The sequence below is a fragment of the Knoellia sp. Soil729 genome (assembly GCF_001427985.1).
Lineage (GTDB): Bacteria > Actinomycetota > Actinomycetes > Actinomycetales > Dermatophilaceae > Knoellia.
This window is the reverse complement of record NZ_LMSA01000003.1, coordinates 396,664-453,919: the sequence shown is the minus strand read 5'-3', so window position 1 is coordinate 453,919 and position 57,256 is coordinate 396,664. Positions and strand designations below refer to the sequence as shown.

The window sequence follows — 57,256 nt, the reverse complement described above, 5'->3', positions numbered from 1 at the left end:
CACCGCACCAGGGGGCCGGTCCAGCCATCCTCCTCTGTAGCACATGGGCGCCGGCATCGTACGCAGGCGCGCCGATGCGTTCTGGACTCTGCCCGGTGGGGGTCAAGGGTCGCGCTCGATCGCACCCGGGCCATTGCTGTATTCGGTGCATAGCCTGTTGCCTCGCGTCAATATGGGCGGTGTGACGCGGCTTTCAATGGTCCAGCGCCCATCGGTGAGTACACGACAAGCCATGCCGCTCTCGGGTTGCCCGACCATGGCTAGGGCGTGTGGCTGGTCGGTCGTCGCGCGGTGGATTCGACCCCCTTTTCACCTCCCTCTGCCGACCGTGGACTCATAGGCTCCAGGGATGCGAGTGGTCGTCATCGGAGGCACTGGACACATCGGCACGCACCTCGTCCCCGCGCTGGTACGGGACGGGCACGACGTGACCGTGATCAGCCGCGGCATGCGCCGCCCCTATCGTGACGACGGGGCGTGGAACCACGTGCATATGGTGCCGTGCGACCGCGAGGCCGCCGAGGCCGACGGCGCTTTCGGCACGACAATCGCAGATCTGAAGCCCGAAGCGGTGCTGGACCTGATGTGCTTCACGCCGGCGCAGGCGCACCAGCTGACCGAGGCACTGGACGGCCAGCACCTCATCTCCACGGGGTCCGTCTGGTCCTACGGCGCAAGCACGGTCGTCCCCACCACCGAGGATGCTCCCAAGCACCCGTACGGCGAGTACGGCATCAACAAGCTCGCGATCGAGCGACACCTCATGAGCCAGGACCGCGTGCGCGCCACAGTGGTGCATCCCGGCCACATCAGCGGACCGGGGTGGTTGCCCATCGGTCCGGCGGGCAACCTCGACCCCGCTGTCATCGATGCCCTCCGAGCCGACGGTTCGTGCCTGCTGCCTGACCGTGGTGGAGAGACCATCCACCACGTGCACGCGGAGGACGTCGCAGACCTCCATCTCGCGTGCCTCGACCAGCCCGACAGAGCCGTCGGCCAGAGCTTCAACAGCGTCTGCACCCAGGCGCTCACCCTGCGCGGATACGCCGAGCTGGTCGCCCGCCACTTCGGCCACGAGCCGAAGCTGGAGTTCGTGCCGTGGAGCGAGTTCGCTTCCCGCCTGGGCCGAGAGAACGCCGATCTCACTCTCGACCACATCGGCCGCGCCCCGCTGTTCTCCATGGAGAAGGCGCACGACCTGTTGGGCTTCGTCCCGAAGCACAGCGTCACGGACACCGTGCTCGAAGCCATCGACGCGTGGGTGGCGGCCAACCGCAGCTAGCCATCTCGGACTGTCGCGCGGGCGGAGACCAAGACACACCTCACGCGTCCGGATGTGGGGCGAGAGCCCATGAGCGGAGGTGGGCGGGCGGCATACGGTGCTCGCCTGGGGCAGCATCCAGCGGCCCGGAGGTGAGGTGTGCCAGTGAGAGTTGAACCGGCCTTCACCGTGGAGGTGGACACCGGCACCCTGGCGGTGCACGACCTCACCCCCGGGGCAACCCGTTCCGACGTGCCGGTCGTCCTCGCCCTGCACGGCATCACGGCCAACGGGCTGGCCTGGCAGGTCCTCGCGGACGAGCTCGTCCGACGCCATGGAGTGGACGGCATCCGGGTGCTCGCACCCGACCTGCGGGGGAGAGCGGCCAGCCGCGACGTGCCCGGGCCGTGGGGGATCAGCGCCCACGCCGCGGACACCTCCGCCATCGTCTCGGCCTTCGGAGGCCACCCGGTCCTCGTCGGGCACTCGATGGGCGCCTTCGTCGCCGCCTCCGCCGCGGCCAAGGACCCCGGCCGATACCGCGGGCTGGTACTTGTCGACGGGGGCCTCGGCTTCCCTGCGCCCTCGGGCCAGGACGTCGACGCAGCCCTGGCTGCCGTCATCGGTCCGGCGATGACGCGGCTGTCGATGGTGTTCGACTCACCGGCCGACCACCTCGCGTTCTGGCGACGCCATCCGGCCGTCGGCCCCCTGCTCGCCGGACCCGTGGGGCCGTGGCTGCGCCACTACCTCGACCACGACCTCGTCCAGTCCGGTGAGGGCTGGCGCTCGAGCTGTGTGCTCGAAGCGGTCCGAGCCGACGGGCGCGACGTGCTGGCGGACCCCGACACCCTTGCGGCGGTGCAGCGGGCGGTCGAGCAGGGCGTCGACACCGAGCTGCTGTGGGCCGAGCGAGGGCTGCTCGACGAGCCGCAGGGTCTGTACGACGAGAGCCGTCTGCGCGCATTGCAGCTACCCACCGCCCTGCGCACGACGCGGGTCCCGGACACGAACCACTACTCGGTGATCCTCGAGGCGTCGGCCATCACGCGCCTCGCCGACGCGGTGGATCGTCAGCTCGCGATGAGGTGACGCAGGCGCAGCGCGAGCTGCAGCTCGAGCGCACGCTCGGGTGACTGCCAGCCGTCGCCGACGAGCCGCGTGATCCGTTCGAGCCGCTGGGCGACCGTGTTGGTGTGGACGTGCAGCCTTGTCGCCGCGTGCCGCGGACTCGACCCGGCGAGGAAGTAGGCCTCGAGCGTCCCGACGAGGTCGGTGCCCCGCGCGCCGTCGTAGTCGTCCAGCGGTCCGAGGACCGACTGCACGTATGCCGTCACCTCGGGTTTGGTGCCCACGATGAGGCCCGCGAATCCCAGGTCTGCTGCGGCCGCGCCGTCTCCCTTGCGGCCCAGTGCCACCAGCGCCTCAGCTGTCCGGATGGCCTCGGTGTGGGCCGCCTGGAGGTCGGCACCGAGCGTGCCCCTGACCTCGCTCACCGGTCCCGCTGCCCCGACCGTCACGCAGTGACTCCGAGAGAGTCGATGCGCCAGATCGCCTGCGGCAGAACCGGCTTCACCTCCGGGGACCAGCGCGACCACATGGCCCTCCACCTCTCCGACGAGACCCTGTCCACCGAGTGCGGCGTTGACGGCGAGCACCAGCGAGCGGGGTGTGGCCGTGTCGGCGCCGACGACGGCGAGCAGGCAGGTGGGCTCACGCAGGTCGAGCCCGAGCGAGCGCGCGGCGGGCAGGAGGAGTCCGAGGTCGGCGTGTCCGCTCACCAGCCCGGAGACGAGGTCGGTGCGCTGCTGCTGGCGTGCCTCCGCGCGGTTGCGTTCGCCGAGGAGGACCAGGGCGGTGACCACGGCCGCCCGCTCGACGGTCCGCTCGTCGGAGTCGTCCATCGCCGAGACGTCCCCGATGACGAGGCACCCGATCGGCTCGCCGGCAGCGGCGATGCCGATGACCCAGGCGTCGCCGATGCGGGAGAGGCGCCTGCCGTCGACGCCGCCCTCGACGCGCCTCTGGAGCTCGAGCAACCTGTCGCCGGTGGGCGGCGCCTCGCCGGCGATGCTCCGCGGCGCACCGTCGGGGTCCAACAGCAGGGCCCATCCGCCGAGGAGCTGGATGAGAGCCTCGGTGAGGTCGTCGACACCACCGCCCTCGAGGACGATCTCTGCGAAGCGGTCGTGCGCCGCGGCGGCGCGTTCGATACCGGCGGCGTACTGGCTGGCGCGCTCTGTGGCCTCGGAGAGCGCGGCCAGCGTGCGCGACGACTCCTCCACCGCACGCACCTGCACGATGGTGACGGCCGCCAGGGCGGCGAGCGAGCCCAGGAGCGCCACCTCGTCGTGGGTGAACGGGCGAGGCGTGCGGTTGGACGCGAACAGCACCCCGACGAACTCGTCCTTGACGATGAGGGGAGTGCCACAGATCGCGACGAGGCCCTCGTCACCCACGGCTCCGTCGATCAGGTGGGTGTGCCGGAAGCGCGCGTCGGCGAAGTAGTCGGCCGTCCAGTAGGGCTTGTGCGACTGCGCGACCAGCCCACCGAGCCCCGCTCCGAAGGCGAGGCGGACGACCTGGAACTGGGCAGAGACCGAGCCGGCGGTCGCCCGCATGTAGGTGTCGCCGCGGTCGTGGTCGAACAGGGTGAGGTAGGCGACGTCCGTGCCCATGAGCGCCCGGGCGCGTCGGACGATCGCGTCGAGCACGACCGACGGGTCGCTCATGGAGGCCAGCTCGCCGGCGGTGTCGACGAGCGCCGCCAGCTGCTGCTCGCGCCGACGCTGCACGTCGAAAGCACCACTGATCCGGATGGCCAGGTCGCGAGCATGGGGGTCGACGTCGAGCGCGGCGAGATCGGCGGCCGACGCGCCGGAGGCGAGCAGCTCGAGCAGGCGGGTACCCGCGTCCACGTCATCGTGCATGAGGCCGATCCTAGGCGCGCACAGCGCGGGGGGCATGTCCTTGCGCACCATGAGCGCAACCAGACCATGGGGCACCACACCATGTGGGCCTCGCAGGGCTCGTCCTATGGTGAGGCTTCACCGCGTGCAGATGTCCTGCACCGCGGAGCACGAGGAGGTGCTGGTGAGCCCTAGCCCATCGACGACGCAATCCGCGTCCGCGTCGGCGGCAGCGGCGACGTCCGCCCTGCGAACCGTCGACCTGACCAAGGACTTCCGGGGGTTCACCGCCGTCAACGCCGTGAACCTCGACGTGGCGCAGGGAACGGTCCATGCACTCGTCGGACCCAACGGGGCCGGCAAGACCACGCTCTTCAACCTGCTCACCGGGTTCCTCACCCCGACATCGGGACAGATCCTCCTGCGCGGCAAGGACATCGCGGGCCAGCAGCCGGAGCAGATCGCGCACCTGGGGGTGGCGCGCTCGTTCCAGATCACGAGCCTCTTCGAGCAGATGACGCTCATCGAGCACCTCGAGCTCGCCCTGGCCTCACCCACGGGACTGGGCTACCGGTTCTGGAGCTCGCGCAAGCGGCTCGGCCAGTTCAAGGCCCGCGCCATGGAGCTGCTGTCACAGGTCGGCCTGGCCGACCGTGCGGGCGTCACCGCAGGGTCGCTGGCCTACGGACAGAAGCGGGCCCTCGAGATCGCCCTGGCCATCGCCAACGACCCCGAGCTGCTGCTGCTCGACGAGCCCACGGCCGGCATGGGCCTGGAGGACGTCGACCGCACCATCGACCTCGTCAAGCAGGTCTCCGATGGCCGCTCGGTCGTCTTCGTCGACCACAACATGCACGTCGTCGGCTCACTCGCCGACCGGGTGACGGTCCTGCAGTCGGGTGAGGTCCTCGCGGAGGGCACGTACGACGAGGTGAGGAAGGACGAGAAGGTCATCACGGCATACCTCGGAGAGACCGGAGACACGCATGAGTGACGCACTGCTCACGGTCGACTCTCTGTCGGCGTTCTACGGTGAGGCGCAGGCCCTGCGCGATGTCTCGCTCGACGTCGCCGCCGGCGAGGTCGTCACCCTCGTCGGTCGCAACGGAGCCGGCAAGACCACCCTGCTGCGCTCGATCATGGGCCTGCACAAGGGAACTCGGGGATCCGTGACGCTGGACGGAACCAGCCTGGACGGGAAGTCCGCGGACAAGCGGGCTCGCCTCGGTCTCGGTTGGGTGCCCGACGACCGCGGCATCTATGCCACCCTCACGGTCGCCGAGAACCTCGCCCTCCCGCCGGTCGTCGACAAGGCTGCGGCATGGAGCCTGGAGCAGATCTACGAGCAGTTCCCGGTGCTGCACGAGCGACGCGACTTCCCCGGGACCAAGCTGTCCGGCGGAGAACAGCAGATGCTCGCCATGGCTCGTCCGCTGCGCGCCGGCTCACGCCTGCTGCTCCTCGACGAACCCAGTGAGGGCCTGGCGCCGGTCATCGTCAACCAGATCGGCCAGATCATCCGCGACATCAAGGCGCAGGGTGTCGCCGTCCTGCTCGTCGAGCAGAACGTGAAGTTCGCGTCGACGGTCGCCGACCGCCACAACCTCCTCGCCCAGGGCGAGGTCGTCGAGAGCCTCGACAACGCCGAGTTCCAGACCCGCACAACGGACCTGCTCGAGCACCTCGGCATGTGACCGCATCCCTGGCCACGTCCCCGAAGCAGCACCCCCAAGAAGCACTTCCCAGCACGCACGACCACACGAACACTTCACCGGAACATCGATCCGCCGGGCACGGCATACACACCCCAGGAGGGGACATGCGACACACCAAGATGATCAGCCTGGCGGCCTTGGTCGCCAGCTCAGGGCTCGTTCTCAGCGCGTGCGGCAGCTCCGCCGGCGGAGGACCGTCGTCCGACGGCGGCAAGATCAGCGACGACAAGGTCGTCCTGGGGCTGCTCAACGACCAGTCCGGCGTCTACAAGGACCTGTCCGGCCCCAACTCGAAGGTCGCCATCCAGATGGCCATCGACGACTACAAGGCCAAGTACGGCGACAAGGCGGTGGCCAAGAAGATCGAGATCGTCATGGCCGACCACCAGAACAAGCCGGACATCGCCAACTCCAAGGCGCAGGAGATGTACGACCGCGACAAGGCCGACATCATCCTCGACGTGCCCACGTCCTCCGCGGGTCTCGCCGTCGCCACCCAGGCCAAGGCGAAGAAGAAGGTCTACATCAACATCGGTGCCGGCACGACGGCCCTGACCGGCGCACAGTGCAACAAGTACACGTTCCACTGGGCCTACGACACCGCCATGCTGGCGGCAGGTACGGCCGGGGGCATCGTGGAGGGCGGCGGCAAGAACTGGTCGATCGTCTACCCGGACTACGCCTTCGGCCAGGACATGAACAAGTCGTTCACGGCGGCCGTCGAGAAGGCCGACGGCAAGGTGCAGCAGTCGATCGCGACGCCGTTCCCCAACGACAACTTCGCGACGTTCATCACCAAGGCGGAGTCGAGCAAGCCCGACGTCATGGGCATCATGGCCGCCGGTGGCGACCTCGTGAACTTCGTCAAGCAGTTCAACCAGGCCGGGCTGCAGGGCAAGACGCAGCTGGCCGTTGGGCTGATGTTCATCACCGACATCCACTCCCTGGGTGTCGACCAGTTCCAGGGCACCCAGTTCACCGACGCCTGGTACTGGAACTTCGACGACCAGAACCGCAAGTGGGCCGACCGCTTCCAGGAGAAGACCCAGACCCGCCCGAGCTTCGCGCACGCGGGCAACTACTCCGCAGCGCTCAACTACCTCGAGGCGATCCAGGCGGCCGGCACCGATGACGCCGACGCCGTCGTCAAGGAGCTCGAGGGCAAGAAGATCAACGACGTCTTCCTGCGCAACGGCGAGGTCCGGGCGGCCGACCACAACGTCACCCACGACGTCTACCTGGCAGAGGTCAAGAGCAAGGCAGAGGTCAAGGAGGACTGGGACTACGAAAAGATCGTCAAGACGATCCCGGCCGCCAACGCCTACGCAGCCCCGAGCGGCACCTGCACGATGTGACCTCGTCGCCGACGGGGTAGTCCGTCGGCGACCCACAACCCGACCGTATGCCGTCCGCGCGCCCTGGGCGGACGGCATACGGGACCGGGTGAGCCACCGAACGAAACGAGAGAGGGACGACCGGTGACCCAGTTCCTGCAGTACACCCTTCAAGGCCTCGCGGCCGGAGGGTTCTACGCGCTCGCAGCGCTCGGGCTGGCGGTGATCTTCGGCGTGCTCGGCGTGGTGAACTTCAGCCACGGTGCCTGCTACATGCTCGGCGCGATGATCTCCGCCCTGCTCCTGCAGCACTTCGGCCTGGGCTTCTGGCCCGCGCTCGTGATCGTCCCCGTGATCATGTTCGTCATCGGTGTCCTCGTCGAACGGCTGCTCGTGCAGTGGCTGCTCAAGCTCGACCCGCTCTACAACTTCCTGCTGACCTTCGGGCTCACGCTGCTCACCGTCGACATCATGAAGCGCCAGTTCGGCGTCTCGTCGCTCAAGTACGAGGTGCCGGCAGGCCTGACCGGTCGCGTCTCGTTCGGCTCCGTCGACCTCTCGGTCTACCAGATGTTTGCTGCGGCGTTCGCGGTCCTCGTCTGCCTCGCCGTGTGGATGATCCTCACCAAGACCCGCGTCGGCATGATCGTCCGGGCGGCCACGGAGGACCCGGAGCGCTCCCGCGCCCTCGGCATCAACGTCGCCCGCTGGGTGACGCCGGTCTTCGGCTTCGGGATCGCGCTGGCCGGACTGTCCGGTGTGCTGGCGGCCCCCTACCGCGCGATCAACGCCGACATGGGGACCAACTTCATCATCATCCTGTTCGCGATCGTCGTCATCGGCGGCCTCGGGTCGATCCTCGGCGCGGTCGTCGCCGGGTTCCTCGTGGGCCTCGTGGAGGCCTACGGCCAGGGCTACTACGGGCAGCTGTCCCAGGTCCTCATCTTCGTTCTCATGGCTGCGGTCGTTCTCATCCGCCCGGCCGGACTCTTCGGAAGGGAGGAAGCCGCATGAGCGCCCAGCTCACGGACACCGCGCGCGTCCAGACGGCAGCCTCATCCGGCCCGGAGCGCCGGGTCAACCCGTTCCTCCGCGCCGGCCTCCTGCTGCTCGCCCTCCTCGTCGTCCTCGCCCTGCCGTGGTACATCTACCCGCCGGTGGCGATGGACATCCTCGCCTGGGGCCTGTTCGCCATCTCGGTGGACCTCCTCCTGGGCTTCACCGGGCTGCTGAGCTTCGGCCACGCCGCCTTCTGGGGCATGTCCGCCTACACCACCGGCTACATCGCGACCCAAGCCGGCGTGCCGTTCTACGTCGCGGTCCTCGGTGGAGCGGTGGCCGCCATGGTGATCGCCGTCCCCACGGGGTATCTGGCGGTGCGCCGGACTGGCATCTACTTCGCCATGGTGACTCTCGCCTTCGCGCAGATGCTCTACTTCATCGCCAACCAGGCCAGCGCCATCACCGGCGGTGAGAACGGACTCCAGGGCATCCCCAAGACCTTCTTCGGGATCGACCAGGTGGAGACCGACTCGTTCTACTTCTACTACGCCGCACTGCCGCTCATCCTGCTCGGGGCCTTCATCGCGTGGCGGACCGTGTCCTCGCCCTTCGGCCGGGTCCTCCTCGCGATCCGCGACAACCCTGCTCGCGCCCGGGCGCTCGGCTACGACGTCGAGCGCTACAAGATCATGGTCTTCGTGATCTCCGCCGGTATCGCCGGCCTCGCCGGGGGAGTCTTCTCGGTGAGCCACGGGTTCGCCTCGCTGCAGGAGCTCGCCTGGCAGACCTCGGGGAAGGTCGTCCTCATCACCGTCCTCGGCGGCATCGGCACCCTGTGGGGTGGTCCGCTCGGCGCCGCGGTCGTCGTGCTGCTGGAGGACCAGCTCGCGTCCTCGGGCTTCGAGGGCATCGGCATCATCACCGGGTCGATCTTCATCCTCATCGTCCTGCTCTTCCGCAAGGGCATCTGGGGCACGGTCGCCGACCTCGTGACCCGACTTCGCAGCCGGGGTGGGCGCAATGCTTGAGGGCCGTACCGCGCTGGTGACGGGGGCCGCCAGCGGGATCGGAGCCGCTGTCGTCGACCGCCTGGCGGCAGAGGGTGCGCACGTCCACGCTGTCGACATCGACGGCGATGCGCTGGCCACGCTGGTCGAGCGCTTGGGTGCCGAGCGTGTGACTCCCTGGGTGATGGACCTGTCGGACCTCGACGCCCATGCCTCCCTGCCCAGGGACGTCGACATCCTCGTCAACAACGCGGGCATCCAGCACGTCGCGCCGGTCCAGGACTTCCCCGTGGAGCAGTTCGAACGCATCCACCGGATCATGCTGCTCTCGCCGTTCCGGCTCGTGCGTGCCTGCCTTCCCCACATGTATGCCGCCGGGTGGGGTCGCGTGGTCAACGTCTCGTCCGTGCACGGCCTACGGGCCAGCGAGTTCAAGTCGGCCTATGTCTCGGCCAAGCACGGGCTCGAGGGGCTGAGCAAGGTCGTCGCCCTCGAGGCCGGCGACAAGGGCGTGACGAGCAACTGCATCAACCCGGCCTATGTGCGAACTCCGCTGGTGGAGAAGCAGATCGCCGACCAGGCGCACGCCCACGGCATAGCGGAGTCCGACGTCCTCGAGAAGGTGATGCTGACCCCGGTCGCCATCAAACGGCTCATTGAGCCACCCGAGGTCGCGGACCTCGTCGCCTTCCTGTGCGGCCCCTCGTCGAACTCCATCACCGGCTCGTCGTTCACGATGGATGGTGGGTGGACCGCTCACTGAGTCCTCTCTTGCTGGTCGTCGCCCGCAGGACGCGTCGCACACGTGCATCGATTCGCCGCAGTTCCATCCGCCGCTCGCGCGCTGGGCGCGCTCACGGCTCCCGCCAGGCCCAGCCAGCGGCGAATCGACACACGCGTGCTCTGACGGACCGCCTCCCGCTTCCTGCCCCTCGTCAGGTGCGCTTGCGGCTGCTGGTGACGGTGAACTTGGTCGTGCGTTGGACTTGTTTGGTGGAGCCGATGAGCTTGTCGAGGATCGGGCGGTAGTTCAGGGGGGTGTTCCACACGACCCAGAGTTCGCCGCCGGGTTCCAGTGCGCGCGCAGCGTCGGCGAAGAGGCGTTCGGCCAGGCCGGTGTGGACTGCGGCACCGACGTGGAAGGGCGGGTTGAGCACGACGAGCTGGGCCGTCGCAGTGTCGACGGTCTCGAGCCCGTCGGCGCGCACGACGTCGATGCGGTCGCTCACGCCGTTGGCTGCGGCTGTTGCCTTGGTCGAGGCGACGGCTGCGGCTGACTGGTCGGTGGCAAGGACCCGCAGGTCGGGGCGGGCGAGGGCGAGGGCCGCAGCGACGACGCCGTTGCCCGAGGCGAGGTCGATGGCCTGCTCGGCGGCCCGCATGTTGGGGATGTGGTCGAGCAGGAGCCGGGTGCCGATGTCGATGCCTGAGCCGGCGAAGACCCCGCCGTGCGCCGCGATGGTGAGGCCCACGTCGTCGTGCCGCTGCTCGTGCGGCCATGTCGACGTGATCCCACCGCGCGGCTGGGCCGCGTGGAGGACCCGTGACTTCTGCTTGGCCAGACTCGCCTGGACGTGTGAGAACGACTGTGCAAGAACGTCGTTCATCGAGCGTGACATGTGCTTGACGCGGCCTCCGGCGACGACCCGAACCTCGGGGTGGGCATGTGCGGCGACCAGCTGGGCGATCTCGTCGAGCTCGTCCAGCGATCGGGGCAGCTGGAGCAGCACGAGTCGCGCCCCGTCGACAAGTGACGCGTCGAGCGGGTGGTGGGCGAACGGCATACCGGATGGTTCGAGCCCCCGGCGGGCGGCATTCGCGAGCAGCGCGCGCTCACCGAGGATGCCGTCCTGGTGCACGCGCACCCGCGATGCCCCTGCCTCGAGAGCTCCGAGGGTCAGGGCACCGTGGCGGTCGCCGATGACGACGACATCGTCCGGCAGCTCCCCGGCCTCGTCGAGGATCAGCGAGTCACTGGCGTCCCAGGCCTGGAGGTTGGAGGCCTCGACGTCGGGCCAGCGGCGCAGGTCGCTCCAGTCGGTCACCAATGCTCAGATGTCGCGGAAGATCTCGATGGTGGCGCCGAGAGCGTTGAGCCGCTCGGCGAGGTCCTCGTAGCCGCGGTTGATGACATAGACGTTGCGCAGCACGGAGGTGCCGTTGGCGGCGAGCATCGCGAGCAGCACGACCACACCGGGTCGCAGTGCCGGCGGGCACATGACCTCGGCCGGGCGCCACTTGGGCGTCTTGCCGGTGATCATCACGCGGTGCGGGTCGAGCAGCTGCACCTGGGCTCCGACCTTGGTCAGCTCGGTGAGATAGATGGCGCGGTTCTCGTAGACCCAGTCATGGATCATCGTCGTGCCCTCGGCGCACGCGGCGATGAGCGCGAAGAACGGCAGGTTGTCGATGTTGAGGCCGGGGAAGGGCATCGGCGCGATCTTGTCGATCGGGGCCGTGAGCCTGCTCGGGAGGATCGTGATGTCGGCGAGGCGCGTGTGGCCGTTCTTGGCGAGGTACTCCTCGGTAATCTCGTACTGCAGACCCATGCCCTCGAGGGTGGCGAGCTCGATCTCGAGGAACTCGATCGGGGCGCGCTCGATGGTGATCGAGGACTCGGTGACGACGGCGGCGGCGATGAGGCTCATGGCCTCGATCGGGTCCTCGCTGGGGGAGTAGTCGACGTCGATGTCGATGCTCTCGCACCCGGTGACGGTGAGGGTCGTCGTGCCGATGCCCTCGATCTGGACGCCGAGGCGCTCGAGGAAGAAGCAGACGTCCTGGACCATGTAGTTCGAGGACGCGTTGCGGATGACGGTCGTTCCCGGGTGCAGGGCAGCGGCGAAGAGGACGTTCTCGGTGACGGTGTCGCCACGCTCCGTGAGGACGATGGGCTTCTCGGGGCGCGTCGTCTTGTCGACCTTGGCCTCGTAGGAGCCGTGGGTGGCCGCGACGTCCAGGCCGAACGACTTGAGGGTGGCGAGGTGCGGCTCGACGGTGCGCGTGCCGAGGTCGCAGCCGCCGGCGTAGGGGAGCGAGAACGTGTCGAACTGGTGCAGCAGTGGGCCGAGGAACATGATCACGGTGCGGGTGCGCCGAGCAGCCGCGATGTCGATCGAGTCGAGGTCGAGCGTGGCCGGCGGGATGATCTCGAGGTCGCTGCTGTCGGGGAGCCAGCGCACCTTGACACCCATCGAGGTGAGCACCTCGATGATCCGGTTGACCTCCTCGATGCGGGCCAGGTTGCGCAAGGTGGTGCGGCCCTTGTTGAGCAGGGCGGCGCAGAGCAGGCCGACGGCCGCGTTCTTGGAGGTCTTGACGGGGATCGAGCCGGACAGCTTGGCGCCGCCGACGATCCGCAGGTGCTGGGGGCCGCTGTGGCCGAGGGAGACGAACTCGCTGCCGAGGGTCTCGCCGACGCGGGCGAGCATCTCGAGGCTGAGGTTCTGACGGCCCTGCTCGATGCGCGCGACGGCGCTCTGGCTGGTGCCGAGCTTGTCGGCGAGCTCGCTCTGGGTGAGGCCGTGGTGGCGTCGTGCGTCCCTGATGAGGGTGCCGATCCGGGTGAGGTAGCTGGACTCAGTCATGGAATCCAGAATATGTCAGATATGAGATAACGCAAGCCAGAGCGTCGACGCACAGCGTGCGGACGGCATACCGGCGTGTGCTGTGTGCCCCGCTGGTGTCAGTCGGCGTCGGGGTGGGTCTCGAAGGCCCGCACGAGCATCGGGGCGACGATCTCGGCCTGCCAACGGCGCACCCCATGGCCGCGCAGCGCCTCGATGAAACCGTCCTCGTCGCGTGTGACCGGCGGGCGCCAGACGACGCGGCGCAGCGGGTCGGGGGAGACGACGTTCTCGAGGGGGATGGAGCGTTCCTCGGCGAAGGTCGCGAGCTCGGCCCGCGTGTCGTTCAGCCGGGCAGCGGCGACGGGGTCCTTGTCTGCCCAGGACCGCGCGGGCGGGGGCCCGTCGGAGCGGATGGTGCGGGGCGGGAGGTCAGCCTCGTCGATGGCGTTGGCGCGCTTGACTGCCGCCATCCACTGGCGGCCGTAGCGCGTGATGGCCCGGTGGCCGCTCGGGAGGTCGCCCGGTGATGTCGGCGCCTCGGTCGCGATGGCGACGAGGGAGGCGTCGGGCAGGATGCGCCCGGGCGAGGTGTCACGGTCGCGGGCGATGTCGTCGCGGGCGTACCAGAGCTCACGCAGGACCGCGACGCCGCGGCGGCTGCGGATGGTGTTGAGCCCGCTGGTGCGACGCCAGGGGTCCACCCGCTCGGTGGGCGCCCAGTCGAGCAGCGCGTCGAACTCCTGGCGGGCCCACTCGGACTTCTGTTGGCGGGCGAGGTCGACGCCCATGAGGTTGCGCAGCTCGGTGAGCACCTCGACGTCGAGGGCGGCGTAGCGCAGCCACGGCTCGGGCAGCGGCCGGGTCGACCAGTCGACCGCCGAGTGCTCCTTGGCCAGCGCGAGACCGAGGTAGTGCTCGACCACGGCGGCCAGCCCCACGCGAGGCAGCCCGAGCAGGCGGGCGCCGAGCTCGGTGTCGAAGAGCTGGCGGGGGCGCAGACCGACCTCGGCGAGGCAGGCGAGGTCCTGGGTGGCGGCGTGCAGGATCCACTCGGCGCGACCGATGGCGTCGTTGAGGGGCGTGAGGTCGGGGCAGGCGATCGGGTCGATGAGCCACGTGCCTGAGCCTTCGCGGCGCACCTGGATGAGGTAGGCGCGCTGGCCGTAGCGGTAGCCCGAGGCTCGCTCGGCGTCCACGGCGACCGGTCCCTCACCGGCGGCGATGGCCTGGGCGGCCTCGGTGAGGCCGCGCTCGGTCTCGACGACGTCGGGGGTTCCGTCGGCCGGCTCGTTGAGCGGGGTCGGCGGGGGGAGGGTCGGCTCCTCGACGGCGGCGGGTGCGGCGTCCTCGGTCGCGGAGTCTTCGATCGCTGCGTCCTCGGTCGAGGCGGAGGTGGTGTCGGTCATGTCAGCGGCGAGGCCCGGGGAGGGCGACGACGCCCTCGGGCAGGGGAGGCAGCCCAGCGATGGTGCACAGCAGGTCGGACCAGGCGAGAAGGTGCAGACCGGCGTCGGGACCCACGGGCGTCCACGACGCGCGCACCTCCATCTCGACGCTCGCGGGGCGGTCGGCGAGTCCGGCGAAGCTCTGGCTCACGACGCGGGTCACGGTGCCGGCCTCGGCGATGGCGTTCACGCCACGGTTGCCCAGGGCGTCGACGAGCCAGGACCAGCCCACTTCGCCCAGCAGCGGGTCGGAGGCCAGCTCGGGCTCGAGCTCGGCGCGGGCAAAGGTGACGGCCCGCCACTCGCCACCCCAGGGTTCGGGAGCCGAGGGGTCGTGGAGCAGCACGAAACGCCCGGAGGCCAGCTCATCCTCGTCGTCGGCCGCGCCGAGGACGTCCGCGGTGAGCGCCACGGCGTAGGGAGCGATCCGCTGCGGGGCGGGCACCTCGGTGATGCGCACCTCGGGGCGCAACCGAGCGTGCCGGAGGGCCTCGAGAGCCTCGGTGAACTCCGGGGACTCGCGGCCGGGAAGGGAGCGTGTTGCCACCTACTGAGGGTATGCCGGTGCGCTGGTTTCGGGAGTGAGGCCACGCCGAGGGTTCGCCGGCCCGGTGCACCCCTAGGCTGCGGGCGTGCTCTCCCTCCTCGCCCTCGCCTCCTCGGCCGTGTGGGGGACGTCCGACTACTTCGGCGGCACCATGACCAAGCGGCTGCCCGCCGTCGCGGTCGTGGGCCTCACCCAGGGACTGGCGTTCCTCCTGCTCTGCTGCGTGGTGCTCGTGCGAGTCACGACGGGGCACCCGGTCGAGTGGGGGCCCTGGGTGCCGTGGGCTGTCGTGGCCGGCCTCTGCGGGGCCAGCGGGCTCGTCGCCTTCTACACCGCGCTGGCGAGCGGCACCATGGGCGTCGTGGCCCCCATCGCTTCCATGGGAGTGCTCGTGCCGGTCGGGCTCGGCGTCGCCTCGGGTGAGACGCCGTCGTCATGGGTGTGGGTGGGCATCGCGGTCGCGGTCCTCGGCATCGTCCTCGCCTCCGGACCAGAGGTGACAGGGGCCGTGTCGCCACGTCCGGTGGTGCTGGCGGGGGTAGCGGCGATCTGCTTCGGGCTGGCGCTCTTCTCGATCGACCGCGGCTCGCGCGAGTCGCTGCTGATGACGCTGTGGGGGATGCGGCTCACCTCGGTCAGCCTGTTTGCGATCGCGGCCATCATGTTGCGCTCGGTGGGCGGTGCCTCCCGCACTGACCTCGTCCCGCTCGCGCTCATCGGCTCGGCCGACCTGCTGGCCAACGCCCTCTTCGCGACCGCCTCCTCCCGCGGTCAGGTGAGCATCGCCGCCGTCCTGGGGTCGCTGTACCCCGTCGCGACGATCCTGCTCGCCCGGGTGCTGATCAAGGAGCGGCTGCGGCTGGTGCAGCAGGTGGGCGTCGGCTTCGCGCTGGCCGGCGCCGCGATCATCTCCCTCTGACCCACCCCCGTTCCACTGATTGCCCGTTCGGCCAGTTCGGACCAGCCCCTGCGCCACTGATTCCCGTTGGGCGGTAGCCCAACGGGCAATCAGTCGTGCGGTGCCACCGGCCGAACGGGCAATCAGTGGCGCGGTGCCACCGGCCCAACGGGCAATCAGTCGTGCGGTGCCACCGGCCGAACGGGCAATCAGTCGTGCAGTGCCACTGTCCGAACGGGCAATCAGTGGTGTTTTGGCGGGATGAGAGGATCAGCGGCGTGATTGCTGACAGCCCACTCGTCCTCGCCGCCACCCGCCAGCCCGTCCCGCACACCCCCGTGTGGTTCATGCGGCAGGCCGGCCGCTCGCTGCCCGAGTACCGCGAGCTGCGCGAGGGCACGGCCATGCTCGAGGCCTGTCGCACACCGGACCTCGTCACCGAGATCACGCTGCAGCCGGTGCGGCGTCACAAGGTCGACGCGGCGATCTTCTTCTCCGACATCGTCGTCCCCCTCGCCGCCGTCGGGGTGGACCTCGACATCGTGCCCGGCACCGGCCCGGTCGTTGCCCAGCCGATCCGGACGCGGACTGACCTCGACCGCCTGCCCGCCCTCACGCCGGATGCGATTCCCGACATCACGGAGTCGGTGCAGCGCCTCGTCGCCGAGCTCGGCAGCACCCCGCTCATCGGCTTCGCGGGGGCTCCCTTCACCCTCGCGTCCTACCTCGTCGAGGGCGGTCCGTCCAAGACGCACGAGCACACCAAGGCGCTCATGCACGGTGACCCGCAGCTGTGGAACGACCTCTGCGAGCGCCTCGCCCAGATCTCCGGCGCCTTCCTGCGCGTCCAGGTCGAGGCCGGGGCCAGCGCCGTCCAGCTGTTCGACTCCTGGGTGGGCGCTCTCTCGCGAGCCGACTACACGGCATACGTGCAGAAGCACTCGGCCACAGCGCTGGCCGCGGTCGCCGACCTCGGTGTCCCGCGCATCCACTTCGGCGTCGGCACCGGCGAGCTGCTCGCCCTGATGGGCGAGGCGGGGGCGGAGGTCGTCGGGGTCGACTACCGCCTGTCCCTCACCGATGCCGTTGCGCGACTCGGGGACTCGTATGCCGTGCAGGGCAACCTGGACCCGGCTCTGCTGGGTGCCCCGTGGGACGTTCTCGAGAAGCGCGTTCGTGCAATCGTCGACGAGGGCCGCGCGGCTCCGGGCCACATCTTCAACCTGGGTCACGGCGTGCCGCCGAACGCCGACCCCGACGTCCTCACGAGGATCGTCGAGGTCGTGCACGAGCACTCAGCCCGCTGAGGGCGGGGTCATCGGCCCCGCAGTCTGGGGCGCCGGTGCCACGAGGGGCAGCCGTCCGGCCCGGCGCCGTCGCAGCCACCACACGACGGGTACCGCGACCACGCCGATCACGACAGCGAACGGGAGGACCGCGCCGACGACGGTGACAAGCACCGACACGGAGGTCAGGAACGCCGACCATCCGGACTTCAGCCCGGAGAGGAACCCACCGGCGCTCACCGACTGGAAGTCGTTGGTGGACAGCGAGATCGCGATCGGCGACTGGGCCACCTGGTCCTTGAGGCTGTTGAGCTGTGCCGTGAGCGCGTCGAGGTCGGCCTCACGCTTCGACAGCTCGTTCTCGAGCGCCACGAGGTCCGCCACCGTGGACGCCTTGCTGATGAGCTCGCGCATGCGGGCGACGCTCGCCGTCAGCGACTCCACCCGCGCCTCGGTGTCGACGTAGGTGCCCGTCACGTCCTCGCTCGAGGTGTTGCGGAACTGCACGTCGCCGACCTTCTCGATGAGCGCGATCGTCGCGTCCAGTGACGACGCGGGAACGCTGATCGTGATCGAGCCGGAGGTGTCGCGCCCCTGCTCGCTGGTGTAGAGCTCCTCGGAGACCACGGCCCCGCTCTGCTGGGTGGCGATCGCGCGGATCCGTTGCGCTGCCGTGGTCAACGTGTCGACCTTGAGGTTGAGGTTGGCGCGTCGCACGAGCTTCTGGCCGACGCCGGCGCGGGCCGACTCGGGCGAGACGGCGCTGGGATCCCCGGCACCCGCCGCGGGTTGTGCCTCCGGGCCGGACTTGGCTGCCGCGTCGGACTGCGAGAAGCCCGTCACGCTGCTGCCCGAGTCACCACTTCCGCCACTGCCGCCACCACCGCAGGCGCTCAGAGCGGTGATCGCGAGGAGGCCGGCGAGCGCGCTGCCCGCCATGCGGCGTCGCCACGGTGCGATGGGGCGAAGAACCTGGTTGCTCATGGTGCTCTCCACTTCTTCGGGCTCGGCCCGCGGCGTCGGCGGGTGCTGTTGGTGATGAGACTCCTCCGTGCCACGCGTTGGTTCCCTCGGTCCGGGTCACGAGTTGGTGACGGCCGGTGAGAGAGTGAGGAGGTGAGCCACGCCGCACCAAAGCCCCGCCCGTCCGTCGCCGTCATCGGTGGGGGAGTGGCCGGACTCACCGCCGCGCGTGACGTCTTGGTCGCCCTGCCGGACGCGCAGGTCGTCATGCTCGACGCCTCCGACCGCGTGGGTGGCAAGGTGCGCCGGGAGGAGATCGGTGGGCACCTCGTCGACGTCGGGGCAGAGGCGATGCTGGCCGTGCGACCGGAGGCCATCGACCTCGTCGGCGAGCTCGCCGAGACGACAGACATCGTCACGCCCACGACGACCTCCGCCCGGGTGTGGTCGCGCGGTGAGCTGCATCCATTGCCGCGCACCCGGATTGGCGTGCCGTTCGCCGACTCGGTCATCGGCCGGCTTCTCACCGCGGACGAGGAGTCGCGCATGCGAGCCGAGTCCCCCGCCCCAGAAGTGGGGGACGACGTGAGCGTCGGCGACTACGTCGGTGCGCGGCTGGGTGCCGCTGTCGTCGAACGGCTCGTGGAGCCGCTCCTCGGCGGTGTGTATGCCGGCCACTCCCGCGACCTGTCCCTGCGCGCCACCATGCCTGCGGTCTGGGCCATCGCCAGGGACCGGGGGTCGTTGCTCGCGCCCCCGGTCGTCGACCCGCAGGCCGGCACCGCACGTCCGCCCTTCATCGGCCTCGTTGGTGGCGTGGGCAGGTTGGCCGAGCTCCTCGCGGCCGACGTCGAAGGACGCGGTGCAGTGATCGAGTCGCGCACGATCGTGCGCGGCCTCGAGCGGACGGCCAGCGGCTGGTCGGTACTCAGCGGCCCGACGACCCAGCCACGCCGACAGGAGTTCGACGCCGTGATCGTCGCGGTGCCACCGCCGCCGGCGTCCCGGCTCCTCGGCGCGGTCGCCCCCGATGCCGCCGCTGCGCTGGCCGACGTCGAGATGGCCTCGGTGGCGGTCATCACGCTCGCCGTCCCGAGGGCCGAGGTCGCGTCGTGGGAGGGCTCCGGCTTCCTCGTGCCGCCGGTGGACGACCGCGGCATCAAGGCGAGCACGTTCAGCTCAGCCAAGTGGGGGTGGCTGGCTGCAGAAGGTGGCGACACGGCATACGTGCGTGCGTCCGTGGGACGGGCGGGGGAGACGGCGACGCTGCAGCGCGACGACGCCGAGCTCGTCGACCTGGCGCGCCGCGAGATCGCCGAGGCGGTGGGTGCCCCGCCGCTCACGCTCGTTGACAGCCACGTCCGGCGATGGGGCGGAGGACTGGCGCAGTACACCGTGGGGCATGTCGACCGGATGGAGCGCGTGGGCCAAGCAGTGGCGCGGGTGCCCGGTCTCGAGGTGGCAGGTGCCGCCTACCAGGGCATCGGAATCCCGGCCGTCATCGCCTCGGCGCATGCGGCCGCCCGCGCGACGGTGACCCACCTGACGAGCGCCGGACCGGGCGCGGGAGAATGAGCGCATGAGCACCCCGACCGGTCGACCCGCCACCAGGAAGCCCACCCCCGCGCGGATGCGCGAGATCAACGAGACGATTCGCTACACGATGTGGTCCGTCTTCGAGGTCACCGAGGGGATCGGTGACGCGGACCGCGCGGCGATGGTGGCCGAGGTCGAGGAGCTCGTCGCCGATCTGGAGTCGGGTGACGTCGTGGTGCGCGGCTTCTATGACGTCGCCGGGCTGCGGGGCGACGCCGACCTCATGGTGTGGTGGCACGCCGAGCGCATCGAGGACCTCCAGGACGCCTACCACCGGCTGCTGCGCACCGACTTCGGCGAGCACCTCTCGTCGGTCTGGTCCAACGCGGCGCTGCACCGCCCGGCCGAGTTCAACAAGAGCCACATCCCGGCGTTCCTCGCCGACGAGGAGCCCGGCGCCTACGTGTGCGTCTACCCGTTCGTGCGGTCCTACGACTGGTACCTCCTGGAGGACTCCGAGCGCCGCGACATGCTGCGCGAGCACGGCCAGCAGGCGCGGGACTACCCCGACGTGCGCGCCAACACGATCTCGTCGTTCGCGCTGGGGGACTACGAGTGGATCCTCGCCTTCGAGGCGCAGGAGCTGCACCGCATCGTCGACCTCATGCGCGAGCTGCGGGCGTCGCGGGCGCGGATGCACGTGCGCGAAGAGGTGCCGTTCTTCACCGGCCCCCGCGTCTCCATTGCGGACCTCATCAACGCCCAGCGCTGACCCCACCCACCTCACCTTTTCCGGCTGGTCACAGAAGAGGAGTGTTCGGCCCGGAACTGTGTGCGGCTGAACACTCCGTTTCCCGGCTGAAGCTCGTCGTTCGCTCTCCTGTCCACAGGGCTCGCCCCCCTGCGACGTCATCCACAGACTCCGCGGGGGCTGTGGCGCTCGCCGGTGCGGTGGCCCACGGTGACGGTCATGGACCTCGACCCACACCTCGTCGCACTCGCCCAAGAGCAGGGTGGCCTCTTCACCACCGCCCAGGCACATCAATTCGGCCTGTCGCGCACGTGGTTGCGTGAGCTCGTCCGTGGCCGGACCGTGCTCCACCCGACGCGAGGCCTGTATGCCGTGGCCTCGCTCGTCGACACACGTCCCCTTGCGTGGCACCTGACTCTCGCGCGTGGAGCGCACCTTCTGTACGAGGACGCACAGCTGACCGGTGTCACGGCCGTGCTGGCCCACGGGGTGCCCGTGTGGAACTGCCGGCTCGACCGGCCCGAGCTGCGACGACCGATCACCCACCAGGTGGGGGTCAAGCCGTTCAGGGTTCGTCCGGGCGGCGGGGTGTCAACGTCGGTTGAGTCGCCCTACGGTCCGACCGTGCCGCTCGCAGACGCGTTGGTGCAGCTGGCGATGGACCACGGGATAGTCCAGGGCGTCGTGTCCGCGGATGCCGCACTGCACAGTGGTCAGGTCTCCATGGCGGAGCTCGAGGCTGCGGTCGAGCGGGTGGCGACGTGGCCCCGCTCGAGCCGTGCGCGGGCCATGCGGGACCTCGTCGACCCGGCCTGCGAGTCCGTCGCGGAAAGCCGAGCCCGCGTCGAGTTCGTGACACACGGCATACAGGTCGAGTCGCAGGTCGTCATCCGGCGGGCCGACGGCAAGGTCGTCGGACGCGCCGACTTCCGGGTCAAGGGCACCAACGTCATCATCGAGGTCGACGGGAAGATGAAGTATGCCGACGGTGACGGTGAGGTCCTCTGGGCCGAGAAGCGCCGTGTGGACGAGATGCGCTCCCTCGGTCACCTCTTCGTGCGGGTGACCTGGTCGCACCTGGAGACGCCAGGCAGGGCCTCAGCCATGGTCCGGCGCGCGCTGCCCCACACCGCCTCAGGGGGGCGGATCAGCCCGGAAGTGGAGCGTTCGGCCGGGAACGGTTCCGGGCTGAACGCTCCGCTTCCGTGATCAGCCGTAAAAGGGGAGGTGGGTGGGGCGGGGCGGGGGGCGGGTCGGGGGGCGGGTCAGGCGGTGGCGCTGTCGGCGGGGCGCAGGGTCATGGCGATGCTGTTCATGCAGAACCGCTGGTCGGTGGGGGTGTCGTAGCCCTCACCCTCGAAGACGTGCCCGAGGTGGCTGCCGCAGCTGGCGCAGCGGACCTCGACCCGGGGGCGGCCGGGAAGGGAGGAGTCCTCGAGGAACTCGACCGAGTCACCGGCGAGCGGGCTGTAGAACGAGGGCCAGCCGCAGTGGCTCTCGAACTTCGTCTCCGACGTGAACAGCTCCGACCCACAGGCGCGACAGGCATAGACGCCCTCGGTCTTGGTGTCGGTGTACTCACCCACCCCGGGGGCCTCCGTGCCCGCCTGGCGCAGGACGGCGTACTCCTGCGGGCTGAGCTCGGCCTTCCACTCCTCATCGGTCTTGGTGACGGCATACGTGCGGTTCGTGGGCTCCATGACAAGAGGAAACCACGAGGCCCCCGGAAACGTTCCCGGGGGCCTCGTGGTCTCAGTCGGTCAGCGGTTCAGCCCTGGCCTCAGCGCGGACCGCGGCCCTTGACGGCGAGGCCGATGACCAGCGGGTCGTGGTCCGAGGACGAGTACGGCGTGGCGGCGAAGAAGTCCGTCACGTTGTAGTTGCGACGCGAGTACTGCATCGCGACGGACTCGTCCGCGTTGATGTCCCACACGCCGGCGCCGGTGACCATCGTGAGCGCCTTGGCGTTGGCGAAGCCGTGGTCGAGGGAGCCGACGCGCCCGTCGAACTGGTAGCTCGCGGACGTCGGCTCGAACGTCTTGCCGAGGTTGGTGAACCCGCGGGCCTCGATCTCGCGTACCGGGTCCTCCATCGCGTAGGCGTTGAAGTCACCGACCATGAAGACGGCCTCGTCGGCGAACACGGTGTTGGCCCACGTGCTCACGGCCTTGGCCTGCGCAACGCGCGAGGGGTTGGAGTTGCCCTGCCCGGTGCCGTCGTCAAAGCCCGAGCCCTTGGACTTGAAGTGGTTGGCGATGACGACGAACGGTGAACCGGCGTTCTTGGCCTTGAACTTCTGCGCCAGCGGGTAGCGGGCGTTGGCGAAGGCCGGGTCGAGCAGGATCTGCGACGCATCGAGCGCCTGGATCAAGTCCTTCCTGTAGATGAACGCCGTGCGGATGATGTCCTCGCTGGCCGGGGTGACGGTCGGCGACTGGACGTAGGCCCACTGCCCGCCGTCGGCGTTGAGGGCCGTCACGAGGGTGGCGAGCGCCTTGTCGCGCGGCTGTCCCGGGAGGTAGCTGATGCCCGACGAGTTCTCGATCTCCTCGAGCGAGACGACGTCGGCAGCGAGGCCGTTGATCGCGGTGGTGATCTTGGTCTGCTGGTCGCTGAACGCCTTGGGGGTCCAGGCGCCGCGGACCTCGCAGAAGTTCGTCGTGACCGGCGTGCCCGCGCGGTCGGCGAAGAACGGGCAGTTCTTGTAGGTGTCCTCGGTCTCACCGAGGTCGGTGAAGTAGTTGAGGACGTTGAACGTCGCGAGCCGGATGTCGCCACCCACGGCGGGCGGAGCGGTCTCACGGTCGTTCTCGCTCACCACCGGGTCGTCGGCGTCGGTGGGGCCGACGACCTGGCCGGTCGGCTGGTAGTTCCACTGGAACCGGTAGTCGAGGATGACGGGCTTGGCGAAGGTGACGTGCGACCCTGCGCGCATCGGCTCGGCCTGCGACAGGTAGGGCAGCGGTGAATTCTGCGCCGTGGTGTTCCGCGTGTAGTCCCAGCTCGACCCATCGTCGAGGGTGATGTACTTCTTCGCGTTCTCGGCCTCGTATGCCGTGGCTGCGGCTCCGGGGAGGACGACGTCCGTGGCGGTGTAGAGCGGCTTCTCGCCGACGGCGAGCCCGACCTGGCCGAACCGGTTCAGGTCGTAGTTGTTCGTGATCGTGTAGGAGCCCTGGGGCCTCACGAGCATGCCCTCGTACTGCTCCTTCTCGGCGTCGGTCACCGGGAGGGTGGCCAGCGGCGTCTCCGTGACAGCCGCGCACTCAGAGGCCGTGGCCACGTCGGCCTTGGTGAGCTCGGTGAGGCCGTTGTACTCGTCCACGGTCGCCGTGACGGTGACGCAGTCGCCCACTGCCGGGGAGGTGTTGCCGAAGACGAAGACTCCGTCGGAGGCGCCGGGGGTCGCGTCGGTCGCGCCGCCGGTGCCCGGGGTCTGCACGTAGAAGCCGTTGAAGCCGCCGTCGGGGTAGACCGCGGTGACGACACCCTTGGTGACGATCTTCGTGCCGACCATGGGGGAGGTCGCGCCCCGGCCCTGGATCTCGGCGATCGTGACCGCGATGGCAGCCGGCTCGGGCTCGGGGTCCGTTCCGCCCCCGCCCGTCTGACCTGACGCGGCCGGGGTCGGTGCGCCGACCGTGAAGTCCGCGGCGTTGTTGTCGGTGTCGGCAAACGCGGCGTTGCGCGCCGCCGAGGTGGTGTTCGAGAGGGACCTGGTCGCCTGGCCCTCGAAGAGGTTGGCGGTACCGAAGCCGATCCGGTCCACGAGCGCGCCAGAGGCGTCGTACAGGTCGACGCGGCCGTTGGCGGCGCTCATGCTCAGGCCGCCCGTGGCGTCCGGTTCGGGCAGGGCGGAGCCGTTGGCGCCTCCGGAGCCCTCTTGGACGAGGAAGGTCTTCCCTGCAGGAATGCTGCCGGTCAGCGTGGTGGAGCCACCGCTGCCTCCGGAGGCCGAGAAGTATTGCACCTTCCACCCGGCGAGGCTGATCGCGCTCGACGACCGGTTGCCGAGCTCGATGAAGTCATTCGCGAACTGTGCGTTGGCGTTGCCGCCGCCTCCATAGACCTCGGAGATGACGACGGTGGTGGAGACGGCCTGAGCCGGGCCGGCCGTCAGCAGGGCGGTCGCCCCGGCCAGCGGTAGGGCAACGAGGGGCGCCGCGGCAACGGCGCACGCTCGACGGGAGAAAGCGGACATGGGTCGAGTCCTTCGGGAGTGAGCGGGGAGGAAGTCTCCAGACCGTATGCCGTTCGCACAACTTTGTCTGTAGTCCTTGGGTAAGCACTCGGCAAAGTCTTGGTGGCATCCTCGAGACGCCCGCGTCCGGGCCGCGGCGTCGGCCCCCGTGGCTAGGCTGCGGCACATGGCGTCCCCCCTGACGATGGAGATCGACGGCCCTGACGGAACCCGCGAGGTCAGGGTGTCCAGTCCTGACCGGCTCATGTGGCCGGGTGACGGGATCACGAAGGGTGACCTCGCGGCATACATGGTCTCTGTCGGTGAGCCACTCGTGCGCGCGATCGGTGACCGGCCGGTCACCCTGCAACGGTTCCCCGAGGGCATCGAGGGCGAGGAGTTCTACCAGAAGAACCCGCCCAAGGGCATGCCCGACTGGATCCGGACGGTGTCGTGCCGCTACCCGTCGGGCCGGCGCCACGCGCAGCTCGTCGTCGACGAGGTGGCCGCCGCCGTGTGGGCCGTCCAGATGAACACCGTGACCTTCCACCCGTGGCCGGTGCGCACGGCCGACAATGACAACCCGGACGAGCTGCGCATCGACCTCGACCCGCAGCCCGGGCGCACGTTCGGCGACTCCGTCGAGGCCGCCCTCGCGCTGCGAGAGCTGCTTGCCGAGCTGGGGCTCACCGGCTGGGCGAAGACGTCGGGCAACCGGGGGGTGCACGTCTTCGCGCGGATCAGGCCGACCCACGAGTTCCTCGACGTACGCCACGGGGTCATCGGCATCGCCCGCGAGCTGGAGCGGCGCCTCCCCGACCTGGTGACGACGTCGTGGTGGAAGGAGGAGCGCGGCGAACGCGTCTTCGTGGACTTCAACCAGGCGTGCCGGGACCGGACGATCGCCTCCGCCTACAGCCCGCGCCCGCTCGTCGGGGCGCCGGTGTCGATGCCCGTGTCCTGGGAGGAGCTGACCACGATCGCGCCGGGCGACTTCACCGTCCTCACCGTTCCGGAGATCGTCGCCGACCGCGGTGACGCCTGGGAGGCCGTGGGGGAGAGTGTTGGCGACGTCGCCCCGGCGCTCGCCCTGTGGGACGGCGACGTCGAGCGTGGCCTCGGCGAGCTGAACTTCCCCCCGGACTACCCCAAGATGCCGGGGGAGCCGCCGCGCGTGCAGCCGAGCAAGCGCCGCACCGACCGGGCCGACGAGGACTACATGAAGCCCAAGGCCGAGCGCGATGCCGACCTGCACGAGCAGTGGGGTATGCCGGTCGTGCCGCCGATCGCCCCCATGCTCGCCAAGCCGTCCAAGAAGCTCGTCGAGGGGGACGTGAGCTATGAGCCCAAGTGGGACGGCTTCCGCTCGATCATCTACCGCTCCCGGGACCGGGTCGAGATCGGCAGCCGCAACGAGAAGCCGATGACGCGCTACTTCCCCGACGTCGTGGAGGCGGTGCTGGCCAACTTCCCGGACAAGTGCGTCGTCGACGGCGAGATCATCCTCGTGCGTCCCGGCGAGGACCGGCTCGACTTCGACCTGCTCCAGCAGCGCATCCATCCGGCGGCCAGCCGGGTCACCAAGCTCGCTGCCGAGACGCCCGCGAGCTTCGTGGCGTTCGACCTGCTGGCTCTGGGGGAGCGCGACCTCATGGGTGAGCCGTTCTCGGTGCGTCGTGCCGAGCTCGAGCGGGCCTTCGCGGGTGTGGAGGCGCCGATCCACCTGACGCGGGCGACCCAGGACCCCTCGGTGGCCAGGCAGTGGTTCGAGCAGTTCGAGGGAGCCGGCCTCGACGGGGTGATGGTCAAGCCCCTCGAGGGCACCTACGAGCCCGACAAGCGGACCATGCACAAGTTCAAGCACGAGCGCACTGCCGACTGCGTCGTCGCGGGCTACCGCACCCACAAGAGCGGGGACGACCTCATCGGCTCACTGCTGCTCGGGCTCTACGACGACGAGGGGACCCTGGCCAGCGTCGGTGTCATCGGCGCCTTCCCCATGGCGCGGCGCAAGGAGCTCTTCGAGGAGCTGCAGCCACTGGTGACCGACTTCGATGACCACCCGTGGGCGTGGGCCAAGCAGGTGGAGGGCAAGCGGACGCCACAGAACTCGGCCGGTTCCCGCTGGGCCGCGGGCAAGGACCTGTCGTTCACGCCGCTTCGGCCCGAGCGGGTCGTCGAGGTCCGCTACGACCACATGGAGGGCGTGCGCTTCCGGCACACCGCCCAGTTCGTGCGGTGGCGCACCGACCGGGACCCCGAGTCCTGCACCTATGCCCAGCTCGAGGAGCCCGTGTCGTACGACCTCGCCGACGTCCTCGATGCCTAGGTGCGCAGGCGCGGGCACCGGCCGCGTCGTGCGTGCCGCCGTGGCCGTGGGTGCGACCACCACGGTGGCGAGCGCCGCGGGCTCGCTGGCGGCCGCGGCATACTTCGCCCGTCGAGTCCTCACCCCCGAGAGGAAGCGCCCCGACGACCTCGAGATCCTGGACGTGCGCGGCGACCGGGTCCTGTTGTCCGCCACCGCCGAGACGGTCGTGCCGGGCCGCTACGGCCTGTGGCTGGACGGCGGTCGCGGTCACGTCCGGATCGGGAACCTCACCGGCAGAGATGTCGCCGAGGGAACCGTGGAGCGCGAGGTCCTCGGCGTCGACGCCGGCGTGCTCCGTCCCGGTGGCGCGCGCTTCAACGGCTACTACTACTCCGGCACCCCGGACACCGCGCTGGGGCTGCCCACCGAACACGTCGAGGTCGAGGGTGAGCTGGGCCGCCTGCCAGCCTGGGTCGTCCCCGCACCCGGAGGTCGGGGCTCGCGGTGGGCCGTGCTCGTCCACGGCCGTGGGGCGGTGCGCGACGAGGCGTTGCGTGCTCTTGCGGCGCTGCACCGGGCAGGGTGGACGTCGATGGTCCCCACCTATCGCAACGACGAGGACGTTCCCGCAGGGCCCGATGGCCGCTACAACCTCGGCCTGTCGGAATGGCGCGACATCGAGTCGGCCGTGGAGCACGCGGTGGAGGCCGGCGCCGACGAGGTGCTCCTCCTCGGGTGGTCGATGGGTGGGGCCATCACCCTGCAGTTCCTCGACCGCTCCCCGCTGGCCGACCTCGTGACGCGCGTCGTGCTCGACGGCCCGGTCATCGACTGGGGGGACGTGCTCGAGCACCACGCGCGCATGCACCGCGTGCCCAAGGTGGTCGGTGCGCTCTCCCGCACGATGATGGGGCGACGCTGGGGCAAGCGCCTCGTCGGCGTGCACGAGTCGGTCGACGTGGCCCAGACCGACTGGGTTCGGCGCGCCGACGAGCTACGGCACCCGATGCTGCTCATCCACTCGGCCGACGACGAGTTCGTCCCCGTCGGACCCTCGCGTCGGCTCGCCCAGCACCGGCCCGATCTCGTGACCTACGAGGAGTGGCGCGTCGCACGGCACTGCAAGGAGTGGAACACCGACCCAGAACGGTGGGAACGCCTCGTCACCGAGTTCGCCCGTCAGGGCGACACGGCGGACACGGCGGACACGGCGGACACGGCCGACACGGGGGAATAGTCCTGCGGCGCACGAGGTTGGGGCCTGATGTGTGCACCCTGACGACGACCCCTGCCCTGTGGCGGCGGCTGCACGTGGACCTGAGGCTGGACGCCAGCGACCGCTGTCGGCGCTGACCGCCTCCGACCCGTCGCCCCTCCACCGTCGTCCCACCCCTTTTTCAGGAGCTCTGTCATGTCCAGCACCACGCCCGACGCCGCTGCGCCCGCGTCGACCGCACCACCCAAGCCCACCCGTTCCGGAGTGCCCTTCTGGGCGCAGGTTTTCATCGGCCTCGCCGTCGGCGTCGTCCTCGGGTTCGTGGCCCGGCAGTTCGAGCAGACCTGGCTTGCCGAGACGCTCAAGACCGTCGGCGGGATCTTCGTCCAGCTGCTCAAGGTCATCGTCGTCCCGCTGGTCCTCACCGCGATCATCGTCTCCATCGCCAACCTGCGGCAGGTGACCAACGCCGCCCGCCTCGCCGGCGAGACGCTGGTGTGGTTCGCCATCACCGCCGCCGCCTCGGTCGTCGTCGGCATCACCCTCGGTCTCATCACGAACCCCGGCGCGCATGCCACGCTCGACACCAGTGCCGGCAAGGCGCCCGGCCACACCGGCAGCTGGCTCGACTTCCTCACCTCGATCGTGCCCGGCAACTTCCTCGGCCTCGAGGTCTCGACGTCGGCCGACGAGGCCGGGGCGCTCAGCTCGAGCCCCGACTTCAACATCCTGCAGCTCGTCGTCCTCGGCCTGGCCATCGGTGCCGCGGCCCTGTCCGTGGGCGCCAAGGCCGAGCCGTTCGTCAACCTCACGCGCAGCGCACTCGAGGTCTTCAGCAAGCTCGTGTGGTGGGTCATCAAGCTCTCACCGCTCGGCACGGCCGCGCTCATCGGTTCGGCCGTGGCCAACTACGGGTGGGACCTGCTCGCCCCGCTCGCGATCTTCACTGCTGACGTCTACATCGGCTGCTTCATCGTCCTTCTCGTCATCTATCCGATCGTGGCTCGTGCCAACGGCCTGAGCATCGCGAAGTTCTACGCCGGAGCATGGCCGGCGATCCAGTTCGCCTTCGTCTCGCGCAGCTCGATCGGCACGCTGCCGCTGACCCAGCGGGTCGTGACGCACAACCTGGGTGTCTCGCGTGACTACGCCTCGTTCGCCGTGCCGATCGGTGCGACCACCAAGATGGACGGCTGCGCCGCGATCTACCCCGCACTCGCCGCCATCACCGTGGCCCAGCTGTTCGGAGTGGACCTGGGCCTCACCGACTACCTGCTCATCGCCTTCGTCTCCATCGTGGGTTCCGCGGCGACCGCGGGCCTCACCGGCGCGATCGTCATGCTCACCCTCACGCTGTCGACTCTCGGCCTCCCGCTCGAGGGTGTCGGGCTGCTCCTCGCGATCGACCCGATCATCGACATGATCCGCACCGCCACCAACGTGGCCGGCCAGGCGCTCGTGCCGACGATCGTCGCCAAGCGCAACGGGTTGCTGGACGAGGCGACCTACGACTCCAACACGTTCGGGGGTGCCGATGTCCGCCTCCAGCTCGATGAGGACGAGACCTCGGTCCCGGCACCGGCGCACGACGAGACCCGCGTGGCGGTCCCGGCATGACCCCGGCAGGACCGCGGCTCTCGCTGCTCGACCTCGCCACGGTGGGCAGTGACCAGTCCATCGGCGAGGCCCTCGAGACCAGCGTGACGTTGGCGCAGAAGGCGGACGAGCTCGGCACGTTCGAGCGCTTGTGGTTCGCCGAGCACCACAACATGCCCTCCATCGCGTCCGCGGCCACCGCGGTCCTGCTCGCGCACGTGGCGGCCCGGACCGAGCGCATCCGCGTCGGTTCGGGCGGCGTCATGCTGCCCAACCACTCACCGCTGGTCATCGCGGAACAGTTCGGCACGCTGGCCGAGCTGCACCCAGGACGTATTGACCTCGGGCTGGGGCGGGCGCCGGGCACCGACCAGGTGACGAGCCGCGCGCTCAGGGTGGACCCGCGGGCGTCCGAGCGCTTCCCGGATGACGTGCTCGAGCTCCAGGGCTACCTGTCCGACGAGAGCCTCGTGCCCACGATCAACGCGGTCCCCGGTCGTGGCACCAAGGTGCCGCTCTACATCTTGGGCAGCTCGCTGTTCGGGGCCCAGCTGGCGGCGCGCTTCGGCCTGCCCTACGCGTTCGCGAGCCACTTCGCGCCCGATGCGCTGCGTCAGGCGGTCGAGGTCTACCGCCGCGAGTTCCGGCCCTCGGACCAGCTCCAGAACCCCCACGTCATCGCCGCGCTCAACGTGGTCGTGGCGGACGAGCAGGAGCACGCCGAGGCGATGGCCGCCTCCGTCCTGCGCTCACGGGTGCGTTCGCTCGCCTCCCGAGTCCCGGCGTATGCCGGCCAGCTCGACGATGCGACCGTCGACGCCCTGATGGACTCACCCGTAGGCGCCCAGGCGCGCCACATGATGACCTACACCGCGGTCGGGGACGTCGGGTCGGTACGCGACTACCTCGACCAGTTTGCCGAGCTGGCCCGGGCCGACGAGCTCATGGTGAACAACGCTGCTCCCGGCCTCGACAACCGGCTCCGCGCGCTGGAGCTCCTCGCCTCCACCTGAGACCCGCCCACCCGCGTACCTTTCTCACCAATTCCCCCAAAATGCACGGACACGCCGTGTGCATATCGGGGGAATTGGTGAGAAAAGCACGGCGCGCCGGATGGCCATGGCTGTCAGGGGTTGGGGAGGACGCGCCAGAGACCGAGGATCGAGCCGTCCTCCTCGAGCAGGTGGGCGATCTCGGTGCGCAGACCACCGTCCCCTCCGAGGGGGTCGCCGTCGACGACGCGCACATGGTCCCCGCCGACGATCCGTGGCGACAGCGTGAGGGCGAACTCGTCGACGAGCCCCGCGTCGAGCAGGCTGTGGAAGAGGTGGGGACCCCCCTCGGCCAGCACCCGCGGCATACCCGACTGCTGCAGCCGCGCCACGAGCGCGTGGAGGTCGACGGCGTCGTCACCCTCGATCCACACGCCGTCGTCCTCCGAGCGGCCCGAGGAGGCGCAGGTGGCGAGGATGACATGGCCCTCTCCCTCGGCGAGCGACTGGGGGAGGTTGCCGCTGTTGCTCACCACCACGATCGGTCGCTTCCCCCGCCGGTAGCCCTCTGTGCGAGCCGTCCCGGCTCCGACGAGGACGCAGTCGGCCAGCTCACGCTGCAGGTGGAAGATACGTCCATCGGCCTCGGTGTTGATGGAGCCGCTGCGGCCGTCGCCACCCACGGCCGACCCGTCGAGGGTGCTCACGAAGTTGGCCCGCACCCCGCCTCCCTGTGGCCAGGCATACAGCCGCGCCAAGTCGTCCTCGCCGAGCGATGTGACGGGGGACAGTCGGGAGGAGCCGTCGAGGAGGAGTCGCACGCCGGAAGTCTGACACCCACACGCCCCGGATTGCCTGACAGGATGCCCGAATGGCGAAGAAGAGTGGCAAGGAAAGCAAGCGCAGCAAGGGCAGCAAGGGCAGCAAGGACAAGGGCACGAAGGGCAAGGGCGCAGAGGCGGTCTCCTTCACGGAGACACTGCGAGCCGGAGACGACTTCGAGCTCGCCTCCCTCGACCCCCGTTCCACACCCGGCTTCGACGGCGACAAGGCCGACGGCGAGGCCGCACTCGCCGAGCTGGCACCCCACTTGGCCGAGCTGCAGGAGCGGCTCTATGCCGAGTCCAAGGCGGGTGGCACGCGGTCGCTGCTGCTGATCATCCAAGGCACCGACACGTCGGGCAAGGGCGGCATCATGCGTCACGTGGTCGGCGCGTTCGACCCGCAGGGTGTGGACATCACGTCGTTCAAGGCGCCCACACCGGAGGAGCTCAAGCACCCCTTCCTCTGGCGCATCCGCAAGGCAGTCCCGCAGCCGGGCCAGATCGGCGTCTTCGACCGCTCGCAGTACGAGGACGTGCTCATCGTGCGGGTCCACGACCTCGTGCCCCGCGCTCAGTGGTCACGTCGCTATGCCCAGATCAACGCCTTCGAGAAGGAGGTCGCGCAGTCAGGCACGACGATCGTCAAGGTCATGCTCCACATCTCGAGCGACGAGCAGAAGGAGCGGTTGACCGAGCGCCTCGACCGACCGGACAAGCACTGGAAGTTCAACACCGGAGATCTCGACGAGCGTACGCACTGGGCGGACTACCAGGAGGCCTACCAGGTGGCCATCGAGAAGTGCTCGACCGACGTGGCCCCGTGGTTCGTCGTCCCCGCCGACCGCAAGTGGTACGCACGCCTCGCCGTGACCGAGCTGGTCCTCGAGCACCTGAAGCAGCTCGACCCCCAGTGGCCGGAGGCCGACTTCGACGTCGAGGCCGCCAAGAAGCGGCTCGCCGCGATGCCGTGAGCTGATCAGGCGAAGGCGCGGTCGAGGATCTCGGTGACCTCGCCCGCCCCGAGGCTGTCGAGCGTGCCGAAGGTGGCGCCGTGGCCCCCAGTCCCCAGCCGGCCGGCGACAAACGCCTCGGACACGGAGCTGGGCGCGTGCTGTGTCAGCAGGGCGGCCTGGAGGGTGACGGCGAGGTGCTCCACGATGCGGCGGGCCTGCCACTGGCCGTCGTCGGCACCGGCGGAGGCCACGAGCCCCGGGACGGCGTCGATCGCGCGGTCCAGGCGTTGGTCGTGCCCCCGAGCCAGCGAGAGCTCCTTGTCGAGCGCTGCCACGCTCGCCGGCTCCCGGGTCATGGCGCGCAGCACGTCGAGGGCCCCGACATTGCCCGAGCCCTCCCAGATCGAGTTGAGCGGAGCCTCGCGATAGAGGCGGGCGAGGCCGTTGTCCTCGATGTAGCCGGCGCCGCCGAGGCACTCGAGGGCCTCGGCGACCATCGGCGAGGTGCGCTTGCACACCCAGAACTTGCCCAGCGCCACCCCGAGCCGTGCCAGCTCGCTCTCGCCGGCATCGACCGCGTGGGCCAGCCGGAACCCCAGCAGCTCGGCTGCCTCGGCCTCGAGGGCGAGGTCGGCGAGGACGTTGCGCATGAGGGGCTGGTCGACGAGCTTGGCACCGAAGGCGGAACGGTGGCGGGCATGGTGCACGGCCCGCGTGAGGGCCTCGCGCATCGTTGCCGAGGAGCCGAGGATGCAGTCGAGACGGGTCGAGGAGACCATCTCGAGGATGGTGCGTATGCCGCGGCCGTCGTCCCCCACGCGCACCGCCCAGGCCTGCTCGAACTCGACCTCCGAGGAGGCGTTCGACCTGTTGCCGAGCTTGTCCTTGAGGCGCTGCAGCCGCAGGGCGTTGCGACTGCCGTCGTCGAGCACCCTGGGCACGAGGAAGCAGGTGATGCCGGCCTCCGTCGTCGCCAGGACCAGGAAGACGTCGCTCATGGGCGCGGAGAAGAACCACTTGTGACCCGTGAGGCGGTAGGTCTCGCCGCCCTCGATCGGGCCGCCAGGGGACGCGACGGCAGAGGTGACGTTGGCGCGCACGTCCGAACCGCCCTGTTTCTCGGTCATGCCCATGCCGGCGATCGCGGATGCCTTGTCCGAGAACGGCTTCAGCCCCGGGTCGTAGTCCCGGGAGGCGAGCCTGGGGAGCCAGCGGTCGGCGAGGGTGGGAGAGGACCGCAGGGCGGGCGCTGCGGCATACGTCATGGAGATCGGACACAGGTGACCCGCCTCGGCACGCGACCACGTGACGAAGCCTGCGGCGCGCCGCAGGTGAGCGCCGGTGGCGGCGGGGCGGGTCCACGGCTCGGCCGTGAGCCCGTGACCCACGGCCGTGCGCATCAGGTCGTGGTAGCTGCGGTCGTAGGCCACCTCGTCCACGCGGTGCCCGACCCGGTCGTGCGTGAGCAGGCGTGGCGGGTTGCGATGGGCGTCGTCGGCCCACGCCTGCGCCTCGGGGCTGCCGGCCAGCGCACCGAGCGACACGAGCTCGGCCCGGTCCTCGGGTCGGCCCCACCGGTCCATCGCCTCGACGGCGACGGCATCGGTGGCAAAGAGGTTGTGCCCGACAAGGTCCGGCACCTGGTTCACGACGTCGTGGGTCTGCACGGGCGAAACGCTAACCCGGCGCCTCGCCGCGCTGACCACAGTTGTGACCGGCTCGTGTCGTCCGCGGACGTGTCCCGCGGCCTCGTGGGCGGGGCCGCCCGATAGCGTGACGTGGTGACAGACGCGAAGCGACGCCTGCGGCGATGGCTGGCGCGGTTCCCCGCGCTGGAGTCGCTGGCGCGCCTCACGGTCGAGACCATCCGCATCTGCCTGCGCTACCGGGTGACCGGGCTGGCCTCCGAGGCCGGCTTCTTCGCGTTGCTCTCACTGCCCCCACTCGTCCTGGGGCTCTTCGGCGGCGTCGGCTACGTCGGGCGGTGGCTCGGCGAGGACACCGTCGAGACCGTGCGGGTGGGGATCGACCAGTACGCCTCGCGCTTCCTCACCGACGACATCATCTCGAGGACGTTGGCGCCGACCGTCGACGACGTCTTCCAGGACGGGCGCTTCGACCTGATCTCGGTCGGTTTTGTCCTCTCGCTGTGGTCGGGGTCGCGCGCCCTCAACGTGCTCGTCGACACGGTCTCGATCATGTACGGGCAGTCGGGGGTGCGCGGGATCGTGCCGACGCGGGCGCTGAGCTTCTCGCTCTATGTCGTGGCCCTGCTCGTCGGGGTCGTGACCATCCCGTTGGTGCTCATCGGACCGACCTTGCTCGGGGACTTCCTGCCGCAGGGCTGGGGCTTCCTGACGTTGCTCTACTGGCCCGTGGTCTCGCTGCTCGTCATCGCGGCGTTCACCAGCCTGTACCACGTGTCCACGCCGCTTCGGAGCCCCTGGACGCGGGACATCCCCGGTGCCGTGCTCACCTTGCTGATCTGGGTGGTGGCCTCCTTCGCGGTGCGTGGCTCCATCGCCGCATCGCTGGGCGGGACATCGATCTACGGGCCGCTCAGCGCCCCGATCGTGCTGCTCATCTGGCTGTACATGCTCGCCATCGCGGTGCTCATCGGTGCCGCGCTCAACGCCGCCATCCGCAACCTCTGGCCGTCGGGGGAGCAGCGCGGCCTGCGCACCCGGCTGGCGGCCTTCGTCCGGGCGCAGCCGGACGCGAGCGGCGCCTCAGGCCCGCGTGACGGCGGCGCGCGGGTGGCACCTGACGGCCCGGAGGACGACGACGACAGTTCCTCCGACGACGACCTCGACCTGCAGGGAATCCGCGACGCAGCGAGCCGTCCGCTCACCCCGATCAACGAGGAGGAGACCCTTGTGATCCCCCGGATCCGGGTGGGATCCGGTCGCTGACAGGGGCGGGTTTGGAGTTCGCGTCACGCGTCAGTTATTGTCTCTCCGCACGCACAGAAGGAAACTTCGTGAGTGAAATTCGCGGATGTAGCTCAGTTGGTAGAGCGCAACCTTGCCAAGGTTGAGGTCGCCGGTTCGAACCCGGTCATCCGCTCGGAGGGTTAGCCACCCCTCAATGGTGGAGTGGCCGAGAGGCGAGGCAGCGGCCTGCAAAGCCGTTTACACGGGTTCAAATCCCGTCTCCACCTCAAGTAGTACCCCTCACGGGCGATTGGCGCAGTGGTAGCGCGCTTCCCTGACACGGAAGAGGTCACTGGTTCAAACCCAGTATCGCCCACCAGTTCGAGACAGCCCCTGACCGCGAGCCGCGGTCAGGGGCTGCTTCTTCTCCCGAGCAGGTGAGGACTTTCGGCCCTGCCGACGCCTCCTGGGCGGCGTGACGCTTGGACCATGGACAGGACCAGGTCAGGCAGTCCGATGGTGCCCAGCACCCTGGAGACGTCGGGGTCCGCCCTGCGGGTCGCGGGCGATCCCACTGCCGTGCCACAGCCACAGCCACAGCCACAGCCACTGACCCTGCCGCGGCCGTGGTCGTGGCTGACGTCGGGAGTGACCCTTCTCGCGACGGTGGCAAGCGCTGTGGGCCTGATCGCAGCCCACCGGGTCTACGGGCGGGAGACCCGTGAGCTGTTCGACGCAGCCACGGCCCAGGACGTCGTGACGCTGGTCGTCGTGGTGCCCCTGCTGGCGTCGCTCGCTCTGCGTGCCCGAAGGGGCTCCCTCCCGGCGCTCCTGTGTCTGCCGGGCGTCCTGGCCTTCACGGTGTACAACTACGCGATCTACAGCCTGTCCATCAACTTCGGGCCCCTGTTCCTGGTCTGGGTCGCAGTGCTCGGGTTGTCGATCTTCGCTCTCATCGGCGTCGTCGCCACGGTGGACCGGCCCGCGGTCACGCAGCGCTTTGCCACGCAGAGGTTGCCGGGCCCCGCCTGGGTCCTCATCGTCGTGCCCGCCTTCTTCGTCCTCCTCTGGTTGGCCGAGATCGTGCCCGACCTGCTGTCCGGCGGACCGTCACGCAGTGCCACCGCATGGAACGTCCCCACGAATCCCGTACACGTGCTGGACCTGGCTTTCTTCCTGCCGGCAGCCATCTCGAGCGGCGTGCTCCTGCGCCGAAGGCGCCCGCTTGGGTACGCGACCGCAGCAGGTCAGCTGGTCTGGCTGGCCCTCACCTGTCTGCCCATCCTCGTCACGCCCCTCGTGTCCAGCCTCCGCGGACACGACACCGACGGCTTCGTGGCGCTACCCATCGGCCTCCTGTTCCTGCTGCTCGTCGTGGCGCTCGCCAGGTTGCTGAGGGGTGCCGGCCGGGTCCGCTGACGTCGCGTGCTCAGGGTCGGCTCAGTGGTGCGCTGGCATCGTCGCGCCCCATGACGACGAAAGCCATTGAACAACGCCGCACCATGCTCAACAAGGTCCCAGAGGTCACGGTGTACTTCTGGGTCATCAAAGTCCTCTGCACCACCGTCGGCGAGAGCTTCGCGGACTACGTCAACGAGACGTTGGGTTTCGGGCTGGGAAACACCACCCTCGTCTTCTCCTTGGCCCTGGTCCTGGTGCTGGTCGTGCAGTTCAGGCTGAAGCAGTACGTTCCGTCCGTCTACTGGCTGGCCGTCGTGCTGATCAGCGTGGTGGGGACACTTCTCACCGACAACCTCACCGACGGCATCGGGATACCGCTCTGGGTGAGCAGCGCGGTCTTCGCCGTGGCCCTGGCAGCGGTCTTCAGTGTCTGGTACGTGCGCGAGCAGACCTTGTCGATCCACTCCATCGTCACCACTCCTCGTGAGGCGTTCTACTGGCTCACCGTGCTGGTGACCTTTGCCCTGGGCACGGCCGTCGGTGACTGGACGCTCGAGCTCACCGGGTGGTCGGCCGGCGCCTCGGTCCTGTTGCCGCTCGCCCTCATCGCCGGCGTCTTCGCCGCGTGGAAGCTGGGCGCCGGCCCGGTGCTCTGCTTCTGGCTCGCGTACATCCTCACCCGACCCCTCGGCGCCAACATCGGTGACTTCCTCGCCTCCTCTCGGGACGAGGGCGGCGCAGGCCTCGGGACCCTGGGCACCAGCATCCTGTTCCTCTCGACGATCCTCGTTGTGGTGGTCCACCTCAGCGTGACCCACAAGGACCGCACGGAACGCGCCGCCATCCGCTCGCGAGAGCTGGACGCGGTGGGCCATCACGAGTTCTGACCCGTGGCGCAACGCAGGACGAGGGTGCTGGTGATGACGGACACCGCCAGCCCCTCACCTGCGCTGCTGCGCTTCGTGGCCGAGCGGGCGACCCGCCCCGAGGTCCAGTTCCGGCTCGTCGTGCTCAACCCCGCGCGGGCGGAGCTGCACCTGCTCCACCCCGAACGCCACGACCTCGCCTTCGAGGCCGAGTGCATCCTGCTCGAGACCGTTCCTCAGCTGGAGCAGGCTGCGGGCACCACGGTCATCGGCTCCGTATCCGTGCGACATGACCCGGCTGAAGCCATCGAGGAATCCGTGCTGAGCGAGCCGGTCGACGAGATCCTTCTGGCGATTGCGGACACCCGCCGGACGTCGAGGTGGCGGCGCGACCTGGTACGCCTCGCACGGTTCGGTGTCCCCGTGTCCAGACTGACCTGAACTGGCAACTCCTGTCGGCCACGGTGCCAAGGTGGGGACCGCAGGCTCGTCCGGGCACGTGGTTGCCCGGTCACGTCGAAGGTGTGACGTGGGCAGTCGTCCTGGCCGCGGCGTTTCACGTATGGCGGTCGGGCCGTGTTCGCGACGGGAGCCGGTTCCACGACCTCGTGACCTGCCTCGCCCTGAACCGAGCGACGAGTGGCCGCAGCTGATCTCGCACGAGGGTGGCGCCCCGTGATGGACCAAGGACCGCGACGACCGCCAGAACCGCGAAGACCACCAGGGCTGGGGCGTGGAGCGGGTTGAGCGCCGGAACCCAGCGCGCATAGTGCAGGCCCACCAGGACGGCGAGGCTCCATCGCGGCCAGCTGTGCTGCGGGCCCGTGAGGTCCCAGAGGAGGGCGCCCGCAGCAAGGCCAGCCGTGTAGTAGCGGTGTGCGCCGGGATCGAGAGCCAGCCGACTCGCCATGACCAGCAGCACAGCGCCGGTGGGACGTCTGCGCCACACGGCGGCACCGGCGAGCCCGGCACCGAGGACCGTCTGGAGCGGTCGGTCCCACGTGGGAGTTCGCAGCGCCCCCGGGTCGAACAGGTGCAGTCCGGACAATGGCGAGCTCACGATCGTGTAGTGCAGGGCCCGGACCGTGTGGGGGTCGGCGACGAAGAACGGTAGCCAGCCTGCGGCGATCCCCAGGGCGGCGGTGACGAGGGCCGTAGCCCGGTCGCGCCTGGATGAAAGCGCGAGGAGCACCACGACGAGGGGCAGCGCCCAGGGCTTGCAGTCGGTCGCGAGGGCGAGGGCGAGCCCGGCCCACACAGGGCGGTCCTCGACGACGAGCACCACGCCGACGACGCAGAAGGTGAGCGCCAAGATGTCGTCCAGGTGGGCAGCGCTGATGGCGGCGTACAACCAGACCGGGGTGAAGCACGCGATCGCCATGAGGACCAACAGATCGCTGTGAGGGGAAGCGGAGGCGCCTCGAGCACGCTGCAGCCGCGTGTGGAGACGGACTCCCAGCAGCGCCACCAGGGCGCCGGCGAGGAGGCCGGTGACCTCGGCGGCCACCAGTCCGTTGCCGCCGGAGACCTGGCCCAACCCCCAGGCGATGCCCAACGCCACCGGCCCGATCTGCAGGACCGGGTGCTCGGCGTAGACATGGAGTCCGGCCCTCGTACCGTCGTCCAGGTCGGCGAGGACCTGACCGCCGGTGCTGAAGAAGTGCCACGAACCTCCGCCGTGATGGGTCAGGTAGACGGTCCACGCGACCGCCCACAGGCCAAGCGCGAGGGAGGCCACCAGCCGACGTGATGGCGTCGGGGGAGGCCACTCAGCGTGCCGCGCCGATCGGGGTCCCGGAGCGAGGGTCACGACGACAGTCTGCGAGTGAGACCCTGAGCCGGGACTGAAGCCCGGCGAGGACCGTGGGACTAGCGCATGTTGCCGGTGTGGCCGAGGCTGAACCTTCCGGGCTGGGGCCAGACGCAGAGGCCGTGGGGACCCGAGTCGACGCGGATCTTGTGAAGGAGTCGGCCGGTGGTGGTGTCGAACACGTAGACGACTGCGTCATAACGCCCGGCCAGCCAGAGCTCACGGCCGTCGGTGGTGACTCCACCCATGTCAGGGGATCCGCCGCCGGGAATCGTCCAGCGCCCGGTCTGGGTGAGGGTCGTGGCATCGAGCACGGAGATCGTGCCCTGGTCGCGGTTGGACACGAACACCCGCTCTCCGTCGCGTGACGGGTAGAGGCCGTGCGCCCCGAGCCCGGTGTGGACGAACGTCGTCACGGTGAGAGCGTGGGCATCGACCACCCAGACACCGTTGCGCAGCATGTCAGCCACGAGGAAGTGCTTGCCATCAGGGGCGAGTCTGACGTCCTGGGGCATCGAGCTGGCGCCGCGCTCGAGGCCGTTCTTCGGACTTCCCGGCATGGCCATCGCCTCATGCGGCGAGGTGGCACCGGGCGTCTTCACCGCGTTGAGGTCGATCACCTTGCGGACCTTGGTCACGCCCTTGTCGATGACGAGGAGCTTGCCGCTGAACTCGCAGCTGACCAGCAAGATCGAGAGGTCGGCGGAGTAGTCCGCATGGTTGATCCCGCTGCACGGGACCGGCAGGGAACGCTCCAGCTTCAGGTGCCGGGCGTCACGGATGTCGATGCGACGCAGGCGCTCCGCCATGACGAGGGCGTGCTTGCCATCCGGGGTGAAGTACAGGTTGTAGGGGTCAGCGACGTCCACGGGTCGCTCGGCCCTGCCCGTCGTGGGGTCGATCGGGGTGAGGCTGTTCCCCTGGTCCGCGTTGACCCACAAGGTCTTGAGGTCCCACGAGGGGACGACGTGCTGAGGTTCCTGGCCGGTGCGGAAGCGTCCAACCACCTTGTAGGTGCGAGGGTCGATGAGCTGCACGGTGTTGCTCAGGGTGTTCGGGACGTAGACCATGGGCCGCGCGCTGCGGGCGCCCTCGCTGAGGTCGCCCGCACCGGCGGCGGCATACACGTTGAGCGCAGTACCAGCTGGCGGGCCGCTGGTGCTGGAAGCCCCCGAGCTGGGAGCCGGTGAGGTCGCAGGAACCGTCGACCTCGCCGGAGCGGGCTCCTTGACGGCCGCGCACCCTGTCGCGCCCGCCAGCACCATGAGGGTGATGAGGACGAGCCTGTGGAGGCGTCCACCATGCCTCGACACGGACGGGCTCGCGTCTGCCGCGGGGGAGGACCCGGACCCTGCTCTCATGCGTCCCGGAGCATAGTGGACAACGTGACGGGCTGAAGTCCTTTCGCGTGCAGGCCCTCGAGAACGTGGGGAAGCGCCTCGACCGTGCCCTGGTGGCCGAAGTGGAGACTGACGATCGAACCTCCCCTCACTGCCTGAAGGGTCCTCTGGCGCACTGCCCGTGCGCCGGGGTCGAGGAAGTCCTGAGGGTCCACGTCGTAGGAGATGCATCGGTGGTAGCCCGCCTCGAGCGCGGCGGCACGGATGACAGCAGTGCTCCGCTGGGTCCCGGACGGACGGAACCACCAACCACTGGTGCCGATGGCTGCCGTGAGGGCTGCAGCACCACGCACGGCTTCGTCGACGGCCTGGGCCGCGCTGAGCTGCTTCATCTGCTGGTGGCTCCAGGTGTGGTTGCCGACCTCGTGTCCGGCCGCCACCAGCTGCCGGCCGATGCGCGGGTTCTGTACCAACCAAGTACCGACCGCGAAGACCGTGATCCCCGCCTCCGCCGTGGCGCACGCCGCCATGATCTCCTCGGCCAGGTGCACGGGCCCCTGGCCGTGGAAGGTCAGGGCAACCTGATGGCCTGAGGCCGGCCCGTGCGTGATGTCCGGGCCCGACGTCAGGGCGACGCGCGGTGCTCCCGGGGGTGGCGGTGTCGTCTCGTTCACGGACGATGACGGCGACGATGACGGCGACGCGCTGGCCGGTGTGGCGGAGGCTGGGGTCGGCTCGGCCCGACCGGAAGGCTGGCTGCAGCTCGCGAGGGCGCCGGAGGCACCGGTCAGGGCTGCGCCCAACACCACCCGCCGAGTGGGTCCGGATCGGGTGCGTTCGATGCCGGGGTCGGGGCTTGCCTCCACAGAGCCCACGCTAGGCGCCCAAGGCTGAGCGCTTCTTGAGAGTCCTCACTGCTCACGAGTCCTCACTGCTCAAGAAGTTCTCACTGCTCGTCCTCGTGCTGGCCGATGTTGAGCTTGCCCTTGAGCCGCTCGACCCCCTCGGAGGCGACCGCCTTGGCCGAGTCGCGGATGACACCGGCCTCGTCGGGGTCGCCGTGCAGCAGGGCCTTGGCGGTGTTCATGGCGTACTTCGCCGTGATCTTGGGCGGCAACGGCGGCACGTTCTTGCTGGTGTGCGCGTCGATGAGCGTGACTCCCTGGTGCGCGAACGCCTCATCCCAAGCGGCGGCCACGTCGTCGTCGTCGGTGACCCGGATGCCCTTGAACCCGAGGAGCTCTGCCCAGCCTGCGTAGTCCACGGACTCGACGTCCTGCGAGGTGGACCAGACGGGGTTGGCGTCCTCGGTACGCATCTCCCATGAGACCTGGGTCAGGTCGTTGTTGTGCAGCACCATGACGATGAACTGCGGGTTCTCCCACTTGCTCAGGTACTTCTTGACGGTGATGAGCTCGTTCATGCCCAGCATCTGGAAGGCCCCGTCACCGATGGTGCACACGACGCAGCGGTCGGAGAACGCGAACTTCGCCGCAGTCGCGTAGGGCATCGCGGCCGCCATGCTCGCCAGCCTGCCCGAGAGGTCACCCATCATGCCGTCGCGCAGGCGGATGTGGTGTCCGTACCAGTCCGCCGTGGATCCGGCGTCGCAGGTGACGATGGCCCGGTCAGGCAGCCGCTGGTTCAGCTCGTGGAAGACGCGGCGCGGGTTGACGCCGTCGGAGTAGTGCAGCATCGCCTGGGCGCGCACCTCGTTCTCCCACTCGACCATGTCCTTGGCGACGGACTCCTGCCAGGACAGGTCGTCCTTGGCCCGGAGGTGCGGGATCAGCGCGAGCAAGGTCTGCTTGACGTCCCCCCAGATGTTCAGCTCGGTCGGGTAGCGCAGGCCCATCTGCTCCGGCTTGAGGTCGACCTGGATCGCGCGCGCCTGACCGCTCTCGGGCAGGAACTGCGAGTACGGATAGTTGGTGCCCAGCAGCACCAGCGTGTCGCAGCCCTCCATCTGGTGCTGGCTGGCGCGCGTGCCGAGCAAACCCAGCTGCTGGGTGTGGAAGGGGACGTCGGAGGGAACCACCTGCTTGGCGCGCAAGGCGGTGATGATCCCTGCACCGCAGAGCCTGGCTGCCTCCAGAACCTCGTCCGTGGCGCCGTTGGACCCGTGTCCGACCAGGAAGGTGACCTTGGATCCGGCGTTGAGAATCTCAGCGGCCTTCTCGATCTCGCCCTGGGCCGGGCTGACGGAGGTGGACGGTGCCACCGCACTGGAGCGGGACACGCCGTTGGCCGGCTCCAGCTCCGGCATCTCCATGCCCTGCACGTCGTGAGGCAGCACGACGACAGCAGGGCCCAGTCGCACCCGCGCCATCCGGAAGGCCGTGTCGACCACGGCCTGGGCCTGCTGCGGAGTGACGACCGTCTGCACGTAGACGGCGACGTCCTCCATCGTGCGCTCGATGTTGTCCTCCTGCTGCTCGAAGGTCCCCAACGAGCTGGTGGCCTGCTGGCCCACGATGGCGACGACGGGCTGGTTGTCGCTCTTCGCGTCGTACAGCCCGTTGAGCATGTGGAACGCGCCCGGCGAGGAGGTGGCCACGCAGACACCGACCTCTCCGGTGAACTTGGCATGGGCCGTGGCCATCAGCGCACAGATCTCCTCGTGCGTGGGCCGGATGTAGTCCAGACCGTCGCCTTCGCGCTGCGCCGCTCCGAGGGCGCCGTCGAACTCGCCGATGCCGTCCCCGGGGAAGGCGAAGACCCGGCTCACCCCCCACTCGCGGATCCGTTGGATGACGAAATCGCTGACATTGGCCATGGTGCTTCTCCTTCTGGCGAACCTTCACGAGCACCGCAGCGGCGTTGTTGTCGTGCGGCAAGCTCTCTTCCATGGTGCGCCACGCCGGTATGCCGTAACGCCCGTCTTGTGTCGTGCGCTCGGCTATGCGACTCGGTAGCGTTCGGCATCGGCGACCCGCAGGGTCAGGCCGTGACCGGGTGTCTCGGGATCCGGGGTGATGGTGCCTCCCGTGGGGTCGAGGGTGCCGTCGAAGAACAACGACTCGACGCGGACGTGGTCGTGGAACCACTCGAGGTGGCGCAGGTTCGGCGTTGCGGCGGCGACGTGGGCATGCAGGTGCGGCGCGCAGTGACCCGAGACCTCGAGTCCGAAGGATGCGGCCACGGCGGCGACCCGGACGAACTCGGTGATGCCGCCGCAGCGCGAGGCGTCGGCCTGGAGGCAGTCGACCGCCCCGGCAGCGCACATCCGCCGGAAGTAGTGGAGGTCGTCGCCGTACTCACCGGCAGCGACGTCGGCGGCCACGTTGTCCCGGACCTCGTGCAGGCCCGCGAGGTCGTCGGAGGAGACCGGTTCCTCGAACCAGTGCACGTCCAGGTCGGTCGCCGCGGACATGACCCGGATCGCTTCCTTGCGCGTGTAGCCGCCGTTGGCGTCGACGAACAGCTCGGTGCTCTCGCCGATGACATCCCTGGCCTGTCGCATCCGCGCAAGGTCGCGTTCCGGCGTGGTTCCCCAGGACTCCCCGATCTTGATCTTCACCCGCGGAATCCGTTGTTCGAGCACCCAGTCACCCAGCTGGTGGCGCAGCTGCTGCTCGTCATAGGTCGTGAACCCGCCGCTTCCGTAGACCGGGACCGTGGCGGAGACGGCGCCGAGGAGGTGGTGCAGCGGGAGGCCGAGCAGCCGGGCCTTGAGGTCCCACAGGGCGACGTCGACCGCCGAGATGGCATAGCCCGCGATGCCCCCGCGACCCGCGTTGCGCACCGACCTGACCATGGCCTGGAAGGAGCCGGCGACGTCCATGGCGTTGCGTCCCACCACGAGGTCGGCGAGCTCGGCACGGACCACGGTGGCACACGCGGTCGGGCCGTAGGTCCACCCGATGCCCTCGACGTCCCCGGAACGGGCGCGGACCAGGACCATGGTGGTGGAGTCCCAGCTGATGGTGCCGTCCGCCTCGGGCGCATCGGTCGGCACCGTGAAGGCGCTGACCTCGACGCTGTCGATGCTCGACCCGGCAACCGGGTCGGTCACGGTGTCACTCATGGCTGCTCCTTGCCCCGACGGGAGGCCGCGACGAGCCGGTCGGCCGCGCGTGCCGCAACGGCCATGATGGTCAGGGCAGGGTTGGCGCTTCCCTGGGTGGGCAGCACGCTCCCGTCGGTGATGTAGAGGTTGGGCACGGCGAAGGTTCGGCAGTTCGAGTCGACGACGCCATGCTGCTCGTCGACAGCCATCCGTGCCCCGCCGACGAGGTGGGCGAAGCGGTCGATGGTGATCACCTCGTCCGCGCCCGCAGCCCGCAGGATGTCCTCCATGACCTCCTGGGCCGCCCGCATCAGGGCGCCGTCGTTGTCGCACTGTGAGTACGAGAAGTGCGCGACGGGTAGTCCGTGGCGATCCTTCTCGTCGGCGAGCGTGACCCGGTTGTCCGGCTGGGGGAGGAACTCGCACAGAGCCCCCAGGCACGACCAGTGCACGTAGTCGCTCATGTAGGCGCGCAGGTCGGCGCCCCAGTACCCCTGCGCGGTGACGTGCTCGGCCCAGGTGATCGGCAGGGGAGAGACGGTCTGGATGGAGAACCCACGCTTGTAGGGCTTGGTGGGATCGGTCTCGTAGAACGCCTCGGTGCTGACCTCGGGTGGCGGTGCCTTGTACATGCGCACCTCCTCGTCGAACCGTCCCGCCGTCTGTGGCGCTCCCTGCACCATGAGGTAGCGGCCCACCTGGTCGAAGTCGTTGCACAGCCCCTCGGGGAACCGGGCATCGGCGGAGTTGAGGAGCAGGCGGGGCGTCTCGATGGAGTAGCCCGCGACGACCACCACGTTGGCTCGCTGGAACCGCGACACCCCCTCGTGGACGTAGTGCACGCCGGTGGCACGGCCGGTCCGCTCGTCCACCTCGATCCTCGTGACCATGCAGTTGGACCGGACCTCTGCGCCGTGGGCGAGGGCGTCAGGGATGTGGGTGATCAGTGGTGAGGCCTTCGCGTTGACCTTGCAGCCCTGCAGGCAGAAGCCGCGATAGATGCAGTGGGCCCGGTTGCCGAAGCGCCCGTTGACGATGGCGACGGGGCCGACCTTGGCCACGAGTCCCAGTCGCTCGGCACCGCGCAGGAAGATGTCGCCGTTGCCGCTGACGGGGTGGGGGCGGTAGGGGTAGGAGTGGGGGTCACCCCACGGCCACTTCTCACCGGCAACGGGCAGCTCCTCCTCGATCGCCTCGTAGTAGGGCTGGACGTCGGAGTAGTCGATGGGCCAGTCCGCTCCGACGCCATCCGTCGTCCGGGTACGGAAGTCGCTGGGGTGGAAGCGCGGCGTGTAGCCGGCGTAGTGCACCATCGAGCCTCCGACGCCACGGCCGGAGTTGTTGGACCCCAGAGGCACAGGGTCGGACCCGGAGATGACCCGTGGCTCGGTCCAGTAGAGATGGTGTGACCCCGCCTCGTCGCTGACCCAGTCGGTGTCCGGGTCCCAGAAGGGGCCGGCATCGAGCGCCAGCACCTTCCAACCCGCGCGGGCAAGGCGCTGAAGCATGGTGGACCCGCCGGCGCCACACCCGACGACGAGCAGGTCGACCTCGTCGTTGTCCTCGAACCGGCGCATGTCCTGACGCAGCTGGTGGTTGACCCGCTTGCCGTCAGGGGGCAGCAACCAGGCCGACTCGTTGCGCTCGCGCACGTTGCTCATGCGCGTCTCCTGAGCGGGTCGTCCCCTGGTCTGGCATCGCGGACCTCGAAGGGCTCCAGACGGTCGATACCGGCATTCTTGTAACCGCGCGGGTAGGCAGGGCCGGAGAAGCCCATCTCGTTCCAGGCGAAGGGATGCGAGTAGAAGGCAGTGCAGGCGTAGCGGGTCCACAGGCTCCACACCCGCTCGGCACACAGGCCGTGCCACGTGTCCGATCCCCGGTTCTGGACGGAGTGGATCAGGCTGCCCTGCTGTGCACGGGAGCATGCCGCGAAGTCGCAGCCGAACTGCTCGTTCGCGTCTGCATCGAGCCACGCAAGGCTCTCTCGCCACGCCTGGCCGTCATCGGGCATGTCGTCATAGCGCCATCCGTCGGTCTGCCGCTCCGCCAGGCGGGCGTCGATCATGTTGACGACCGCGACCCGTGCCTGCGGCTCGGTGGCGTCGTCCTGGGCCAGGAGCTGGTCGCACAGCGCCGTGGCGACCGCCTCCTCGTCGGGAGTGAAGAACCGGATGTCGGGGGCCATCCCGACACGCGCAAGGACCACTCCGGTGGTCGCGGGGTCCCAGTGGCTGCTCTGGTCGAGCACGTCGAAACCGGGGAAGCGACCGGACCACGGCTGCCCGGCCGGTGGAGCGCCCGGCTCGGCACCGCGCCTGGGGAGCCTCACTTCTCGCGCCGGAGGATCGCCGCGAGCAGGCCCATGCCGCCCACCATCGTCACGAGGAGCGGTGCCAGCAACGGTGGCCCCATCTCCATGTTGTACCTCGCGTTGCGCCACCCGCCGGGCTTCTGGCCGATGCCGCGGGCGTGCAGGTAGGTGCCCTGCAGACCGTTGGCGATGATCGTCAGTGACGCGATCGGAAGGAAGGTCTTGGCCATCCGGTGGTTCACCGCTCCGGCAATGCCGGCCGCAGCGCCGATCGGGCCCATCGCGACCGGGAGCCACATCAGCTTGTTGCCGAAGCTGGCGGAGTCGTGCTCGAAGAAGATCTCCGTGGCCGTGACCACCGCGCCGACGGCGGTCAGGGCGGACAGGCTGCGCTCGAACCGTCCGGTCTCGATGTTGCGGACCATCCGGTCTATGCCGTGCAGAGCCGGCGCGCTCACCGCTGCGGAACCTGATGTTGCTGCCATCTGTCATCCTCTCGGTCCTCGCGGCCGAGTGCTGGCCTGAAAACTCACAGGCACGACACGGTCGACGAGCAATGGTTGCGTAACAGCAAGCATAGAGGGATGCTTGCGGTATGGCAACCATCCGGCATACTGAAGGCATGGCAACGAAGCAGGGCGGGGTGGAAGGTTCAGCGGGCACGGACGCTGAGGTGTACGCGGTGATGGTCGCCGCGCAGGCACTGGTCGGCATTGCCGCGCAAGGGGTCTCGGAGGTGGGGGACCGGGTGACGCTTCCGCAGCTGCGCGTGCTCATGCTGGTCGCAACGCGTGGCGGGCTGAACCTGGGGGCCCTGGCCCAGTCGATGGGGGTGCACCCCTCCAACGCCAGCCGGGCCTGCGACCGGCTCGTCGACGCGGGACTGTTGGCGCGCACCGAGTCGGCGCTCGACCGGCGCAACCTGACCCTGGAGCTGACCGCTGACGGGCAGGCGCTAGTCGACGAGCTCATCACTCGTCGCCGTCGCGCCATCGCCGCCATCCTCGAGGACGTGCCGCAGTCACGCCGCCGCACGCTTGCCAACGCGATGCTCGCCTTCGCCGAGGCGGCAGGGGAGACGCACGGCGACTCGGCGTGGAAGCTCGGCTGGCCCAGGGCCAGCTCGCGCAGGCCCAGCGCTCAGAGCTGACCGGATCGCCGGGATGCCGGCGCGGCGTCAGATCGCGGCGTCAGATCCCTGCGCCCCGGGCATAGAACTGCTGGTCCTCGCGCCACCCGCCCATGCCTGCGCCGATGTCGGTGAGGTCGGCGACGAGCTCGATGCCCGTGACCCACTTGACCATCTTGAAGCCGAGCTGGGTCTCCACCCTGAGGCGCACGGGCGCTCCGTGCTCCACCGGGAGGGGCGCGCCGTTCATCTCGAGCGCGAGGATGGTCTGGGGGTCGTCCGCCAGGTGGATCGGGATGGTGCCGTAGTAGTAGCCGTAGCGACCTTCGCCTTCGGTCAGACCCTTGTCGTCCATGGCGTAGAAGACGACGTGCCGGGCCTCGGGGCGTGGGCGCACCTCCTCCATGAGTCGCGCGAGCGGCACCCCTGCCCACTGGGCGACCGCCGTCCAGCCCTGGATGCAGTTGTGCTTGGTGATCTGCGACTGCTCGCCCAGTGTCCGCAGCTGGCCGAGGGAGAGCTCCAGGGGGCGTTCCACGAGGCCAGCGACGCTCAGGCGGTAGTCGCGGAAGTTGTCCTCCGCCAGCCTGCGGTAGTCATCCCCCGGGGGTGGGAAGCCGTTGACCCGGAAGTACGGGGAGATGTCCTCGGGAGCGAACTGCTGGGTGGACGTGAAGGTCCGGGACACGGCTCGTTCGAAAGGGTCCACCATGAGGCCCAGCAGGCGCTGGGTACGTCGGCGGTGGCGCAACGAGAACCAGGTGATGATGACGTGGAGGGTCAGAATCATCACGACGCCGGCCACGCCAAGGCCGATGGCCAACCTGCGGTTGCCGTCGGGGTCGCCGAGCACAATGAGGGCCAGCTCGTGCGGCAAGCCGTGGACGACGACCAGCGCGGTGTGCAGGACGGTGAAGGCGGCGAAGGCGCACATGAGCACGAAGTGCACGCTTCGGGCGCCCTGTTTGCCCCCGAACAGCCGGCCGTACCAAGGGAAGCGGGCGAGGACCGTGGGTGACATGGCGGCACCCGAGGCGATCTGCAGTGGAGCCATGACGAAGATGACGACGAAGTAGGCCAGCTTCTGCGCCGGTTCGAAGGCCTCGCCGGGGATCTTGGCCGGGATCTGGAACTGGAGGTAGGTCCCGATCGACCTGATGGCGTCCGGAAACAGTGACCAGTGCTGGGGCACGAGGTAGTGCCAGTACCCGGTGACGACGACCATGACGATGTAGACCGCGCCGGTGAGAATCCAGAACTGGATGCTGAGGAAGTGCCAGTGCCGGCCCAGGCCCAGGTTCTTCCTGCCCGGGAGCGCGACCAGCGGTGACCACGCCTCCTCTTCGGCCGAGGAGGACCATGGCTTGCGTGAGTCTGCGCCGTGGACGGTCCTCGACAGCCGTAGCCACTCGCGGCCCGGGGAGCTGTCGTCGTTCCAGTACAGCTTCGGGAAGGCCGAGAGCACCTCGAAACCCGAGCGGAACAACAGCAGCATGAAGAAGAGGTTGAGGAAGTGGGTGATGACGACCCACATCGGGAAGAAGTCGGGCACCAGATCTGCTCCTTGGCACGGCTTTGGCGGACACTGCTCACATGTGGTCGACGGTTCCGGCGAGCGTCGTCTCGACCTGTGCATCCATTTGTAGCGTAGGCGCAACGGTTGCGACAGCGCAAGAGTATGTGGGAGAGTGATGTGGTGAACTCCACCAACGATGCAGACTCCGAACGTCGCACGAGCCCCGATGCGGGCTCGTCCGCCGAGCGCGTGGCCGAGCTGCGGGCCGCCCTGCTCGAGGGCCGGGGACCGGGTGCCTCCGACCAGGAGGTCGCCCGTCACACGCGGGACAACCCTTGGCTCAGCGCGAAGCCAGCGCCGATGGAGCACGCAGGCCGGAGCCACGCTCCGTCCGGGGAGCAGTTCGAGATCGCGCACGGTGACCAGCGTGCGACGATCGTTGAGGTCGGTGGAGGCATCCGCTGCTACGACGTCGGCGACGACCAGGTGCTGCAGCCGTACGCCCTCGACCAGATGTGCGACGGGGCGCACGGTGCGCCGCTGGTCCCGTGGCCCAACCGGCTCGCCGACGGCCGCTACCACTTCGACGGCGTGGACCACCAGGTCGCGCTGACCGAGCCGGAGAAGAACAACGCCATTCACGGCTTCCTGCGCTGGCGGTCCTGGCGTTGCATCGAGCACCTCGACAACCGCGTGGTGATGACCACCACCCTCTTCCCGCTGCAGGGCTACCCGTTCACCCTGGCCGTGCGGGTCGAATACCACTTGGACGACAACGGCCTGCGAGTGACGACCACAGCGACCAACATCGGCGACAAGGCCGCGCCCTATGCCTGTGGGCAGCATCCCTATCTCTCCCCGGCGCAGGGCGTGGTCGACGACTGCATCCTGCAGCTGCAGGCAGAGACGCGGATCCTGACCGACCCACAACGCCAGCTGCCGACCGGCACGGAGCCCGTGGACGGAACACGCTTCGACTTCCGGCACGGCAGGAAGATCGGCACACTCGCCATCGATGACGCCTTCACCGACCTGACCCGCGACTCCGACGGCCGTGCGTGGGTGCGACTCGCCCGCGGCGATGGCCGGGGAATCGGCCTGTGGGTGGACGAGGCCTACCCCTTCGTGGAGATCTACACCGGTGACACCCTGGCGCCCGACCGGCGGCGCCGCGGACTCGGCGCCGAGCCCATGACCGGCGCACCCAACGCGCTGCAGAGCGGGGACGGACTCGTTCGGCTCGAACCCGGCGAGACCTTTGCCGCGAGCTGGGGCGTGACCGTCACAGAACAGGACCAGCGCAGCGGCTCAGGCCGATGAACCACCCCAGCAGCCCGAGCGGGCGAACAACAGTGAAGGAGCAGACATGTCACGCACCGTCGTAGTGACCGGGGCCAGTGGAGGCATCGGGAGGGCAACCGTCACGGAGTTCGCGCGTCGCGGGGACCGAGTGGCGCTGATCGCCCGCGGCCAGACCGGGCTGGACGCGGCGGCGGCCCACTGCCGAGAGCTGGGTGCGAGAGCCCTGACGGTGCCGCTGGACGTCTCGGATGCGCAGGCCGTCGCGGCCGCCGTCGAGCACATCGAGGAGGAGCTCGGGCCGATCGACGTCTGGGTCAACGTGGCGTTCACCTCGGTCTTCGCCCAGTTCGACGACATCGCGCCGGAGGAGTTCCGCAGGGTCACGGAGGTGAGCTACCTCGGCTACGTCTACGCGACGATGGCGGTGCTGCCCCGGATGAAGGCTCGCAACCGGGGCACGATCGTGCACGTCGGCTCGGCCTTGGCCTATCGCGGGATCCCCCTGCAGACGGCCTACTGCGGTGCCAAGCATGCGATCCAGGGCTTCCACGAGGCGCTGCGCTGCGAGCTGCTGCACGAGCACAGCAACGTGCACGTGACCATGGTGCAGATGCCGGCTGTCAACACCCCGCAGTTCTCCTGGGTGCTCTCCCGACTGCCGAAGCACCCGCAGCCCGTGCCTCCCATCTACCAGCCGGAAGTCGCCGCTCGCGCGGTGGTCTTCGCCGCCGACCACCCCAGACGGCGCGAGTACTGGGTGGGGGCGAGCACCGTGGGCACCCTGCTGGCCAACGCGGTCGCCCCGGGCCTGTTGGACCGCTACCTGGGAAGGACCGGCTTCGCCTCCCAGCAGAACGCCGAGCTCAAGTCCGAGAGCGACATCGCCAACCTGTGGGAGCCGGCCGACGGTGAGGGGGGCCGCGACTTCGGCGCGCACGGCGTGTTCGACGACAAGGCCAAGAACAGCAGTCCGCAGCAGTGGGTGTCACACCGCTATCCCCAGCTCGGCGTCGCCGCCGGGCTGGTCGGCGCTGCCGCCGGCATCGCCGCCGCAGTGGGGCGGCGCAGGTGAGCGGTTCCCGCGACGGTGATACCGGGCGCCTGATGGGCGCGGTGGGAGCCGCCGGCATCGGGTGGGGGACGGTCCTCCTCGTCGCGGGGTCACCGGTCTGGCGTCGCCTGACAGGTCACGCACCCAGCGAGGTCGACGAGATCGCGGTCCGGTTCCTCGGAGCGCGCCACGTCGCCACCGGCGTGACGCAGGTGCTCTTCCCGGCCCGGCTCCAGCGCGTGGAGATTGCCGTCGACCTCCTCCACGCGGCCACCATGGTGGGCTTGGCCGTGCTCGACCCGCCGCGTCGTCGTCCGGCGTTGGTGACTGCTGCTGTGGCTCTGGGCGGAGCCAGCGCCGTGACGGCCATCCGTGGCCGTTCGGTGCCGAGATGAGGGACCAAGGGCCCATCCCCAGCCCTCGACCAGGGGTGACGCTGGCTGTGTGGAGAACTTCCGAGCACACAGGAGCGCAGTCGTGGTCACCAGTCAACAGCGCGACACCGTCGTCGTCGGGTGTGACGGGTCGTGGCACAGCAACCACGCGGTGGACGTCGCCGCGCGCCTGGCGGCCGATCGGGGGCATGGCCTGACCCTGCTGGTCGTGCCGAGCCACAGCGCACCGGTCGACAGGTCCCTGCGGGGTCACCTCGAGGAGGAGGCGGCGGCATGGGGGAGAGCCCACGAGACGGCACAGCTCGCGCAGGAGAGGGCGGTGATGCAGGCACCTCGGGTCGCGGTGGAGCACATGGTCGGCGACCTCGACGGAACGGCCCTCCCTGAGCTCGCTGCCCGGGCCGCCGTCCTCGTCCTCGGCTCGCAGGGAAGCGAGGGGCAGCGCGCCATGTCGATGAGCTCGCCCGGCCCGGCGATGGTGCGCAGGCTGGGGTGCCCTGTCCTGGTTCCCCGCGAACGAGGCGTCTCCCATCCGCGCATGCCCCGCCAGCGCCGTGTGGTCGTGGGGGTGGACGGACGCGGAGGGGAGGAGGAGCTCATCAGCATCGCGGCGGCCGAGGCGATGGTTCGCGGACGCGACCTCGTCATCGTGCGAGCCGTCCGCCCGAGCGAGGTCGGTGGCGGCATCGCCCGTCCGGACGTGTGGGACGAGACCTGGATGGCGGTGCGTCACGCCGAGCACACCGGTGCGGTGTCCTCGCGGGTGGTGGTCGGTGTGGGCGACGCGCTCGCGGTGCTGACGACGGAGTGCGCACGGGATGACCTGCTCGTCGTCGGGACGCGTGGCCTGACGCGGCTGTCCGGCCTCGTGGCCGGGTCCGTCGCACGCGCAGTTCTCGACGCCGGCGTGTGCGACGTGCTGGTCGTGCCACCGTGCGCCCGGACCCTCGCGTGGTCGCCGGTCGCAGCCGCGGTCTAGTCGACACGCGACAGGCACCGTATGCCGTGGTGCCCGGCGAGCGGGTCGGCCTCCCCGGCCTGCCGGGGAGAGATGCCACCCAAACCTGGCGGACGGCATACATTTGTGCTCGTGGGCACCGTGGACGCACCCTCTTCCGAAGGGCGCATGAGCGCGCTGCTCGACGCCGTCGTGGCGGTGAGCTCGAACCTCGACCTGGCCGACGTCCTGCACCGCATCGTCCTCGCGGCGTGCGAGCTCGTCGACGCGACCTACGGGGCGCTGGGGGTCATCGGGCCCAGCGGCAAGGACCTCGTCGAGTTCGTGACCTACGGGGTCACCGACGAGGAACGAGCGGCGATCGGGGACCTGCCCCACGGGCGAGGCCTCCTCGGGCTCATCATCGACAGTCCGCAGCCCCAGCGCGTCGCCGAGATCGCGCGCCACCCCGAGTCCTACGGCTTCCCCCCGAACCACCCGCCGATGACGAGCTTCCTCGGCGCGCCGGTCCGAATCCGGGACGAGGTCTTCGGCAACCTCTACCTCACCGACAAGCGCGGCGCGCCGGAGTTCAGCGTCGACGACGAGGCCGTCCTCGTCGCCCTGGCCTCGGCGGCCGGCATCGCGATCGAGAACGCCCGGCTCTACGACCGGACGAGGTCCCAGCAGCACTGGATCGACACCGCCTACCGGGCGTCCTCCGACCTGCTCAACGGGGTGGGCGAGCAGACCGTGCTCCAGCAGGTCACGACGCGGGTCACCGAGCTCACCGCTGCGACGTCGTGCTTCGTCGCCCGCACCGTCGACGGTGCCCTGGTGGTGAGGGCCTCGACGGACCCGGGCCATCCGGAGGGCTCGGAGGTGGCCGACCCGGGGCTGCGCGCTGCCCTGTTGGGCAAGCCGCAGACCGTGACTGTTGACGACGAGGGCGTGAGCAGGACCAGGTTCACCGCGCCACTCAGGCTGGGGGACGTCCCGCTGGGGGTCCTCGTCGTGGACTGGCTGGAGGGTGACAGGTCGCTCGAGCACGTGGGGGGCCTCACCTCGTTCGCGCACCGCCTCACCGTTTCTCTGGGAGCGGCCACGGCCCAGACCGACCGCGCTCGCTCCGTGCTGTACGAGGACCGGGACCGGATCGCCCGCGACATGCACGACCACGTGATCCAGCGGCTGTTCGCCACCGGGATGTCGCTGCAGTCGGCCGCTCGGGCGAGCACCCCGGCCGTGCGGGACCGGCTCGACCGGGCCGTGGACGACATCGACTCCGCGATCAAGGACATCCGGCACACGATCTTCGGCCTGCACCGTCAGGTCGGCTCCCGCGCGCTCACCAGTGAGATCAGCGCGATCTGCAGGGATGCCTCCGTCACCCTCGGCTTCCCACCCGAGCTGCGGCTCACGGGCCGCACCGACGACCTCGACGAGTCGGTGGCCGTCGATGTCCTCGCCGTCCTGCGTGAGGGCCTGAGCAACGCTGCACGGCACGCCGGCGCGACCGCGGTGCAGGTCTCCGTCGAGGTGGGGGACGACGTCACGGTGAGCGTCGTCGACGACGGTCAGGGACTCGGGCCGGGGACTCGCCGATCCGGTCTGGACAACCTCGCACGGCGGGCACGACACCGTGGCGGCTCGATGGAGCTGGGACCCGGCGAGTCCGCCGGGACCCGACTTGTCTGGACCGTGCCGGTGGACGAGGCTGAGCCTGCCTGACGAACCGCGGCCCGTACTGGATCGGCCGCACAGCAGCTGGACGACGAGAGCGAGGGTCCCATGGTTCGGGTCTACCTGTTGGACGACCACGAGGTGGTGCGGCGAGGGCTGCGCGAGCTGCTCGAGCTGGAGAGCGACATCGAGGTGGTGGGGGAGTCGGGCACGGCTGGTGAGGCCACGAGGCGGATCCCCGCCCTGCGCCCGGACGTCATGGTCCTCGACGCGCGCCTGCCCGATGGCTCAGGAATCGACGTCTGTCGCGACGTCCGCTCCGTCGACCCGTCGATCGCCGGCCTCATCCTCACGTCCTACGACGACGATGACGCCCTGAGGGCGGCCGTCATGGCCGGGGCGGCCGGATACCTCCTCAAGGATGTCCGGGGCACCGACCTCGTCAACTCCATCCGGCGGGTCGCGGCCGGCGAGAGCCTCCTCGACGCCGAGGTCGTGTCGAGGTTGCGCGCCGACTGGGGGCACTCCGACGACGACCCCCGACTGGCCCAGCTCTCACCGCAGGAGCGGCGGATCCTCACGCACATCGCCGAGGGCCTGACGAACCGGCAGATCGGCGAGTCCATGTTCCTGGCCGAGAAGACCGTCAAGAACTACGTGACCTCGGTGCTGGCGAAGATGGGCATGGAGCGGCGCACCCAGGCGGCTGTCTATGTCGCGACCACCACGCCCCGGCAGGACCGCAGCGGCACCTGACGTCGGTCCTGGCAGGCAGCACCTCACCAGCCCGGCAACCGGCCCGAGGACGACTCAGCGTCCGACCCGCACGCCCCTCACACCCTCGACCGTTGCTGCGACGGCAACGGCCGCGTCAACCGGCCCCTCCGCAGCGGCGATGGTGACGTGGCCCGAGCTCACGCTGGCGGTCCACTCCGGGTGCCCGGCCTGCGCGAACGCGTGTGCAACGGCCTCCTGCAGGTCCTGGTCGGTGTGTGTCATCGAGCGGATGATGTCACTGCGGCTGACCACTCCCACCAGTCGGCCGCCGTCGTCGACGACGGGCAGGCTCTTCCAGCCGGCCGCGACCATCGTGCGTGCCACCTCGGCGCAGTCCGCGTGTGGGGACGTGCAGGTCGGGTCCGGGGACATCGCGTCCCGCACCCTGCGCTGCGGTGCGTCCACGATCACCGTGGGGCGCAGCTGCGCTCGCGGGTCACCCTGCAGGGGCTGCCGCAGCACGTCGGCCTCCGACAGGATCCCGATGACGCGTTCATCCGCATCGACGACCGGCACGGCGCTGATCCGTCGTGCACCGAGCAGGGCCACCGCATCCTCGACCGGTGCCTCCGCACGCACGCTCACTGCGGGCGCCGTCATGACCTCAACCACCAACATGCTTCTCCAGCCCTTCATCTCGTCTGCTGCACCCATGCTGCTCCGGCAAGCACCCGGCATACAGGGTTGTGAACGTCCGATCGTGCCTGCACTCAGGCCAGCCCCAGCTCCGTGGCGTCCTCCCAGAGGTCTCGACGCACCGACGGATGGGCGGCGGTCTCGATGAGGTGCCTCGCCTGGGACCGTGAGTCCCATCCGATGATCTCGGCGGTTCCGTGCTCGGTGACGACCGCACTGTGCTGGAACGACGTGACCGGGCCCTCGAGCAGACCCACGATCGTCGACACGTCTGCCTTGGGGTGCCACGAGCGCAGCGCCATGATGGCCTGGCCGCCAGCGGAGTCCATGGCACCGACGACGAAGTCGCACTGACCGCCGAGACCGGAGTGCAGGCGCGAGCCGACGTGGCTGCCGTTGGCCTGGTCGAACAGGTCCACCGTCAGAGCGGTGTTGACGCTCGTCATCCGGGGGTTGGCGGCGATCCGGCCGGGGTTGTTCACGGTCTCCGTGCGCAGCATCCGCACCTGTGGGTTGAGGTGCAGCCAGGACATGAGAGCCGGTCGACCGACGGCGAAGGAAGCCACCAGCTCGCGGTTGCGGTCGAGCGCCCCGGCCTCGTGCAGGCTGAGGATCCCGTCGGCGATCATCTCGCTCCACAGCCCGAGCCGGCGCCGCTGGGTCAGGTGCGGCACCACCGCGTCGGGAATGGCACCGATGCCCAGCTGCAGGGTGGCGCCCGAAGGGACCCGAGCGGCGACGAGGTCACCGATGCGCCCGACCTCCGCGGTCGGGGGCAGGGCCGCATGGGTGTGCCGCCCGTGGTGGGGAGGTGCGACGAGGACACCGTCGAGGTCCTCGGGGAGCAGGTCGCCATCCCCGTAGGTGTATGGGACGTCGGCTCGCGACTCGGCCAGCACCAGTCCGTCAGCAGCCTGGCAGG

Annotated in this window: 50 protein-coding genes and 3 tRNA genes (1 of these 53 cut by a window edge); 32 read left to right on the top strand and 21 right to left on the bottom strand. The window is 69.6% G+C overall.

What is annotated here, in order from left to right; translation table 11 throughout:
- The first annotated feature begins 349 nt into the window (after positions 1-349).
- Positions 350-1,282 (top strand): NAD-dependent epimerase/dehydratase family protein, encoded by a 933-nt coding sequence (locus ASG74_RS13910; RefSeq protein ID WP_056144661.1) that lies wholly within the window; start codon positions 350-352, stop codon positions 1,280-1,282.
- Between the two features lie 144 nt (positions 1,283-1,426).
- On the top strand, positions 1,427-2,353 hold the full coding sequence (locus ASG74_RS13905; RefSeq protein WP_056144658.1) for an alpha/beta hydrolase: 927 nt from the start codon (positions 1,427-1,429) through the stop codon (positions 2,351-2,353).
- On the opposite strand, the gene ASG74_RS13900 is transcribed toward ASG74_RS13905, so the two are convergent.
- Positions 2,335-4,191 carry a helix-turn-helix domain-containing protein gene (locus tag ASG74_RS13900; RefSeq protein ID WP_056144655.1) on the bottom strand — a complete coding sequence of 619 codons (1,857 nt, stop codon included), beginning with the start codon at positions 4,189-4,191 and terminating at the stop codon, positions 2,335-2,337. The two genes, ASG74_RS13905 and ASG74_RS13900, sit on opposite strands and share 19 nt — an antisense overlap.
- 163 nt (positions 4,192-4,354) lie before the next feature.
- On the opposite strand from ASG74_RS13900, the gene ASG74_RS13895 reads away from it, so the two are divergent.
- From ASG74_RS13895 to ASG74_RS13870, 6 genes are all read left to right on the top strand, one after another.
- Positions 4,355-5,164, top strand: a complete 810-nt coding sequence (locus ASG74_RS13895) for an ABC transporter ATP-binding protein (RefSeq protein ID WP_235498977.1) — start codon at positions 4,355-4,357, stop codon at positions 5,162-5,164.
- Positions 5,157-5,864, top strand: coding sequence for an ABC transporter ATP-binding protein (locus ASG74_RS13890; RefSeq protein WP_056144652.1), 708 nt, complete (start codon positions 5,157-5,159; stop codon positions 5,862-5,864). Before ASG74_RS13895 ends, ASG74_RS13890 begins: the two co-directional genes overlap by 8 nt.
- A 125-nt stretch (positions 5,865-5,989) precedes the next feature.
- Positions 5,990-7,240 carry an ABC transporter substrate-binding protein gene (locus ASG74_RS13885; protein WP_056144649.1) on the top strand — a complete coding sequence of 417 codons (1,251 nt, stop codon included), beginning with the start codon at positions 5,990-5,992 and terminating at the stop codon, positions 7,238-7,240.
- Between the two features lie 123 nt (positions 7,241-7,363).
- On the top strand, positions 7,364-8,233 hold the full coding sequence (locus ASG74_RS13880) for a branched-chain amino acid ABC transporter permease (RefSeq protein ID WP_056144646.1): 870 nt from the start codon (positions 7,364-7,366) through the stop codon (positions 8,231-8,233).
- Positions 8,230-9,249, top strand: coding sequence for a branched-chain amino acid ABC transporter permease (locus ASG74_RS13875; protein ID WP_056144643.1), 1,020 nt, complete (start codon positions 8,230-8,232; stop codon positions 9,247-9,249). Before ASG74_RS13880 ends, ASG74_RS13875 begins: the two co-directional genes overlap by 4 nt.
- Positions 9,242-9,991: a 3-hydroxybutyrate dehydrogenase gene (locus tag ASG74_RS13870; RefSeq protein WP_056144641.1), complete on the top strand. Its 750-nt coding sequence runs from the start codon at positions 9,242-9,244 to the stop codon at positions 9,989-9,991. The genes ASG74_RS13875 and ASG74_RS13870 overlap by 8 nt, the downstream gene beginning before the upstream one ends.
- A 172-nt stretch (positions 9,992-10,163) precedes the next feature.
- On the opposite strand, the gene ASG74_RS13865 is transcribed toward ASG74_RS13870, so the two are convergent.
- From ASG74_RS13865 to ASG74_RS13850, 4 genes are all read right to left on the bottom strand, one after another.
- On the bottom strand, positions 10,164-11,276 hold the full coding sequence (locus tag ASG74_RS13865; protein WP_056144638.1) for a class I SAM-dependent methyltransferase: 1,113 nt from the start codon (positions 11,274-11,276) through the stop codon (positions 10,164-10,166).
- A gap of 3 nt (positions 11,277-11,279) precedes the next feature.
- Positions 11,280-12,815: a helix-turn-helix domain-containing protein gene (locus ASG74_RS13860; protein ID WP_056144635.1), complete on the bottom strand. Its 1,536-nt coding sequence runs from the start codon at positions 12,813-12,815 to the stop codon at positions 11,280-11,282.
- 98 nt (positions 12,816-12,913) lie between these two features.
- The gene (locus ASG74_RS13855) at positions 12,914-14,203 is read right to left on the bottom strand and encodes an HRDC domain-containing protein (protein ID WP_056144632.1); all 1,290 of its coding nucleotides are present in this window, start codon (positions 14,201-14,203) and stop codon (positions 12,914-12,916) included.
- 1 nt (position 14,204) lies between these two features.
- The gene (locus ASG74_RS13850; protein ID WP_056144629.1) at positions 14,205-14,789 is read right to left on the bottom strand and encodes a DUF3000 domain-containing protein; all 585 of its coding nucleotides are present in this window, start codon (positions 14,787-14,789) and stop codon (positions 14,205-14,207) included.
- An 85-nt stretch (positions 14,790-14,874) separates the two neighbouring features.
- On the opposite strand from ASG74_RS13850, the gene ASG74_RS13845 reads away from it, so the two are divergent.
- A complete protein-coding gene (locus ASG74_RS13845; protein ID WP_056144626.1) occupies positions 14,875-15,708 on the top strand; it encodes a DMT family transporter in 834 nt (277 codons plus the stop codon).
- Between the two features lie 257 nt (positions 15,709-15,965).
- Entirely contained in the window at positions 15,966-16,994 is a 1,029-nt protein-coding gene (gene hemE, locus ASG74_RS13840) for a uroporphyrinogen decarboxylase (RefSeq protein ID WP_082569751.1), read from the top strand.
- Here hemE and ASG74_RS13835 read toward each other — a convergent pair.
- Complete coding sequence (locus tag ASG74_RS13835) at positions 16,983-17,957, bottom strand: DUF4349 domain-containing protein (protein WP_056144617.1); 975 nt, start codon at positions 17,955-17,957, stop codon at positions 16,983-16,985. The genes hemE and ASG74_RS13835 overlap by 12 nt on opposite strands.
- Positions 17,958-18,089: 132 nt before the next feature.
- Between ASG74_RS13835 and hemG the strand changes: the two genes are divergently transcribed.
- The 3 genes from hemG to ASG74_RS13820 all read left to right on the top strand — a co-directional run bounded on the left by hemG (position 18,090) and on the right by ASG74_RS13820 (position 21,432).
- Positions 18,090-19,511: a protoporphyrinogen oxidase gene (gene hemG, locus ASG74_RS13830; protein WP_056144615.1), complete on the top strand. Its 1,422-nt coding sequence runs from the start codon at positions 18,090-18,092 to the stop codon at positions 19,509-19,511.
- A gap of 4 nt (positions 19,512-19,515) precedes the next feature.
- Positions 19,516-20,244 carry a hydrogen peroxide-dependent heme synthase gene (gene hemQ, locus ASG74_RS13825; RefSeq protein ID WP_056144613.1) on the top strand — a complete coding sequence of 243 codons (729 nt, stop codon included), beginning with the start codon at positions 19,516-19,518 and terminating at the stop codon, positions 20,242-20,244.
- 198 nt (positions 20,245-20,442) lie between these two features.
- Positions 20,443-21,432 (top strand): type IV toxin-antitoxin system AbiEi family antitoxin domain-containing protein, encoded by a 990-nt coding sequence (locus tag ASG74_RS13820; RefSeq protein ID WP_056144611.1) that lies wholly within the window; start codon positions 20,443-20,445, stop codon positions 21,430-21,432.
- 56 nt (positions 21,433-21,488) lie between these two features.
- Here the strand turns inward: ASG74_RS13820 and msrB are convergent, their stop codons facing one another.
- Positions 21,489-21,923, bottom strand: a complete 435-nt coding sequence (gene msrB / locus ASG74_RS13815) for a peptide-methionine (R)-S-oxide reductase MsrB (RefSeq protein ID WP_056144608.1) — start codon at positions 21,921-21,923, stop codon at positions 21,489-21,491.
- A gap of 80 nt (positions 21,924-22,003) precedes the next feature.
- Positions 22,004-24,424, bottom strand: coding sequence for an ExeM/NucH family extracellular endonuclease (locus tag ASG74_RS13810; protein WP_056144605.1), 2,421 nt, complete (start codon positions 24,422-24,424; stop codon positions 22,004-22,006).
- Positions 24,425-24,590: 166 nt separating this feature from the next.
- On the opposite strand from ASG74_RS13810, the gene ASG74_RS16980 reads away from it, so the two are divergent.
- The 4 genes from ASG74_RS16980 to ASG74_RS13790 all read left to right on the top strand — a co-directional run bounded on the left by ASG74_RS16980 (position 24,591) and on the right by ASG74_RS13790 (position 30,539).
- Positions 24,591-26,732 carry an ATP-dependent DNA ligase gene (locus ASG74_RS16980; RefSeq protein WP_082569750.1) on the top strand — a complete coding sequence of 714 codons (2,142 nt, stop codon included), beginning with the start codon at positions 24,591-24,593 and terminating at the stop codon, positions 26,730-26,732.
- Between the two features lie 28 nt (positions 26,733-26,760).
- On the top strand, positions 26,761-27,951 hold the full coding sequence (locus ASG74_RS13800; RefSeq protein ID WP_235498975.1) for an alpha/beta hydrolase family protein: 1,191 nt from the start codon (positions 26,761-26,763) through the stop codon (positions 27,949-27,951).
- A gap of 174 nt (positions 27,952-28,125) precedes the next feature.
- Positions 28,126-29,547, top strand: coding sequence for a dicarboxylate/amino acid:cation symporter (locus ASG74_RS13795; protein ID WP_056144601.1), 1,422 nt, complete (start codon positions 28,126-28,128; stop codon positions 29,545-29,547).
- A complete protein-coding gene (locus ASG74_RS13790) occupies positions 29,544-30,539 on the top strand; it encodes an LLM class flavin-dependent oxidoreductase (RefSeq protein ID WP_056144599.1) in 996 nt (331 codons plus the stop codon). Before ASG74_RS13795 ends, ASG74_RS13790 begins: the two co-directional genes overlap by 4 nt.
- 113 nt (positions 30,540-30,652) lie before the next feature.
- On the opposite strand, the gene ASG74_RS13785 is transcribed toward ASG74_RS13790, so the two are convergent.
- A complete protein-coding gene (locus ASG74_RS13785; protein WP_056144597.1) occupies positions 30,653-31,339 on the bottom strand; it encodes a dihydrofolate reductase family protein in 687 nt (228 codons plus the stop codon).
- A 50-nt stretch (positions 31,340-31,389) separates the two neighbouring features.
- Between ASG74_RS13785 and ASG74_RS13780 the strand changes: the two genes are divergently transcribed.
- Positions 31,390-32,313, top strand: a complete 924-nt coding sequence (locus tag ASG74_RS13780) for a polyphosphate kinase 2 family protein (protein WP_056144594.1) — start codon at positions 31,390-31,392, stop codon at positions 32,311-32,313.
- A gap of 5 nt (positions 32,314-32,318) precedes the next feature.
- Here the strand turns inward: ASG74_RS13780 and ASG74_RS13775 are convergent, their stop codons facing one another.
- Positions 32,319-33,962 carry an acyl-CoA dehydrogenase family protein gene (locus ASG74_RS13775; protein WP_056144592.1) on the bottom strand — a complete coding sequence of 548 codons (1,644 nt, stop codon included), beginning with the start codon at positions 33,960-33,962 and terminating at the stop codon, positions 32,319-32,321.
- Between the two features lie 114 nt (positions 33,963-34,076).
- Here ASG74_RS13775 and ASG74_RS13770 point away from each other — a divergent pair, with 114 nt between their 5' ends.
- The 7 genes from ASG74_RS13770 (at position 34,077) to ASG74_RS13740 (ending at position 37,876) form a co-directional block, all read left to right on the top strand.
- Positions 34,077-35,207, top strand: a complete 1,131-nt coding sequence (locus tag ASG74_RS13770; protein WP_056144590.1) for a YihY/virulence factor BrkB family protein — start codon at positions 34,077-34,079, stop codon at positions 35,205-35,207.
- Between the two features lie 81 nt (positions 35,208-35,288).
- Positions 35,289-35,361: transfer RNA gene (locus ASG74_RS13765), tRNA-Gly, on the top strand.
- Between the two features lie 23 nt (positions 35,362-35,384).
- Positions 35,385-35,455, top strand: a tRNA-Cys gene (locus ASG74_RS13760).
- A gap of 17 nt (positions 35,456-35,472) precedes the next feature.
- Positions 35,473-35,547 (top strand) — tRNA-Val (locus ASG74_RS13755).
- Positions 35,548-35,684: 137 nt separating this feature from the next.
- The gene (locus ASG74_RS13750; RefSeq protein WP_156465402.1) at positions 35,685-36,587 is read left to right on the top strand and encodes a hypothetical protein; all 903 of its coding nucleotides are present in this window, start codon (positions 35,685-35,687) and stop codon (positions 36,585-36,587) included.
- Positions 36,588-36,637: 50 nt separating this feature from the next.
- Positions 36,638-37,456 (top strand): COG4705 family protein, encoded by an 819-nt coding sequence (locus ASG74_RS13745; protein WP_235498973.1) that lies wholly within the window; start codon positions 36,638-36,640, stop codon positions 37,454-37,456.
- A gap of 33 nt (positions 37,457-37,489) precedes the next feature.
- The gene (locus tag ASG74_RS13740) at positions 37,490-37,876 is read left to right on the top strand and encodes a hypothetical protein (protein WP_156465401.1); all 387 of its coding nucleotides are present in this window, start codon (positions 37,490-37,492) and stop codon (positions 37,874-37,876) included.
- Between the two features lie 115 nt (positions 37,877-37,991).
- Here ASG74_RS13740 and ASG74_RS13735 read toward each other — a convergent pair whose 3' ends face one another.
- From ASG74_RS13735 to ASG74_RS13700, 8 genes are all read right to left on the bottom strand, one after another.
- A complete protein-coding gene (locus ASG74_RS13735; RefSeq protein WP_056144579.1) occupies positions 37,992-39,173 on the bottom strand; it encodes a glycosyltransferase 87 family protein in 1,182 nt (393 codons plus the stop codon).
- 131 nt (positions 39,174-39,304) lie between these two features.
- Positions 39,305-40,606 (bottom strand): YncE family protein, encoded by a 1,302-nt coding sequence (locus ASG74_RS13730; protein ID WP_156465400.1) that lies wholly within the window; start codon positions 40,604-40,606, stop codon positions 39,305-39,307.
- Positions 40,603-41,259 (bottom strand): polysaccharide deacetylase family protein, encoded by a 657-nt coding sequence (locus ASG74_RS13725; RefSeq protein ID WP_235498971.1) that lies wholly within the window; start codon positions 41,257-41,259, stop codon positions 40,603-40,605. Before ASG74_RS13725 ends, ASG74_RS13730 begins: the two co-directional genes overlap by 4 nt.
- Positions 41,260-41,531: 272 nt before the next feature.
- Positions 41,532-43,361: a thiamine pyrophosphate-requiring protein gene (locus ASG74_RS13720; RefSeq protein WP_056144573.1), complete on the bottom strand. Its 1,830-nt coding sequence runs from the start codon at positions 43,359-43,361 to the stop codon at positions 41,532-41,534.
- Positions 43,362-43,484: 123 nt separating this feature from the next.
- Positions 43,485-44,612: an enolase C-terminal domain-like protein gene (locus ASG74_RS13715; protein ID WP_056144571.1), complete on the bottom strand. Its 1,128-nt coding sequence runs from the start codon at positions 44,610-44,612 to the stop codon at positions 43,485-43,487.
- Positions 44,609-46,255: a GMC family oxidoreductase gene (locus ASG74_RS13710; protein WP_056144568.1), complete on the bottom strand. Its 1,647-nt coding sequence runs from the start codon at positions 46,253-46,255 to the stop codon at positions 44,609-44,611. The genes ASG74_RS13715 and ASG74_RS13710 overlap by 4 nt, the downstream gene beginning before the upstream one ends.
- On the bottom strand, positions 46,252-46,926 hold the full coding sequence (locus ASG74_RS13705; protein WP_056144565.1) for a gluconate 2-dehydrogenase subunit 3 family protein: 675 nt from the start codon (positions 46,924-46,926) through the stop codon (positions 46,252-46,254). Before ASG74_RS13705 ends, ASG74_RS13710 begins: the two co-directional genes overlap by 4 nt.
- Positions 46,923-47,393: a hypothetical protein gene (locus ASG74_RS13700; RefSeq protein ID WP_056144563.1), complete on the bottom strand. Its 471-nt coding sequence runs from the start codon at positions 47,391-47,393 to the stop codon at positions 46,923-46,925. The genes ASG74_RS13705 and ASG74_RS13700 overlap by 4 nt, the downstream gene beginning before the upstream one ends.
- 137 nt (positions 47,394-47,530) lie before the next feature.
- On the opposite strand from ASG74_RS13700, the gene ASG74_RS13695 reads away from it, so the two are divergent.
- Positions 47,531-48,058, top strand: a complete 528-nt coding sequence (locus ASG74_RS13695) for a MarR family winged helix-turn-helix transcriptional regulator (protein WP_056144834.1) — start codon at positions 47,531-47,533, stop codon at positions 48,056-48,058.
- Positions 48,059-48,098: 40 nt separating this feature from the next.
- Here the strand turns inward: ASG74_RS13695 and ASG74_RS13690 are convergent, their stop codons facing one another.
- Complete coding sequence (locus ASG74_RS13690; RefSeq protein ID WP_056144560.1) at positions 48,099-49,589, bottom strand: molybdopterin-dependent oxidoreductase; 1,491 nt, start codon at positions 49,587-49,589, stop codon at positions 48,099-48,101.
- Positions 49,590-49,733: 144 nt separating this feature from the next.
- On the opposite strand from ASG74_RS13690, the gene ASG74_RS13685 reads away from it, so the two are divergent.
- From ASG74_RS13685 to ASG74_RS13660, 6 genes are all read left to right on the top strand, one after another.
- Positions 49,734-50,873, top strand: a complete 1,140-nt coding sequence (locus tag ASG74_RS13685; RefSeq protein WP_200942614.1) for an aldose 1-epimerase family protein — start codon at positions 49,734-49,736, stop codon at positions 50,871-50,873.
- A gap of 46 nt (positions 50,874-50,919) precedes the next feature.
- Complete coding sequence (locus ASG74_RS13680; RefSeq protein ID WP_056144557.1) at positions 50,920-51,927, top strand: SDR family oxidoreductase; 1,008 nt, start codon at positions 50,920-50,922, stop codon at positions 51,925-51,927.
- A 32-nt stretch (positions 51,928-51,959) separates the two neighbouring features.
- Positions 51,960-52,301, top strand: coding sequence for a hypothetical protein (locus ASG74_RS13675; RefSeq protein ID WP_056144554.1), 342 nt, complete (start codon positions 51,960-51,962; stop codon positions 52,299-52,301).
- 82 nt (positions 52,302-52,383) lie between these two features.
- Positions 52,384-53,280 carry a universal stress protein gene (locus ASG74_RS13670; RefSeq protein WP_056144551.1) on the top strand — a complete coding sequence of 299 codons (897 nt, stop codon included), beginning with the start codon at positions 52,384-52,386 and terminating at the stop codon, positions 53,278-53,280.
- A gap of 147 nt (positions 53,281-53,427) precedes the next feature.
- Entirely contained in the window at positions 53,428-54,969 is a 1,542-nt protein-coding gene (locus ASG74_RS13665) for a GAF domain-containing sensor histidine kinase (protein ID WP_056144548.1), read from the top strand.
- A 60-nt stretch (positions 54,970-55,029) separates the two neighbouring features.
- Complete coding sequence (locus ASG74_RS13660; protein ID WP_056144546.1) at positions 55,030-55,677, top strand: response regulator; 648 nt, start codon at positions 55,030-55,032, stop codon at positions 55,675-55,677.
- A gap of 54 nt (positions 55,678-55,731) precedes the next feature.
- On the opposite strand, the gene ASG74_RS13655 is transcribed toward ASG74_RS13660, so the two are convergent.
- Entirely contained in the window at positions 55,732-56,316 is a 585-nt protein-coding gene (locus tag ASG74_RS13655; protein WP_056144544.1) for a CBS domain-containing protein, read from the bottom strand.
- A gap of 92 nt (positions 56,317-56,408) precedes the next feature.
- On the bottom strand, positions 56,409-57,256 hold the 3' portion of the coding sequence (locus ASG74_RS13650) for an acetyl-CoA hydrolase/transferase C-terminal domain-containing protein (protein ID WP_082569744.1). 391 nt of this gene lie beyond the right edge of the window; the window shows 848 of its 1,239 coding nt (coding positions 392-1,239); the start codon falls outside the window, past its right edge; it ends in the stop codon at positions 56,409-56,411.

What these genes read in the sequence shown, in the direction of transcription:
- ASG74_RS13910 (WP_056144661.1), top strand. Translation starts at nt 350, where the DNA reads ATGCGAGTGGTCGTCATCGGAGGCACTGGACACATCGGCACGCACCTC.
- ASG74_RS13900 (WP_056144655.1), bottom strand. Translation starts at nt 4,191, where the DNA reads ATGCACGATGACGTGGACGCGGGTACCCGCCTGCTCGAGCTGCTCGCC.
- ASG74_RS13890 (WP_056144652.1), top strand. Translation starts at nt 5,157, where the DNA reads ATGAGTGACGCACTGCTCACGGTCGACTCTCTGTCGGCGTTCTACGGT.
- ASG74_RS13885 (WP_056144649.1), top strand. Translation starts at nt 5,990, where the DNA reads ATGCGACACACCAAGATGATCAGCCTGGCGGCCTTGGTCGCCAGCTCA.
- ASG74_RS13875 (WP_056144643.1), top strand. Translation starts at nt 8,230, where the DNA reads ATGAGCGCCCAGCTCACGGACACCGCGCGCGTCCAGACGGCAGCCTCA.
- ASG74_RS13870 (WP_056144641.1), top strand. Translation starts at nt 9,242, where the DNA reads ATGCTTGAGGGCCGTACCGCGCTGGTGACGGGGGCCGCCAGCGGGATC.
- ASG74_RS13860 (WP_056144635.1), bottom strand. Translation starts at nt 12,815, where the DNA reads ATGACTGAGTCCAGCTACCTCACCCGGATCGGCACCCTCATCAGGGAC.
- ASG74_RS13855 (WP_056144632.1), bottom strand. Translation starts at nt 14,203, where the DNA reads ATGACCGACACCACCTCCGCCTCGACCGAGGACGCAGCGATCGAAGAC.
- ASG74_RS13835 (WP_056144617.1), bottom strand. Translation starts at nt 17,957, where the DNA reads ATGAGCAACCAGGTTCTTCGCCCCATCGCACCGTGGCGACGCCGCATG.
- hemQ (WP_056144613.1), top strand. Translation starts at nt 19,516, where the DNA reads ATGAGCACCCCGACCGGTCGACCCGCCACCAGGAAGCCCACCCCCGCG.
- ASG74_RS13820 (WP_056144611.1), top strand. Translation starts at nt 20,443, where the DNA reads ATGGACCTCGACCCACACCTCGTCGCACTCGCCCAAGAGCAGGGTGGC.
- msrB (WP_056144608.1), bottom strand. Translation starts at nt 21,923, where the DNA reads ATGGAGCCCACGAACCGCACGTATGCCGTCACCAAGACCGATGAGGAG.
- ASG74_RS13810 (WP_056144605.1), bottom strand. Translation starts at nt 24,424, where the DNA reads ATGTCCGCTTTCTCCCGTCGAGCGTGCGCCGTTGCCGCGGCGCCCCTC.
- ASG74_RS16980 (WP_082569750.1), top strand. Translation starts at nt 24,591, where the DNA reads ATGGCGTCCCCCCTGACGATGGAGATCGACGGCCCTGACGGAACCCGC.
- ASG74_RS13795 (WP_056144601.1), top strand. Translation starts at nt 28,126, where the DNA reads ATGTCCAGCACCACGCCCGACGCCGCTGCGCCCGCGTCGACCGCACCA.
- ASG74_RS13790 (WP_056144599.1), top strand. Translation starts at nt 29,544, where the DNA reads ATGACCCCGGCAGGACCGCGGCTCTCGCTGCTCGACCTCGCCACGGTG.
- ASG74_RS13780 (WP_056144594.1), top strand. Translation starts at nt 31,390, where the DNA reads ATGGCGAAGAAGAGTGGCAAGGAAAGCAAGCGCAGCAAGGGCAGCAAG.
- ASG74_RS13750 (WP_156465402.1), top strand. Translation starts at nt 35,685, where the DNA reads ATGGTGCCCAGCACCCTGGAGACGTCGGGGTCCGCCCTGCGGGTCGCG.
- ASG74_RS13745 (WP_235498973.1), top strand. Translation starts at nt 36,638, where the DNA reads ATGACGACGAAAGCCATTGAACAACGCCGCACCATGCTCAACAAGGTC.
- ASG74_RS13740 (WP_156465401.1), top strand. Translation starts at nt 37,490, where the DNA reads ATGACGGACACCGCCAGCCCCTCACCTGCGCTGCTGCGCTTCGTGGCC.
- ASG74_RS13730 (WP_156465400.1), bottom strand. Translation starts at nt 40,606, where the DNA reads ATGAGAGCAGGGTCCGGGTCCTCCCCCGCGGCAGACGCGAGCCCGTCC.
- ASG74_RS13720 (WP_056144573.1), bottom strand. Translation starts at nt 43,361, where the DNA reads ATGGCCAATGTCAGCGATTTCGTCATCCAACGGATCCGCGAGTGGGGG.
- ASG74_RS13715 (WP_056144571.1), bottom strand. Translation starts at nt 44,612, where the DNA reads ATGAGTGACACCGTGACCGACCCGGTTGCCGGGTCGAGCATCGACAGC.
- ASG74_RS13710 (WP_056144568.1), bottom strand. Translation starts at nt 46,255, where the DNA reads ATGAGCAACGTGCGCGAGCGCAACGAGTCGGCCTGGTTGCTGCCCCCT.
- ASG74_RS13700 (WP_056144563.1), bottom strand. Translation starts at nt 47,393, where the DNA reads ATGGCAGCAACATCAGGTTCCGCAGCGGTGAGCGCGCCGGCTCTGCAC.
- ASG74_RS13695 (WP_056144834.1), top strand. Translation starts at nt 47,531, where the DNA reads ATGGCAACGAAGCAGGGCGGGGTGGAAGGTTCAGCGGGCACGGACGCT.
- ASG74_RS13680 (WP_056144557.1), top strand. Translation starts at nt 50,920, where the DNA reads ATGTCACGCACCGTCGTAGTGACCGGGGCCAGTGGAGGCATCGGGAGG.
- ASG74_RS13675 (WP_056144554.1), top strand. Translation starts at nt 51,960, where the DNA reads ATGGGCGCGGTGGGAGCCGCCGGCATCGGGTGGGGGACGGTCCTCCTC.
- ASG74_RS13665 (WP_056144548.1), top strand. Translation starts at nt 53,428, where the DNA reads ATGAGCGCGCTGCTCGACGCCGTCGTGGCGGTGAGCTCGAACCTCGAC.
- ASG74_RS13660 (WP_056144546.1), top strand. Translation starts at nt 55,030, where the DNA reads ATGGTTCGGGTCTACCTGTTGGACGACCACGAGGTGGTGCGGCGAGGG.
- ASG74_RS13655 (WP_056144544.1), bottom strand. Translation starts at nt 56,316, where the DNA reads ATGTTGGTGGTTGAGGTCATGACGGCGCCCGCAGTGAGCGTGCGTGCG.